Below are 53487 nucleotides of genomic sequence, written 5' to 3'. Positions count from 1 at the left end.
GCAATCCACATCGAAACCAGAAGGCCCTCGCCTCTTTCAAGGACCGCTCAAGGCATGTCGCCTGTCACCAACGTCCCGGGACAGCACACCTAGCGCGCCATCGCCCGGTCCTCCGCGGGCAGGGACGTCCCCTCGCGGGGTTCCGTGAGCCGGTCGCCCGGGGTGCGGGAGGCCGGGGCCCGGCGGTGGGCCGGGTCGCGGACCTCGCCGACCAGCATTTCCAGCACGTCCTCCAGGGCGACCAGGCCGAGCACCCGGCCGCTGGGGTCGGCGACCGCCGCCAGGTGGGAGGCGGCCCGCCGCATCGCCGTCAGGGCGTCGTCCAGGGGCAGCTCGGCGCGCAGCGTGGTCATCGCGTGCCAGATCCGCTGGGGCACCGCACGGTCCCGTTCCTCCAGGTCGAGGACGTCCTTGACGTGCAGATAGCCCATGTAGGCGCCACCGGGGGCGCAGACCGGGAAGCGCGAGTAGCCGGTGCGTACGGTCAGCTCCTCGACCTGGCGGGGCGTCACCGTCGGCTCGACGGTGATCAGCGCTGCCCGGTCCAGCAGGACGTCCGTGACGGGGCGGCTGCCCAGCTCCAGGGCGTCGGAGAGGCGCTCCTGCTCGGCCGGTTCGAGCAGACCGGCCTGGCCGGAGTCCTCGACCAGATGGGTCAGCTGCTCGCTGGTGAAGACCGCCTCGACCTCGTCCTTCGGCTCGACCCGGAAGAGCCGCAGCACGCCGTGGGCGCAGGCGCCGAGCAGGGCGGTCACCGGACGGCACAGCCGGGCGAAGGCCACCAGGCCGGGGCTGAACCACAGGGCGGTCTTCTCGGGCGCCGCCATCGCGAGGTTCTTCGGGACCATCTCGCCGATGACCAGGTGCAGGAAGACCACCAGGGCCAGGGCGATGACGTAGCCGAGCGGATGGATCAGGGCGGCGGGCATCCGGACCGCCTCGAACAGGGGTTCCAGGAGGCGGGCGACGGTCGGTTCGGCGACCGCGCCGAGCGTCAGGGAGCAGACGGTGATGCCGAACTGTGCGGCGGCCATCATCTGCGGGAGGTTCTCCAGACCGTGCAGCACCCGGCGGGCCTGTTTGGAGCCCTCGTTGGCCAGCGGTTCGATCTGGGAGCGGCGGACCGAGACCAGGGCGAACTCGGCGCCGACGAAGAAGCCGTTGGCGAGCACGAGCAGCACCGCGAACAGCAGCTGGGCCAGGGTCATCGGGCCACCTCCGCACCGGCCGCGACGGGCTCACGGGTGACCGGAGCGGCGGCCGCGGTCCGGACGATCCTTATCCGCTCGGCGCGGTGGTGTGCGACCAGCCGCACCCGCAGCCGCCAGCCGTCGAGTTCGGCGGTGTCGCCGGGGGCGGGAATCCGGCCGAGTATGTGGGCCACCAGTCCCGCCACCGTTTCGTACGGGCCCTCGGGGGCGTCCAGGCCGATCCGCCGCAGGGTGTCCACCCGGCAGCCGCCGTCGGCGTCCCAGGCGGGGCGGCCTTCCTCGGGCGGTGCCTGCCCGAGTTCGGGCAGGTCCACCCGGTCGTGCTCGTCGCGGACCTCGCCGACCAGTTCCTCGATGATGTCCTCAAGGGTGACCACGCCGGCCGTGCCGCCGTACTCGTCGACGACCACGGCTATCGGCTGTTCGCTGCGCAGCCGCTCCAGCAGCGGCTGCACCGGCAGCGTCTCGGGCACCAGCAGCGGCGGCACCGCGATCCGGACCGCCGGGGTGCGCAGCCGCTCGTCGGCCGGGACGGCCAGCGCGTCCTTGAGGTGGACCATGCCGACGACCTCGTCGAGCCGGGTGCGGTAGACGGGGAAGCGGGACAGGCCGGTGGCGCGGGTGAGGTTCACCACGTCCTCCGCGGTCGCGGACGCCTGCAGGGCGCTGACCCGGACCCGCGGGGTCATCACGTTCTCCGCGGTCAGGTCGGCCAGCGAGAGGGTGCGGACGAAGAGGTCCGCGGTGTCCTGCTCGATGGCGCCGGCCCGGGCGGAGTGCCGGGCCAGCGAGACCAGTTCGCCGGGGGTGCGGGCGGAGGCCAGCTCGTCGGTCGGCTCCACGCCCAGGGCGCGCACGAGCCGGTTGGCGACGGTGTTCAGCAGGGTGATCACCGGGCGGAAGAAGCGGGAGAAGTGCCGCTGCGGGCCGGCCACGACACGGGCGACGTGCAGCGGCTTGGAGACCGCCCAGTTCTTGGGCACCAGCTCACCGATGACCATCTGGACGGCGGAGGCCAGCAGCATGCCGAGGACGACGGCGATGCCGGGGACCGCGCCCTTGGGCAGCCCGGTGGCGAGCAGCGGGCCGGACAGGACGTCGGCCAGCGCGGGCTCGGCGAGCATGCCGACCACCAAGGAGGTGATGGTGATGCCCAGTTGGGTGCCGGAGAGCTGGAAGGAGAGTTCGCGCAGTGCGGAGACGACGGTACCGGCGCGGCGGTCGCCGTCGGCCGCGGCGCGTTCGGCGTCCGCCTTCTCGACGGTGACGAGGCCGAACTCGGCGGCGACGAAGAATCCGTTGGCGAGGATCAGGACGAGGGCCGCCGCGAGCAGCAGCAGGGGGCCGGTCATGCCGCCGCCCCCTTGGTATGCGGAGGGGCGGCGCAGGTACTACAGGACGATCCGTCCATTGCCGGAGGGAGTCACTCCTCGGGTCGGGTTGAGCCCCCGAAGGGGCGGGGCGCGGGGCGCGTCCCGGAGAACAGAGTAAACAGCGGGGCCCGTGTTAGGGCAGGCTCATCGGGCCGTGTGGTCGAGCGCACCGTGCTTCTCGGTGAGGTCACGCAGCGCACGAGCGTCCCGAATAGCCTGATTTCGGGCGATACCGGGCTGGATGCCCATGGCGGGCAGGCTGGTGCCGTCGGCCAGGTCGAGATGGACCCAGGGGTCACCCTGCCGGAGGTTGACCCGGACGATCTGGGCCCAGGCCAGTTCGCGCCGGGTGGTGAGGTTGACGACCGTGACGCCCTCCTGCCGCGCGACCACCTTGGGGCGGCCGAGCAGCAGGAGGACGGCGCCCACCAGCAGCCCGGTGACGACGAAGCTGATCCGCTCGCCGCCGGTCAGTTTCGGCAGCGCCAGCGCGATCGCCGTGAGGGCGGCGAGCTGGGCGATGCCGACCGTGTACAGCACGACCCGGGTGCGGGTCGGCCGGAACGTCACCGGGAGGCTGGGCAGGGGCGCGGACACGTCGTGAAGCCTTTTGTCGGGGGGCTGGGGCGGTACGGGCCGGTCAGAGCCGGCAGGCGTGGATGCCGGTGGTCAGGATCGCCCGGGCGCCGAGGTCGTAGAGCTCGTCCATGATGCGCTGGGCCTCCTTGGACGGGACCATGGAGCGGACCGCGACCCAGCCCTCGTGGTGCAGCGGGGAGACGGTCGGCGACTCCAGACCGGGGGTCAGGGCGACGGCCTTCTCGACGTGCTCGACCCGGATGTCGTAATCCATCATCACGTACCGGCGGGCCACCAGGACGCCCTGCATGCGGCGGAGGAACTGGCGCACCTTCGGGTCGTCGTCCGGGGCTCCGGTGCCGCGGATGACCACGGCCTCGGACTTCAGGATCGGCTCGCCGATGATCTCCAGTCCGGCGTTGCGCAGGGTGGTGCCGGTCTCCACCACGTCCGCGATGATCTCCGCCACGCCGAGCTGGATGGCGGTCTCCACCGCGCCGTCCAGACGGACCACGGAGGCGTCCACGCCGTTCTCGGCGAGGTGCTGCTTGACCAGTCCGGCGAAGGAGGTCGCGACCGTCATGCCGCCGAACTCGCTGACGTCCTTGGCGGTGCCGGGACGGGTGGCGTAGCGGAAGGTCGAGCCGGCGAAGCCGAGCTGGAGGATCTCCTCGGCCGGCGAACCGGAGTCCAGCAGCAGGTCACGGCCGGTGATGCCGATGTCGAGCTTGCCGGAACCGACGTACACCGCGATGTCGCGGGGGCGCAGGAAGAAGAACTCGACCTCGTTCTCGGCGTCGACCAGGACCAGTTCCCTGCGGTCCTTGCGCTGGCGGTAGCCGGCCTCATGCAGCATCGCCGACGCAGGCTCGGACAGTGAACCCTTGTTGGGGACAGCGATGCGCAGCATGAGAGCGATTTCCTTTGCAGCTAAAGGGAGTTGGGCTGGGTGCCTGGGGTGGTTCAGAGGTGGGCGTAGACGTCGTCGAGGGAGATGCCCTTGGCGACCATCATGACCTGCAGGTGGTAGAGGAGCTGGGAGATCTCCTCGGCGGCGGCCTCGTGGGATTCGTACTCGGCGGCCATCCAGACCTCGGCGGCCTCCTCGACGACCTTCTTGCCGATCGTGTGGACACCGGCCTGCACCAGCTCGGCGGTACGGGAGGTGGCGGGGTCGCCGGTGGCGGCCTTCTGCTGGAGCTCTGCGAACAGCTCCTCGAACGTCTTCTTGGACATGATGGTGACTACCCTACGCGGTGATGTCACAGCGGCGCGCAGCGCCTCGGCCGAAGGGTGGTGGCGGGAGACGGGCGGGCTCCTCAGCGCCAGGGCTCCGACACGGTGCGCAGGGTGGCGGCGGTGGCGACCGCGGCGGTGACCGCTTCGTGGCCCTTGTCCTCGGCCGAGCCCTCCAGGCCCGCACGGTCCAGCGCCTGCTCCTCGGTGTCGCAGGTCAGCACGCCGAAGCCGACCGGTACGCCGGTGTCCACCGAGACCTGGGTCAGGCCCTGGGTGACGCCCTGGCAGACGTAGTCGAAGTGCGGGGTGCCGCCGCGGATGACCACGCCGAGCGCGACCACCGCGTCGTAGCCGCGGCCGGCCAGGACCTTGGCGACGACCGGCAGCTCGAAGGTGCCGGGCACCCGCAGCAGGGTGGGCTCGTCGATGCCGAGCTCGGTCAGCGCCCGCAGCGCGCCGTCGACCAGGCCGTCCATCACCCTTTCGTGCCACTGCGCGGCGATGACGGCGACTCGCAGGTCGCCACAGTTCTTCACGGTCAGTTCGGGTGCGCCCTTGCCGCTCACGGTTCTCCTTGTAGGGGTGGTGGTGCCGGTCGGTGGTGAGGTTGCGGGGGTGGGGGGTTACTGGTTGTGGCAGGTGCCGGCGTGATCGGAATCAAGCCAGGGCAGGTCGTGGCCCATGCGGTCGCGCTTGGTGCGCAGGTACCGCAGGTTGTGCTCGCCGGCCTGGACCGGCATCGGCTCCCGGCCGGTGACCTGCAGGCCGTGCCGGGTCAGGGCGGCGGTCTTGTCGGGGTTGTTGGTCATCAGGCGCAGCGAGCGCACGCCGAGGTCCTTCAGCATCTGCGCGCCGGCCGCGTAGTCGCGGGAGTCGGCGGGCAGGCCGAGTTCGAGGTTGGCGTCGAGGGTGTCCCGGCCGCGCTCCTGGAGTTCGTAGGCGCGCAGCTTGGACATCAGCCCGATGCCGCGGCCCTCGTGGCCGCGGAGGTAGATCACCACGCCGCGGCCGGCGTCGCTGACCCGCTGCAGCGACGCCTCCAGCTGGGGGCCGCAGTCGCAGCGCAGGGAGTGGAAGATGTCGCCGGTCAGGCACTCGGAGTGGACCCGGACCAGAACGTCCTCGCCGTCCCCGAGATCGCCGGCGACCAGCGCGATGTGCTCGACGCCGTCGACGGTGGAGCGGTAGCCGTACGCGGTGAACTCGCCGTGCGCGGTGGGCAGCCGGGTGGCGGCCTCGCGGCGGACGGTCGGCTCGGACGAGCGGCGGTAGGCGATCAGGTCCTCGATGGAGATGATCGACAGACCGTGCTTGCGGGCGAACGGGACGAGCTCGGGCAGTCGCAGCATCGTGCCGTCCTCGCCGGCGATCTCGACGATCGCGGCGGCCGGGCGCAGTCCGGCCAGCCGGGCGAGGTCGACGCCGGCCTCGGTGTGGCCGTTGCGGACCAGGACGCCGCCGGGCCGGGCGCGCAGCGGGAAGACATGGCCGGGCCGGACGAAGTCGCCGGGGGTGGAGTCGCCGGAGGCCAGCAGGCGCAGGGTGGTGGCGCGGTCCGCGGCGGAGATGCCGGTGGAGACGCCGTGCGCGGCGGTGGCGTCGACGGAGACGGTGAAGGCGGTCCGCATCGACTCGGTGTTGTGGTCGACCATCTGCGGGAGTTCCAGCCGGTCCAGCTCCGGGCCCTCCATGGGCGCGCAGATCAGTCCGCGGCATTCGCTCATCATGAAGGCGACGACCTCGGGGGTGGCCTTCTCGGCGGCGATGACGAGGTCGCCCTCGTTCTCGCGGTTCTCGTCGTCCACGACGACGACCGGGCGGCCGGCGGCGATGTCGGCGATGGCTCGCTCGACGGGGTCCAGGACGAGGGAGTCGTCCGCGTCGTACCAGCTCTTGAGGGCGGTCATGCCGCTGCTCCTTCCATGACAGGGCGATCTGCGATGGCGCGCGTGCGCAGCCACCAGTCGCGCATGCCCCACACGACGAGGGCGAGGTAGACGACGTAGACGAGGCCGGAGAAGGCGAGGCCGCTGCTGAAGGCGAGCGGGACGCCGACCACGTCGACCAGCAGCCAGGCGAACCAGAACTCGACCAGGCCGCGGGCCTGGGCGACCATCGCGGCGAGCGTGCCGACGAAGATGTAGGCGTCCGGCCAGGGGTTCCAGGACAGTTGCGGGAAGAGGGTGAACAGGCCGCCGACGGCGGCGGTGCCCAGGGCGGTGCCGGCGAGCAGCACGCCGCGCTCGCGCCAGCCGGCGAAGCGTACGGCGATGGAGCCGTCCTGCGCCTGCCGGCGGCCGCGCTGCCACTGCCGCCAGCCCCACAACGCCACGCCGATGACGAGGAGTTGCTTGCCGACGCCACCGCTGAGGTGGGCCGAGGCGTAGGCGGCGACGAGGATCAGGCCGGAGAGGAACTGGGCCGGCCAGGTCCATATGGACCGCCGCCAGCCGAGCGCCAGGGCGACCAGACCGATGGTGTTGCCGATCATGTCCGACCAGATGACGTGCTGGCCGAAGGCCGTGAACGCCACGCCGGACAGCCAGTGGCCCACCGGCGCCACGGTCGTCTCGACCACCCCCTTGACCAGGCCGCGGCCGGCGATGTCGCCGAGGGCCCCCAGGCCGCTCACCGGTCCATCTCCTTGATCTCTTCGATGTCGTTGAGGTCCGCGGAGCCCCGGCCCAGCAGCCGCTCCACGTACTTGGCCAGGACGTCGACCTCAAGGTTGACCGGGTCGCCGGCCTGCTTGATGCCGAGGGTGGTCAGCGCGAGGGTGGTCGGGATGAGGCTGATGGTGAAGTAGTCGTCGGCGGCCTCGACGACGGTGAGGCTGACGCCGTCGACGGTGATGGAGCCCTTCTCCACGACGTAGCGGGAGAGCGCGGCCGGCAGCGCGATCTTGACGATCTCCCAGTGTTCGGCGGGGGTGCGCCCGACGATGGTGCCGGTGCCGTCGACGTGGCCCTGGACGAGGTGTCCGCCGAGCCGCCCGCCAAGGGCCATGGGGCGCTCCAGGTTGACCCGGGAGCCGGCGGTCAGCGCGCCGAGGCTGGAGCGGTTGAGCGTCTCGGCCATCACGTCGGCGGTGAATTCACCGTCCGCGGTGTCCACGACGGTCAGACAGACGCCGTTGACCGCGATCGAGTCGCCGTGCTTGGCGTCCTCGGTGACGACAGGGCCGCGCAGTCGAAAGCGAGCGGCGCGAGTGGGGGCACCCCCAGCGGCAACTGGGGGAGCATCGCCGAGGTCCTCGATGGCGACGACCTCTCCCAGTTCTTCGACGATTCCGGTGAACACTTCAGTTCTCCTCGGGGAGGGCGGGGCGAAGGGGCGTGGCGGTGATGCGCAGATCGGGGCCGAGCCGTTGGGTGTCGGTCACGTCGAGCCGCAACGCCTGGGCGAGGGTGGTGATTCCGGCGTCGCCGACGGCGGCCGGTCCGGCGCCGAGCAGCACCGGTGCGAGATAGCCGACGACCTTGTCGACGGCCCGGGCGGCGAGGAAGGCGCCGGCGAGAGTGGGCCCGCCTTCCAGGAGTACGGAGCGGACGTCCCGCTCGTACAGGGCCGCGAGGAGGGCGGGGATGGCCAGGCCGGGTCCGCCGGCGGCGCGCGGCAGTCGGACGAGCGGGGCGAGGCCTTCGAGGTGGGCGGCGTCGGCGTCCTCGGCGACCGCGATCAGGGTGGGTGCGGTGCCGTCCAGGACGCGGGCGCCGGGCTTGACGGCGGTGGCGCCGGAGTCGACGACGACCCGCAGCGGCTGGCTGATCTCGTCGTCGGTGAGCCCGCTGATCCGGGCGCCGAGCTGCGGGTCGTCGGCGCGGGCGGTGCCGGAGCCGACGATCACCGCGTCCGCGGCGGCCCGGAGGCGGTGCACGTCGGCGCGCGATTCGGGCGAGGAGATCCAGCGGCTGGTGCCGTCGGCCGCGGCGATCCGGCCGTCGAGGGTCGCGGCGTACTTCCACAGCACGAAGGGACGGCCGCGCAGGACGGCGGTCAGCCAGGCCTCGTTGCCGGCCGCGGCCTCGTCGGCGAGCAGTCCGCCCTCGACCTCGATGCCGGCCTCGGCCAGGGTGACGGCGCCGCCGGTGGCGGTCGGGGTGGGATCGGAGACCGCGTAGACGACCCGGGCGATTCCGGCGTCGATCAGCGCCCGGGCGCAGGGGCCGGTGCGGCCGGTGTGGTTGCAGGGTTCGAGGGTGACCAGGGCGGTGCCGCCCCGGGCGCGTTCGCCCGCGGCGCGCAGGGCGTGGACCTCGGCGTGCGGGCCGCCGGCGCGCTGGTGCCAGCCCTCGCCGACGGTGCGGCCGTGGGAGTCCAGGACGACACATCCGACCACGGGGTTGGGGCTGGTGTGCCCGAGGCCGCGGGCGGCGAGCTCGATGGCTCGGCGCATCGCCGCGGTCTCGACGGGGGCTGCGGTGGCCACCGGGTCCTCCTGCCTCTTCGGGCACGGACTCCGGGGCTGTCTGGACGACAGGAAGCGGAACGACGCAACGGGGGCACCGCGCCGGAAAAGGAAGCGCCCTCCCGGATGAGACCGAAAGGCGCCGCCGACGGCGGTGTACCGAAGCTCGCCCGCCGCGCACTGCCTCCCATCCGGACTTTCACCGTCGGTGCAGGAATTCCACCTGCTCAACCGGCCGCTGGCTGCGGACGGGTCGCGGACTGTTACCGCCGGTTCGGAATTACACCGACCCCGGAGTGCGCTGCTGCTCTTATGTCAGTACAGCTTCAGTCTGCCACGGCCGATAGTCGCCCATGCGGGCGAACCGCTGTGGGCTGTCTCACAGCGTCCGGCGCGCCGCGGTGTCACGGACGGGGGCGGCTGTTCCGTCATGAGGGGACGGTACGACCCGGGGACGCTGCTGTCCCCCCGCACGCAAGGACTGATCGACGATGGCGAGAATTCTGGTGACCGGCGGTACCGGCACGCTCGGCCGGCCGCTGGTGGAGCGGCTGCTGGGCGACGGACACGAGGTCCGCTCGGTGAGCCGGCGGCCGCACACCGGCACCGAACGGCCGCGGCTGCGGTCGTACGCGGTCGATCTGCGCGAGGGCACCGGACTGGACGTGGCGCTCGCGGACGTGGACGCCGTGGTGCACTGCGCCTCGACGCCGTCCGGTGGTGACCTGGAGGCGGCCCGGCCGCTGCTCGACGCGGTGACGGCGGCGGGGGTGCCGCATCTGGTCTACATCTCGATCGTCGGGGTGGACCGGGTGCCGCTCGGCTACTACCGGACCAAGCTCGCGGTGGAGCGGCTGATCGAGGACTCCGGCATCGGCTGGACGGTGCTGCGGACGACGCAGTTCCACGATCTGGTGCTCCAGATGGTCAAGGCGGGGGCCCGGTCGCCGGTGGTGCCGGTGCCGACCGGGGTGCGGATGCAGCCGGTGGAGGTCCGCGAAGTGGCCGCGCGGCTGGCCGGGTTGGCGGCCGAGGAGCCGGCGGGGCGGGTCACGGACATGGGCGGGCCCGAGGTGCTCGATGCGCGGGAGCTGGTGCGGGCGACGCTCGACGCGGGTGGGCGGCGCCGGCTGCTGATGCCGGTGCGGGTGCCGGGCAAGGTGGGCGCGGCGCTGCGCCGGGGCGGGAACCTCACCCCGGAAAACGCCGTCGGGGTGGGGACCTACGCGGAGTTCCTGGCGGAACGGGCGGGCGGCGGGGCGGCGGCGCACTGAGCACGGGGCGCGGCCGCGCGGAGCGGAGCCGGGACGGGCCGGGCGGAGCGGAGCCGGGACGGGCCGGGTCGGGCCGCGCCGGGACGGGCCGCGCCGGGACGCGCGGAGCGGAGCCGGGACGCGCGGGGCGGAGCGGAGCCGGGCCGCGCGGGGCGGAGCGGAGCCGGGCCGCGCGGAGGCCAGTCAGCCCGGGTCCGGCCGGCACCGAGTGCGGCCCAGGTCCGGCCGGCACCGAGTGCGGCCCAGGTCCGTCCGGCACCGGGTGCGGCCCGGGCCCGTCCGGAACGGGTTCAGCCCGCCGGGGTGAACAGCTCGTCCTGCGCGGCGTCCCGGGCGGCGAGGACCGCGCCGCGCAGTACCGCCCGGCCGCCTACCGCGCCGGCCCGTACGTCGGTGCGCAGCGGGGAGAGCCGGGCCAACCGGTCGGCGACCCGGTCGGCGAGCGTGGCGCCGCCGGCCAGGCCGATCTCGCCGCCGAGGACGACGCAGCCGGGGTCGAGCACCGCGCAGACGGCCGCCGCGCCCAGGGCGACCCGGGCGGCCAGCGCGTCGAGGAAGGCGGTGGCGGCTGCGTCGGCGCCGGCTTCCTCGGCGGTGACGGCGGCGCGGACCAGGGCCTCGGCGGGCGGGGCCTCGGTGGGGCCGGTGGGGCCGCGGCGGCCGGCCGGTTCGCCGGGCGGGGCGGCGAGGCCGTGTTCCGCCGCGAGGGCGCAGAGCGCCGCGGAGCCGGCGAGGGAGTGGAAGCCGCCGTCGCAGCCGGTGGCGGAGGGCAGTGCGCCGGTGCCGGGGACGGGGAGGAAGCCGATCTCGCCGGTGCCGCCCGAGGCGCCGCGCCGCAGCGCGCCGTCCAGGACGACCGCGGCGCCGGTGCCGTGGCCGAGCCAGAGCAGGACGAAGGTCTCGTGGTCGCGGGCCGCGCCCTCGCGCTGTTCGGCGAGGGCGGCGAGGTTGACCTCGTTCTCCAGCAGGACCGGTGCGGCCGTCCGGGTGCGCAGTTCACCGACCAGGGTGGCGTGCCAGGACGGGAGCCGGTCGGTGCCGCCGAGCCGGCCGGTGGCGGGGTCGACCAGGCCTGGCGCGCCGACCGCGAGGGTGTGCGGCCGGTCGGCGCCGGCTGCGGCGAGCGCCTCGTCGACCACGGCGTGGGCGGTGGCGACGGCCGCGTCGGGGCCGGTGTCCGCGCCGACGGGGGCGGTGCGTTCGGCGCGTACCCGGCCCAGGAGGTCGGCGACCGCGACCGTGACGCTGTGGGTGCGCAGGTCGAGGCCGACGAGGTGGGCCCGGTCGGCGACGATTCCGTAGAGCCGGGCGTTGGGTCCGCGCCGCTGTGCGCCGCTCTCGCCGACGACGGCGATCAGTCCGGCCTGCTGGAGGCGTTCGACGAGGTCGGCCACGGTCGGCCGGGACAGTCCGGTCAGCGTCTTGAGCTGACCTGCCGTCAACGGGCCGTCGGATTGGAGGAGTTGGAGGGCCAGCCGGTCGTTGATCAGCCGGGCGGTGGCCGGGGAGGCGGTACGGCCGGCGGCTGCCGCGCGCGGGGGATGCATGGCGGGATTCTGTCATCCGGGCGGGCCAACGCCCTTATTAACAGGCAGGGTTCCTGATAATTTGCCGCCCATGGCTGGCACCGGCACCCCCGACGGCTCCCTCTCCCGCCTCTCCCCGCTCCCCCAGGCCCGGCTGGGCCGCGCCCGTCGGTCCGTCGCACTGGTCTTCCTCGTCCACGGCTCGGTCACCGGCAACTTCGCCACCCGCATCCCCTGGATCCAGGACCACACGGGCATCTCCGCCGGCCAGCTCGGCCTGGCTCTCGCCTTCCCGGCGATCGGGGCGTCGCTGGCCATGCCGCTGGCCGGCCGGATCAGCCACCGCTTCGGCGCCCGGACGGCACTGCGCGCCCTGCTCGCGCTGTGGACCCTCTCGCTGGTCCTGCCCGCCCTCTCCCCCGGTCTGTACGCGCTCTGCCCGGCGCTGCTGGTGTACGGCGCGGCCTCCGGCACGGCGGACGTCGCGATGAACGCCCTCGGCGTGGAGACCGAGGACCGGCTCGGGCGGCCCATCATGTCGGGGCTGCACGGGATGTGGAGCGCGGGCGCGCTGCTCGGCTCGGCGGCCGGCACGCTGGCCGCGCACGCCGGCTGGGACGCCCGGCTCCATCTCGCGGGTGCCGCAATGGTGTTGACCCTGCTGGGCGCGGCCGCCTGCCGGGGCGTGCTGGACCTGCGCAGCGCCCCGGAGGAGCATCCGCCGCCGCGGTTCGCGCTGCCGCCGAAGTCGGCCCTGGTCATCGGGGCGATCGGGTTCTGCGCGGTGTTCGCGGAGGGCGCCGGGCTGGACTGGTCGGCGGTCTACCTGCGCGACCGATTGGGTACGGACGCCGGCCTGGCGGCCGCCTCGACCACCGCCTTCGCCTGCACCATGGCGGCCGCGCGGCTGGCCGGCGACAAGGTGGTGGCCCGCTTCGGCGCGGTGCGCACGGTACGGGCCGGGGGCGTGCTGGCGGCGGCCGGCGGGCTGCTGATCGTCGCGGCCCGCCATCCGGTGCCGGCGATGGCCGGGTTCGGGCTGATCGGCCTGGGCATCGCGGTGGTGGTCCCGCTGGCCTTCGCGGCCGCCGGGCGCAGCGGTCCGGCGCCGAGCCAGGCGATCGCGGGGGTCGCCACGATCACCTACACGTCCGGGCTGATCGCCCCGTCCGCGATCGGCGGGATCGCCCAGGCCAGTTCGCTGACGGTGTCGTTCGCGCTGGTCACGGCGCTGGCCTGCGGTCTGGTCGGGGGCGCCCGGGTGCTGGCCGTCCCGGCCCGTACGGCCTCGGGGGGTGCGCCCGCGGTGGCGGACGATAGGGAACGGTCCTGAACGCGGGCCACTGCCGGTCAGGTGCCGGGCCGCTGCCGGTCCTGAACCGGTCCGGTCCCGGCGGCGGGCCGCTGCCGGTTTGGTGCCGGGCCGGTGCCGGTCAGGTGCCGGGCCGGTCCGGCGGCGGGCCGCTGCCGGGCCGCTGCCGGTTTGGTGCCGGACCGCTGCCGGTCAGGTGCCGGGCCGGTCCGGCGGCGGGCCGCTGCCGGGCCGCTGCCGGTCCTGAACCGGGCCGGTCCGGGCGGCGGGCCGCTGCCGGTCCGGCGGGTCAGGCCGCGTCCGCCGCCGTCTCCGGCTCGTCGCGCTCCGGGCGGATCAGCTCCCCGGCCACCGCGCGGGCCCGGTCGGACCACGGCGTGGGCCGCAGCGTGGCGGAGTCGACCCGGACCAGGACGCGGTGGCCGTGGGCGTAGGTCTCGCCGCCGTCGGCCGAGCAGAGCCGGAAGCCGTAGGTGAGGCCGGTGCGGCCGAGGCGTTCGATCCACAGGTGGGCGGCGTAGGAGCCGGGGCGGGTGACCGGGCGCTCGTAGGAGACCCGCATCTCCTTGATGACGTTGCACATGTCGCCGGCCGCGGCCCAGTCGCCGTCGAAGCCGAAGCCCTGGGCGTGCCAGTACTCCGCCCAGGCGCGTTCCACCAGCAGCGGGTAGCGGGAGTTGTGGAGCATGCCCAGGGCGTCGAGGTCGTCGAAGTGGACGGTGACGGGGACGAGCCGGCCGTACGGGAGGGCGGCGGCCGGAAGGGATTCGACGGTCACGGACGGGGCTCCTGGTGCTGTTGCGGACATGCCGGTCCATGGTAAGCGGCTGCTCAGTATGCTGCGCCCGCCGGGTGCCCCGGTGCCCGGTGGCCGCGCCGCACGGGGCGTCTCACTCCCGTGACCGGAAGCTGGTCAGGGCGGCCGCCACGGACCCGGCGAGCAGCAACCCGAGCCAGCAGCCGGCGACCAGGAAGGGGTGCTGGCCGGGGAAGCCCGAGCCGGGCTGGACGGGGTTGCCCCACAGGTGGCGGATGGCGTCGGCCACCGCGGTGACCGGGTTCCACTCCACCACCGGGCGGAGCCAGGCGGGCATCGCGGACGCCGAGAAGACCGCGTCCGAGAGGAAGGTGCAGACGACCAGGCCGAGGGCCGCGATCGAGTCGACGGACTCGATGTTGCTCACGGTCATCCCGAGCGCGATGCCCACCCATACGGTCGCGAGGATGAACAGGGCGGCGACGCCGAACCCGGCGAGCACCGACAGCAGGTCGCCGTGCACCCGCCATCCGATGCCCAGGCCGACGAGGCTGATCACCACCAGGACCCCGAGCCCGATCAGCAGGTCGCCCAGCGCGTGCGCGGTCAGCACCGCCGCCCGGGAGATGGGCAGCGACCGGAAGCGGTCCATCAGGCCGGCCCGCCGGTCCAGGGCGACGCTGACCGCCGTGGGGCCCACACCGGCCAGGCCCACTTGCGCGGTGATGCCGGCCATCAGGTACTCCTGGTAGGCACCGCCGTGCGGGGACACGATGGCGTTCTTGAACAGGTAGCCCACGGCGAGCAGCATCACCAGGGGATTCATCACGAGCCCCACCATGCGTCCGGGGGCCCGGCGCAGATGGCGCAGGCGCCGGCCGGCCAGGGCGAAGGTCTCCCTGACGACGCCGGCTGCGGCGGACGGTCCGGCTGGGGTGTCGACGGTGAGGGTGCTCATGCCTGCCTTCCGGGGCGCCGCGACGCGAGGCGGCGCAGGTCGTCGTCGATGATCTTCCCGATCGCCGCTTGGGGGCCGGGGTGCATCAGGTACTCGTGCTCGTGCGGTACGTCGTGCCGGTGCACCGTGCCGGTCACGTGCTGCCGCCAGCGCCGGACGGAGTGCGTGGTGGCTTCCTTGGTGCGCTCGGCGGCGGCGACCACCAGGGTCATGTCGCCCTCGTGACGGCCGGGCCGGAAGCGGGTCGCCAGGTCGGCGTGGTGCCGCATGGTGGCCATCAGCCGCTCGACGTCCTCGGTGGCGAGCCGGGCGAACGTCCCCCCGTGCCGGCGGAGCGTGCGCGCGACGGACCCGGCGCCGCCGTCGGCCGCCCCGGCCGCGTCCTCGTGCCCGAGGTAGGCGAGGAAGCGCACCAGGAGTTCCCGGTCGCCCGGCAGCGGCCCGTCGTGGGCGGGGTCGTGCGGGTAGGCGTCCAAGTTGGCGAGGTAAGCCACGCGTTCGCCGCCGGCCCGGAGCCGGACGGCCAGTTGGTGGGCGAGCAGTCCGCCGTAGGACCAGCCCATCAGGTGGTAGGGGCCCTCGGGCTGGATCCGCCGGATGAGGCCCAGGCAGTCGTCGGCCTGCGCCTCCAGGCCGGCCGGTGGTGCGCCGCCGCTCGCCTGCGGGGCCTGGAGGCCGTACAGGGGGCGGGCCGGGTCGATGTGGGCCGCCAGGCCGAGGTACGGAAGGCTGAGGCCCAGCCCGCCGTGGAGGCACCACAACGGCGGCAGCTCGCCCGTGGGCCGGATGGGCAGCAGGGGGGCGAACGGGTCCAGGCCGGCCGTGTCGAGTCCGCCGGCCGTCCACTGCTCCTCCAGGTGCCGGACCGTGCCGCGGCCCGAGGCCGCCGGGCCGGGGCCGGCCAGCGCGGCCAGGGCGGCGACGGTGCGGGCGGTGAAGACCTCCGCGACGGCGATCCGCAGGCCGTCCTTGGCCAGCCGGGAGACCAGTTGGACGCTGCCGATGCTGTTGCCGCCGAGGGCGAAGAAGTCGTCCTCGGCGCCGACCGCGGCCACCCCCAGCACCTCGGCGAAGGCGTCGGCGACCAGCCGTTCGGTGCCGGGCGCGGGCGGCCGGGACGGCGTGCCGCGCCGCTCGGGCGCCGGCAGCGCGGCGACGTCCAGCTTGCCGTGCACGGTCAGCGGCAGCTCCGGCAGGGCCATCAGGGCCGCCGGCACCAGGTGGCCGGGCAGCTTGCGGGCGAGGGCGGCACGCAGCGCCGCGAGGTCGGGTTCGGTCCCGGCCTCGGGCACCAGGTAGCCGACCAGCCGCAGGTCCCCGGGGCGGTCCGCACGTGCGACGACGGCCGCCTGGGCCACCCCGGGCTCCTCGGTCAACGCGCTCTCGATCTCGCCGGGTTCGACCCGGAAGCCGCGGATCTTGACCTGCTGGTCGGCCCGGCCCACGTAGTCCAGGTTGCCGTCGGGGAGCCACCGTACGAGGTCTCCGGTGCGGTACATGCGGGAGCCGGGCGGGCCGAAGGGGTCGGCGACGAAGCGTGCCGCGGTCAGCTCCGGGCGGTTGAGGTAGCCCACCGCGAGGCCCGTGCCGCCCACGTAGAGCTCTCCGGTGACCCCGGAGGGGACCGGGGACAGCGCGTCGTCGAGGACGTGGAGCCGGTGTCCGGCGACGGGGCGGCCGATCGGGGGGCGTCCCCCGTCGAGCCGCTCGCTGATCGAGCAGCAGACCGTGGTCTCGGTCGGACCGAAGGCGTTGACCATCCGGGTGGCCCCGGCCCAGCGCTCGACGAGCTCCGGCGGGCAGGCCGAGCCGGCGACCGCCAGCAGCATGTCCTTCGGCAGCCGGGCGTCCGGGGGAAGGGAGGCGACCACGACCGGCGGGAGCACCGCGAGGTTCACCGCGTGCCGGCGGATCGTGTCGGCCAGCGGCTCGCCGGCCCGCCGGTCGTCGTCGGCCTGGACCAGGGTGCCGCCGCTGAACAGCGAGACGCACAGTTCCCACACGGCCGCGTCGAAGCCGAAGGACGCGAACTGCAGGGCCCTGGTGTGCGGGCCGAGCCCGAGGCGGGCCCGGTGGTCGCGGGCGAGGTCGGCGGCCGTGGCGTGGCGGACGGCGACGCCCTTGGGCCGCCCGGTGGAACCGGAGGTGTAGATCACGTACGCGAGGTCCGCGGGCGTCAGGGGCCGGGTGCGCTCGTCGTCGGTCAGCGGCCGGGCGGGGCGCGCTGCGACGGCCGCCGCGGTCGCGGGATCGTCGAGGACCACGGTCCGGCCGTCCGGCAGCACGTCGTCGGGCAGCGCGCCCGATGCCCGCACCGCGGTGCAGGTGACCTGGAGCGTGGGCCGGGCGTCGGTCAGCATCTGCGTGATCCGCGCGGTGGGGTAGCCGGGGTCGACCGGGAGGTAGGCCGCGCCGGTCTTGAGCACCGCGAACAGCGCGACCACCAGGTCGGCCGAGCGGGGCAGCGCCAGGGCGACCAGGGTGCCCGGGCCGGCGCCGAGGTCCCGCAGATGACGGGCCAGCCGGCCGGCCCGCTCGTCCAGTTCGCGGTAGCTCAGCCGGTCCCGGTCGGAGACGAACGCGGGGTGGCCGGGCTGCTGCCGCGCCCACTCTTCGAACAGGGCGGGCAGGGTGACGGGCGGGGGCGCGGTCCACCGCCGGTCGGCGCTCCACCGGTCCAGGATCTGCCGGCGTTCCCCGGGCGCCAGGACCGCAAGGGAACTCAGCCGTGCCGCGGGCCGGGTGACCGCGGCGGTCAGCAGCCGGACGAAGCGCTCCGCGAGCCGCTCGGCGGTGGGGCGGGTGTACAGGTCGGTGGCGAACTCCAGCCGGCCGGTCAGGCCCGCCGGTCCCTCGGCGTCGTGCTCCTCGGCGATCTCGAAGGCGAGGTCGAACTTGACGCCGAGGCCCACCTCCACCGGTGCGCACTCCAGTCCGTCCAGGGAGAACCGCGTGCGCTCGGTGTTCTGGAGGATGAGCATGACCTGGAACAGCGACTGGCGCGCCAGGGAGCGGGTGGGGCCCAGCGCCTCCACCAGGCGCTCGAAGGGCAGGTCCTGGTGCGCGTAGGCACCGAGGTCCGCCTCCCTGACCCGGTGCAGCAGTTCGCCGAAGGTGGGATCGCCGCCGGTGTCGGTGCGCAGCACCAGGGTGTTGACGAAGAAGCCGACCAGGTCGTGCAGGGCGGCGTCGGTGCGGCCCGCGACGGGGGTGCCGAGGGGGATGTCGGGGCCGGCGCCCAGTTTGGTGAGGGTGGCGGCGAGGGCGGCCTGGAGCACCATGAACGGGCTGACGCCGGCGGAGACCGCCAGCGCGGCCAGCCGGCGGTGGATCTCGGCGGGCACGGTGAAGCCGACCGCGTCACCGGCGTACCCGGCCCTCTGCGGCCGCCGGTGGTCGGTGGGCAGTTCCAGCTCTTCGGGCATGCCGCGCAGGGCGGTGGTCCAGTGGTCGAGTTGCCGGTTCTGCAGGCTTTCGGGGTCGTCCTCGGCGCCGAGCAGGCGCCGCTGCCACAGCGTGAAGTCGGTGTAGGTCACCGGGAGTTCGGGCAGCTCGGGGGCGCGGCCGGCGGTCCGCGCCCGGTACGCCTCGGAGAGTTCGCCGGCGAGGACCTCCAGCGACCAGCCGTCGACGGCGATGTGGTGCATCACCAGCAGCAGCACATGCCGGTCGGGTTCGAGCCGGAACAGCCGTGCGCGTAAGGGGAGTTCGGTGGTGAGGTCGAAGTCGGCCGCGCACTCGGCGGTGAGCCGGGCGGTCAGCTCCCGCTCGCCCCCGGGCACCTCGTACCGCGGGAGGTCCGGCCGGGCCTCGGCGGCGTCCACCACCACCTGGCCGGGGACGCCGGCCAGTTCGGGGTAGACGGTGCGGAGCACCTCGTGGCGGTCGGTGAGGTCGCCCAGGGCCGCGCGCAGCGCCGCGGTGTCCAGCGCGCCGGTGAGGCGGACCGCCGACGCCACGTGGTAGGCGCCGCCGCCGGGGGCGAGGCGGTTGAGGAACCACAGCCGCTGCTGCATGTGCGACAGCGGCACGAAGGACGGCCGTTCCTGCGGGCGCAGCGGTTCCCGGGCGGCCGGTGCGGCGGTGAGGTGGCCGGCGAGGGCGGCCGGTGTGCGGTGGTCGAAGAGGGCGCGGACCGACAGTTCGGCCCCGAGCGCGGCCCGGACCCTGCTGACCAGCCGGGTCGCCAGCAGGGAGTGGCCGCCCAGGACGAAGAAGTCGTCGTCCGGGCCGACGTCGGCGCAGCCCAGGGCGTCGGCGAACAGGCCCCGCAGGATGTCCAGCGCGGGGGTGCCGGTGGCCGGGAGGGGCCGGGCCCGGGTGGCGGTCGGCGGCTCCGGGAGCCGGGCCCGGTCGACCTTGCCGCTGGGGCCGAGCGGCAGTGCGTCCAGGCGGACGAAGGCCGCCGGGACCATGTAGGAGGGCAGCGCGGCGGCCACCCCCTCGCGGATCCGCGCGGTGTCCGGGTCCGGGTCGGGGGTGACGAGGTAGGCGACCAGCCGTACGTCGTCCTCCCCGTAGGTGCGGGGCACCACCAGGGCGTGGGTCACGCCGGGCTGTTCGACGAGGGCGGCCTCGATCTCGCCGGGTTCGATGCGGTGGCCGCGCACCTTGATCTGGTGGTCGGTCCGGCCGAGGTACTCCAGCTGCCCGTCGGCGTCCCAGCGGGCCAGGTCACCGGTGCGGTACATGCGGGTGCCGGGGGCGCCGTGCGGGTCGGCGACGAAGCGTTCGGCGGTCAGCGTGGGGCGGCCGAGGTAGCCGTCGGCCAGTTGGGAGCCGGCCAGGTAGAGCTCGCCCACGACGCCGGGCGGTACCGGTCGCAGCGCCGCGTCCAGGACGTATCCGCGGGTGTTGGCCAGCGGGGTGCCGATGGGCGGGGTGCGGTCGACCGGCGCCCGTACCTCGTGCGCGGTGACGTAGACGGTGGCCTCGGTGGGGCCGTAGAAGTTGACGAGGGATCCGGCGTGCCGGAGCAGTCCCTCGGCGAGCGCCGCGCTCAGCGCCTCTCCCCCGGACAGCAGGCGCAGGCCGGCCAGGCAGGCGGGTTGTGAGGTCAGCAGGGCCTGCAGCTGGCTGGGGGTGGCCTGCAGGACGGTCGCGCCGTGGGTGCGTAGCGCCGCCGCGAGGGCCGCCGGGTCGCGGGTGGTGGCGCGGTCGGCGAGGACCAGGCCGCTGCCGGTCAGCAGCGGCAGGAAGAGTTCCAGCAGGGCGATGTCGAACCCGAAGGTGGTGGTCGCCAGGGTGCGGTCGTCCGCGGTCAGGGGCACTCTGTGCGGCACGTCGTGGAGGAAGTTGGCCAGGGCGCCGTGTGGGACCACGACGCCCTTGGGCCGGCCCGTCGAGCCCGACGTGTACAGGAGGTAGGCGGGCAGATCGGCGCGGAGCGGGCCGCCGCGCTCGGCGTCGGTGACGTCGCCGTCGGCGAGGGTGTCCAGCAGTTCTTCGACGGCGGGCCGGTCCACCAGGACGGTGCGGCCCGGCCAGCCGATGGCGGCGGCCTCGGCGGTGGCGCTCAGCAGCACGGCGGGACGCGCGTCGTCCAGCATGTACCGGATGCGGGTGCGCGGGTGGTCGGGGTCGACCGCGAGGAACGCGCCACCGGTCTTGAGGACGGCGAGCACGGCGACCAGCAGATCGCCGGTGCGGGGCATGGCCACGGCGACGACGGATCCCGGCCCGACGCCGTGGTCGAGCAGGTGCCGGGCGAGCCGGTTGGCGCGGCTTTCCAGCGCGCCCGCGGTGAGCGTCCCGTGATCGCTGACCACGGCGACCCGGTCCGGGTCCGCGGCGGCCCGCCGGGCGAGGGCGTCCGGCAGCAGCCGATCGGGGGCGGGCCGGGCGGTGTCGTTGTACCGGGCCAGTACGAGCTCGCGTTCGCCGGGGGTGAGGAGGTCGAGGCGGCCGGCCGGTTCGCCGGCGATGTCGGGGAGGCGGTCCAGCAGCCGGGTGGCGCGTGCCAGCAGCCGGTGGGCGGCCGGCTCGGTGAAGAGTCCGGGGTGGTACTGCAGGCTCAGTTCGAGGCCGTCCCCGGGGAGCACGACCAGGCTCAGCGGGAACTCGGTGTCGTTGCGGATGTCGGAGGCGAGCAGCCGCAGGCCGGTCAGTTCGGTGAAGGCGTCCTCGCCGGCCCGCGGGTAGTTCTGGAACAGCACCGCGGTGTCCAGGAGGGTTCGGCCGCCGGCGAGTTGCTGGATGTCGGCGAGGCCGAGGTGCCGGTGCGGAAGCAGGTCCGCCTGCTGGTCCATGAAGGCGGTGAACAGGTCGGTCAGGGAGCGGGCCGGGTCGATCCGGAGCCGGGCGGGCAGGGTGTTGGCGAACATCCCGACCAGCGCGCCGACGCCGGGCAGCTCGGCCGGCCGGCCGGAGTCCACCACTCCGAAGGTGACGTCGGCCCGGCCGGTGAGCTGGCCGACGAGGAGTCCCCAACTGCCCTGGACCACCATGCCGGTGGTCAGCTGGTGGCCGCGCGCCCAGCGGGCCAGGCGGTCGGCGGCCGGTGGCGGGAGGTGGCCGCGCACGGTGTGCGGGACGACCGCGGCGCGGCCCGGGTCGTCCGGTGCGACCAGGGACGGTTCGGAGAGCCCCGACAGCGCCTCGTGCCACGCCTGACGTGCCGCCGGAACGTCCTGGCGGGTCAGCCAGGTCAGGTGGTCCCGGTAGCCGGTCCCCGGGCGTACGGCGGGGCCGGTGGCGGCGGACGCGGCGGCGTAGTCCTCGAAGAGGCCGGACAGCAGCAGCGGCATGGACCAGCCGTCCACCACGATGTGGTGCGCGGTGAGCAGGAAGCGGTGCAGACCGTCGGCGCGGCGGACGAGGGTGCACCGCAGCAGCGGCGGGCGGGTGAGGTCGAAGCGTTCGGTCCGGTCGGCCTCGGTGATCCGTTCCAGTTCGGCGGCCTGCCCGTCGGGGGGCAGGTGGCCGAGGTCGATCGTGGTCCAGCGCAGCGGCACGGCGGCGGGCAGCACCTGCAGCGGCTCGCCCGACCTGCGGGTGCGGAAGCAGGCCCGCAGGTTGGGGTGGCGTACGAACTGGGTGCGCACCGCGGAGCGCAGCCGGCCTTCGTCGAGGGGGCCGGCGAGGTCGGCCGTGAACTGCAGGACGTGGATGTCGGGGCCGTCCTGCACGAGGTCGGCGTGGAAGAGGAAGCTGCGCTGCAGCGGTGACAGCGGCAGGAACTCACTGCTCGGCCGGCTCGTGGGGGTGGTCGCCATCATGACTCCAGCTCGGTGTCGAGTTCCGCCAACTCACCTTCGAGCACGGCCAGTTCGTCGCCGTCCAGGCCGAGGAGGTCAGCCGGGCCCGCCGGTTCCGCGGTGGTGCTGGCCCCGGCCGGGGCGGGTTCCTCGGCGGGTGGCCGGGCGGCGGCGAGGGCGGCGGGGGTGCGCAGCCGGAAGACCTGGCCGGCGGTCAGGGCCAGCCCCTTCGCCCGGGCCCGGCCCACGACCTGGATCGCGCTGATCGAATCCCCGCCCAGCAGGAAGAAGTTGTCCTGCGGGCCCACCTGGCCGAGCCCCAGGACCTCCGCGAACAGCCCGCACAGCAGCTGCACCTCGGCGGCCTCCGGGCCGGGGGCCGGTCCGGTGCCGGCCGGGTCCGTTCCGCCGGCGGGCGCCGGGGCCCCGCCGCGGGGCAGCACGCCGTCGTCGGGGCCCGGGACGTCCGGTCCGGTCACGGGCCGGCCGGGGTGCTCCACCAGGCCCAGGAGCAGCCGGCGGAAGGCGGTGGCGAGCGCCTCGACGGTGGCCCGGTCCAGGACGTCGGGCGCGTGGTCGAAGCGGATCTCCATGCGGGTGCCGGTCCGCACGACCAGGCTGAGGGGGTGGTGGCGGGCGTCGCGGGCGCCCGCGTCGGCCACCCGCAGGCCCGCCCCGGCGGGCAGGTCGTCGGGGGCCACGGTCGGGAAGTTCTCGAAGACCAGGACCGTGTCGAAGGGTTCACCGGCCGCGGCGAGCGCGGGGTTGCCGCCGAGCATCTCGCCGAGCGCCAGGTGGTCGGCGTCGCGCAGCGCCGACTGCTCCTTCTGCAACCGGTGCAGGAAGTCGGTCGCCGGTTCGTCCGGGCGCAGCGCGGCACGTACCGGGAGGGTGTTGAGGAACGGTCCGACGATGGACTCCACACCGGGCAGCCCGCCGGGACGGGTGGAGACGATCGAGCCGAACAGCACGTCGTCACGTCCGGTCGTCCGGCTCAGCAGCGCCGCCCAGGCGCCCAGCAGGAGGGTGTTGACGGTGAGTCCCTGGGCGGCCGCGAACCCGGTGAGCGCGGCGGTTTCGGCCTCCGTCAGCAACAACGGCACGGAAGCGGGCTCGACCGGTTCCCGGCCCGGCTCGGCCGCGCAGAGGTGGACCGGTCCGGTGAGGCCCTCCAGCGCCGAGTGCCAGACGGCCCGGGCCGCTGCCCGGTCCTGTGCGGCGAGCCGGGCCAGGTAGGCCCGGAACGGCACCGGGGCGGGCAGGCCCTGGGCGTCGCCGCCGTCCGCGTAGCAGGTCAGCAGTTCCCGGACGAGGACGGGCATGGACCAGCCGTCGACCAGGATGTGGTGCAGGGTCCAGATCAGCCGGTGGCGCCGGTCGTCGAGGCGGACCAGCGTCCAGCGCATCAGCGGCGGGCGGGCGAGGTCGAAGTGGCGCTCCCGGTCCGCCGCGGCGAGCCGCGACAGTTCCGCCTCGCGCTGCTCGGCGGACAGGGCGCGGCAGTCGGCCCGGGTGAGCGGCACGCTGACGCCGTCGCGCAGTACGGCGACCGGGTCGCCGGTGTCGCGGTAGCGGAAGCCCGCCGCCAGCTGGGGGTGCCGGTGCAGCAGGGCGGCCATCGACCGTTCCAGCGCCGCGGGGTCGAGGGGGCCGGTCAGGTCGGCGGAGATCTGGAGGGTGTAGAGGTCGGGGCCGTCGCCGCGCAGTTGGGCCTGGAAGAGCAGGCCGCGCTGGAACGCGGTCAGCGGCAGCACGTCCGTCAGGGCGCCGGCGCTCTCCCGCGCCAGGTCGTCGGTCTCCTCCTGGGTCAGGGAGACCAGCGGGAAGTCCGACGGGGAGTGTCCGCCGGCGTCCGGCAGCGCGAGGTGGCGCACCACGGCCCGCAGCGCCTCGAACCAGCCCCGGGCGATCTCCTCGGCGTCCGCGGCGGTCAGCACGCCGTCGGCCCACAGCCACTCGGCGGCCAGCCGGGGTCCGGTCCCGAGGTCCTCGGTGACGGCGGTGACGGCCAGCGGGTGCCGCAGCGGCATGTCGGGGTGGACTCCGGTGCCGACGACCGCGTGCGCGCCGTCCATGGTCCACGGCCCGGCCGCGCCGTCCGCGGTGAACCGCCCGAGGTAGTTGAAGCCGATCTCCGGGGTGCCGCCCGCCGTCAGCAACCGGGCCGTCTGCGGGTTGAGATGGCGCAGCAGGCCGTGGCCGAGGCCGCGGTCGGGCACCGCGCGCAGTTGCTCCTTGGTGCGCTTGACGACGGTGGCCAGGGCCGGCCCGGCGGCCCAGGCCTCGGCGGCGTCGAACTCCCCGGGGTCGAGCAGGACGGGGAAGACGGAGGTGAACCAGCCGACCGTGCGGGACAGGTCGGCCGCTTCGTCGAGTTCCTCGCGTCCGTGGCCTTCGAGTTCGACCAGGACCCGCGGGCCGGCGTCCGGGGTGTGGCGGGACCGCCAGCGGCCGACGGCCAGGGCGAGTGCGGCCAGCAGGAGGTCGTTGATCTCGCCGTGGAAGGCGGTGACGGCGGAGGTGAGCAGGGCGGCGGTGGTGTCCTCGGGCAGGTGCAGCCGCAGCCGGCCGGCCCGGCCGTAGGTGTCACGGGCCGGATCGAGGGGGCGCCGGCCGAGACCGGCGGCCGGGTCGACGGTCTGGCGCTGCCAGTGGTCGAGTTCGGCGATCCGCCGGCCGGAGCGGGACTCGCGGGCCAGCAGGGAGGCCCAGCGCCGGTAGGAGGTGGGCACCTGCGCCGGCTCCGGGCGCTGCCCGGCCTCGACCGCCTCGCAGGCGGAGCGCAGGTCGGCGAGGAGGATGCGCCAGGAGACGCCGTCGACGACGGTGTGGTGGGCCAGCAGCAGCAGGCGGCCGGTGCCGTCCGGCCCGCGGCCGAGGAGCACCGCCTGCAGCATGACGCCGGCGCGCGGGTCGAGCCGGGCGCGGGCCGCCTCGACCTGCGCCGCCACGGTCCGTTCGAGGGCGGCCGGGTCGGGCGGGGCGCCGTCCGCGGTGTGGAGCAGGCCGGCGGCGTCGACGGTGCCGGGCTCCCCGGTGCGCAGCGTCCAGACGCCGGGCACCGGTTCGTGCAGCCGCAGCCGGAGCACGTCGTGGTGGTCGACGAGGGCCTGCAGGGCGGGGAGGAGGGCTTCGGCGGTCAGCTCCGGGGGTGTGCGGAGGACCACGTACTGGCTGTACTGCGCCGCCGGCCCGTCGAGCGTGGTCAGGTCCTCGCAGAGCTGGGCGATGATCGGGGTGGGTTCGACGTCCCCGACGCCGTCGTCGGCCGCCGTGGTGCGCGGCGTCGATCCCGCCGGGGCGTCCTCGTCCCCGCCCACGGGGTGGTGCGCCGCGAGGGCGGCGGGTGTGCGGTGGTCGAAGATGGCCCGGGGGGTGAGCGTCACCCCGCGGGTCCGCGCCCGGCTGACCACCTGGATCGCGGTGATGGAGTCGCCGCCGAGGGCGAAGAAGCTGTCGTCGACCCGGACCTCGGCCAGGTGCAGCACCTCGGCGAAGGTCTCGCAGAGCACCGTCTCGGCCCCCGGCCGCGGCGCGCGGCGCCGCCGGGTTACCGGGGCGGGGCCACCGGAAACGGGATCGGGCAGCGCCCGCCGGTCCACCTTGCCGTGCGCGGTCAGCGGCATCCGGTCCAGCGCGACCCAGCCCGACGGCACCATGTACTCCGGCAGCGCCGAGGCGACCGCGTCGCGCACCACGTCCGTGGGCACGTCCGGCGCGACGACGTAGGCGATCAGACGGGTGGTGCCGGACGGGCCGGCGACCGCCCGCACCGCCGCGTCGGCCACCTTGTCGACGGCGCGCAGCGCGGCCTCCACCTCGCCCAGTTCGATCCGGTGTCCGCGCACCTTGACCTGGTGGTCCAGCCGCTCGACGAACTCCAGCTGCCCGTCGGGGCGGCGCACCACGCGGTCGCCGGTGCGGTACATCCGGGCCCCGCCCCCGGCGAAGGGGTCGGCGACGAACGAGGCGGCGGTCTTGACCGGGTCACCGAGGTACCCGCGGCCCACTCCGGCTCCGCCGACGAAGAGTTCGCCCACCTGGCCCACCGGGACCGGGCGCAGGTCGCCGCCGAGCACGTGCAGGACGGTGTTGCGCACCGGCCGGCCGATGGGGACCCGGGCGCCCAGTTCCTCCCCCGGCCGCAGCACGGCGTGGGTCACGTCGTCCGAACACTCCGTGGGGCCGTAGGCGTTGACCATCGGCACCCGGGCGATCCGCCACCACCGTGCGCACAGGTCCGCCGGCAGCGCCTCACCGGTGACCATCAGCCACCGGAGCGAGGCGGTGTCGGGGCCGGTGCCCGAGACCTGCCAGAGGTCCAGGGCGGCGCGCAGCAGGGACGGCACGACCTCCAGGACCGTCACCGCGTGGTCCGCGACCGTGCCGAACAGTGCCTCGGGGTCGGCGGCGACCTCGTGCGGGACGATCTGTACGACGCCGCCGGCCAGCAGCGGGCCCAGCATCTGCCACACCGACACGTCGAAGGTCACCGGTGCGTTCCACACCACCGTGTCGCCGGGCCCGAGGCCGAGGTCCTCGATCTTGGCGAGGAGGTGGTTGAGCATGCCGTGGCGTTCGACGACGGCGCCCTTGGGCCGGCCGGTCGACCCCGAGGTGAAGATCACGTAGGCCGGGTCGCGCGGCCCGCCCGCCAAAGCGGCCGGCGCGGTGGGCGCGGGCGCCGCGGTGAAGTCCCCGTCCGCCGCCAGCCGCCGCACCGGGTGGCCGGTCAGCGCGGTCACCTCGTCGGCCGGCGCGGCGCAGCCGGGCCCCACGACCAGGTGGCCCACCCGGGCGTCGGTGAGCAGCCCGGCGGCCCGGGCCGCCGGGGCCCGGACGTCCAGCGGAACCCAGGCCCCGCCGGCCTGCAGGACGGCCAGCACCGTGCCGAGGAAGACCGCGCCGGGTTCGGCCAGGACGCCCACCAGCGAGCCGGGCCCCACGCCGGCCTCGGTCAGCCGCCGCGCCATCGCGTCGGCCCAGGCCACCAACTCCCCGTAGGAGACGGTCCGTTCGCCCTCCGCCAGGGCCCTGGCCGCCGGGTCCCGCTCGGCGTGTTTCCGTATCCGCTCCACCACGCCGCCGTGCACCGGGCCGGTGGCTCCGGTGCCGGCGGTGAGCAGCTCGGCGCGTTCGTCCTCGGTGACCATCTCCAGCCGGCCGAGCGGGGTGTCCGCCGGGGCCGACGCCAGCCGGCGCAGGAACGCCTCGAACCGGCTCAGGTGGTCCCGGATCTCCTCCGGGCGGTAGAGCGCGGGGTTGCCGTTCATGTGGAGTTCCAGGCCACCGCCGACGGCGTCCAGGACGGTGATCATCAGGTCGTCGACGATGCCGGTGGAGAGGTTGTGCAGCTCCGCCCGGCAGGGGCCGAGGCGGATCTCCGGGTTCTGCGGCAGCACGTTGACGAACGGTCCGAACGGCCGCCGGTCGCCCGCCGTCCGCCCCATCGCCCGGCGCAGCCGCTCGGCCGGGTAGCGCTGGTGCCGCAGCGAGCGGGCGAGGGTCCGGGAGGTCGCGCCGAGCAGTTCGGCCACCGTCGTCGGGGCGGGCAACCGGGCCGGGAACGGCAGGTAGTTGGCGACCATCCCGGGGACGGTGCGGGCCAGCGCGGACTGCCGTGCGGTCACCGGGAGGGTCAGCAGCACCTCGGGGCTGCCGGTGGCCTTGGCGACGTAGCCGGCCGTGGCGGCGATGGCGAAGGTGGGCCAGGTCACCCCGGCGTCCGCCGCGGCGGCGCGCCAGGCGGCCGCGGCGGTGGCGTCGACGGTGCGGGTGACCCGCAGGAACGCGGTGCCGGGTGCCGGGTCCCCGGTGGCCAGGCTGGTCGGTTCGGCGTCCTGTGGCAGGTGACGCTCCCAGAAGAGCCGGTCGCGCTCGACCGCGGGCGAGGCCAGGTACGCCGCCTCGCCGTCCAGCAGCACCCGCAGCGGGGGCAGCGGGGTGCCCGCCGGTCCGTCCCGGTCGGCGGCCGGGCCGCCGTAGACCTCGCTGAGCCTGCGGTAGACCGCGAGCCGGCTGTAGCCGTCGGCGAGCAGGTGGTGCATGGCCAGGTGGAGCAGGTGGCGGTCGGCGGCGATGCGCACCAGCGTCAGCCGGAACAGCAGGCCGCCGGTGAGCCGGAAGGGCCGGTGCAGGTCCTCGTCGAAGAGCCGCAGCGCCTCGGCGACCGGATCGGCGGTGCCGCTGAGGTCCAGCTGCCGCAGCGGCAGTTCCCCGAGCGGCCGCACGTGCTGGACGGGGACGCCGTCCGTCTCGGAGAACCGCGCCCTGGTGCACTCCGCCTCGTGCAGCACCGTCTCCAGCGCCCGGCGCAGCAGGTCCGCGTCGAGCGGGCCTGAGATGTCGAGGTAGTCGGCCATGTTGTAGGCCAGTCGCCCTTGCGAGAGCCGCTCGTCGAACCAGATGCCGGACTGGGCGCCCGTCAACGGCAGGGCGGTGTCGGCGGGTTGGGTCATGGTGTCTCCTGGACGCGTCACGGTGGAAGGGCGGGGCCGCTGCTACGGGGGCGCCTCGGCGAGGGTGGGAGCGGAGGACGGCGGGCGGCTCAGCCGACCCGGGCGGGCACGTCGTCGTCCAGGGTCCGCGGGCCGTACAGGTCGGCGACCCACTGCTCCTGGTACACGGTGTCCAGGTAGCGCTCGCCGAGGTCGGGGGCGATGGCGACGGCCCGGCCGCCGGGCGGCAGCGGATGCCGCGCGAGCCAGGTGAGGGCGCCGCTGACGACGGTGCCGGTGGACCCGCCGAAGAGGAAGCCGCGGCGGGCCAGCCGGCGGCAGCTGCGGATGGTGTCGGGCTCGGCGACCATGACGACGTCGTCGACCAGCGATTCGTCGAGCAGCGGGGGCCGCACCCCGGTGCCCAGCCCCGGGATCATGCGGGTCCGGGCGGGGCCGCCGAAGGTGACCGAGCCCTCCGCGTCCACCGCGACCACCCGGGCCGACGGCTGGTGGTCGCGCAGGTAGCGGGCGCAGCCCATCAGGGTGCCGGTGGTCCCGGCCCCGACGAAGAGGACCGACAGGTCGGGGAAGGCCTTGAGGATCTCCGGGCCGGTGGTGTCGTAGTGGGCCTGCCCGTTGTCCGGGTTGGCGTACTGGTTGAGCCAGAGGAAGTCCTCGTTGCCGGCGCAGAGTTCGCGGACGTGCGCGAGGCGCGCGCCGAGCAGCCCGTCCACCGGGTCCGGGGTGGTGATGACGTGCACCTCGCTGCCCAGTGCCTGCATGAGCTGACGGGCGCCGAGGGTGCAGCGGGAGTCGGTCACGCACACGAAGCGGTAGCCCCGGCCGGCCGCCAGCAGGCTCAGTGCCACACCGAGGTTCCCCGAGGAGCTCTCCACCAGGGTGGAGCCGGGACGCAGGCGTCCTCGGCGTTCGGCGGCGTCCACCATCGCGCGCGCGGCCTTGAGCTTGATGGAACCGGCGAAATTGAATCCCTCGCATTTCAGCATCAACGGTTCACCGACGAGGGGTTCCAGATCGACGAAGAGGTCGTCGGCATTGAATTCGTGGGGAGCGGTGATGATGTGAATGGGACACCTGCCGCCTTGATGGGTAGGGGCTTCTTCAGATGCGTGCGCGATCCTGCCAAATCGCACTGACTGCCGGTTGACGGGCCGCTGACCGGAATTTGCCAACTTGCCGCTCTTACAAGGCCGTTGCTAGGTTCTGGGCGGCCCGGCCCGAAGTCGTGGTCCGGGCGGTGCCGAATGGGGGGAAGGCAGCCATGCGCGTCGTGCTCGCCGAGGACCAGTTCTTGTTGCGCGAGGGTCTGATCCGGCTGCTGGAACCGCACGGCTTCGAGGTCGTCTCGGTCGTCGGCAGCGGCCCGGAGCTGGTCCGGGCCCTGGACGTGGAACGCCCCGACCTGGTCCTGGCGGACATCCGGATGCCGCCGACCCACACCGACGAGGGGCTGCGAGCGGTGCTGGAGGCGCGCCGCCGCCACATCGGCCAGCCGTCACTGCTGCTGTCGCAGTACGTCGACCAGCTCTATGCGCGCGAGTTGCTCGCGGACGGCGAGGGCGGCGTGGGGTATCTGCTGAAGGACCGGGTCTTCGACGCCACGCAGTTCGTCTCGGCGCTGCGCCAGGTGGCCGGCGGGGGCACGGTGATGGACCCGGACGTGGTCACCGCGATGATGTCCGGCAGCGGGCGGGACGAAAAGGTCACGCGCCTGACCGACCGGGAACGCGACGTCCTGCACGGCATGGCCGAGGGCCGGTCCAATGCCGGCATCGCCGCCTCGCTCGTCATCACGGAGAAGGCGGTCACCAAGCACATCGGCAACATCATGCAGAAGCTGGATCTGCCGCCGTCCAAGGACGACAACCGCCGGGTGCTGGCCGTGCTGACCTATCTCAACCACTCCTGACCGCGGCGGTCAGCCGGTGGCCTGTCCGGACAGCAGCGCGGGGAAGAGGTTGAGGTGCTGGATGTTGCGGGTGCCTTCCATGAACTCGACGCCCCGGGCGTCCCGCGCCAGTTTGTCCAGCAGCGGGTGGCCGGCCCGGGCGGCGGGCGCCAGCAGTTCGCAGGCGGCCAGCGTCACTTCCTCGGCCAGTGCGCAGGCCCGCGCCTTGGCGGCCGAGGCGAGGTGCCCGTCGCCGGTGGCGTCCACCTCCGCGGCGGCCCGGAGCACCAGGGACCGGGTGGCCTCGATCCGGCGGCCCAGTTCCTCGATGCGGTCCCGGGCGGTGCCACGGGCGGCGGGCCGCTGCTCGACGACGTAGGCATGGGCCGCCCCGGCGATGCCGAGGGCCAGCGCCGCCACCCCGGGACGCAGCCGGTTGAACACCTGGATACAGGCCCACATGCCGCGGCGGACCGGCGACAGGTGGCGACCGAGCACCCGCTCGGGCCCGACGGGGAGGTCGTCGAGGGTGAGGGCGCCCAGTTGCGCGCCGCGCAGTCCGAGCGTGTCCAGCGGCTCGGCCCGCCAGCCGGCGCACCCGGTGTCGACCAGGACGGCCGTCACACCGAGCGGCCCGCTTCCGGTGCGGGCGAAGACCACGGCGAGCTGGGCGCGGGCGGCGTTGCCCACGTAGCGTTTGCGGCCGGTCAGCACGAGCCGGCCGTCGGCACCGGGGCGCAGCGTGGTCTCCATCGCCGAGGCGTCGGAGCCGTGGCCGGGTTCGGTCAACGCGAAGCAGGTCCAGGTCGGTTCGCTCACGATCCGGGTGTAGTACTCCGCGCGCTGCGCCGGGTCGGCCAGCTTGTCCACCAGCACGCCGGACATCGACGGCCCGGGCGCGGCGAGGGTCAGCCCCGCGTCTCCGCGCGCCAGTTCCTCCAGCACCACGACGTGTTCCACGGCGCCGGTGCCTTCGAAGACGTACGGGCCGACCCTCAGCGGCCGGCCGCCGTACTCGCGCGGTGTGCCGTAGGTGCGCAGGTGGCGGACCCCCGGCAGGTCCAGGTGGCGGTGGACGGCGTCCGGGTCCCGGTCCAGCTCCAGTGCGGCGGCCCGGAACTGGTCGCCCCACTCGCGGGCCCGGTCGCGCAGCGCGGCCAGCCGTGCGTCATCGTTCACCGTTCCTCCTCCGCGTGCAGGTAGACGTCGGCCAGCAGTTCCGACACCTCGGCGACGCCGCCGGGGCCCTCGCGCAGGAAGCCGTGGGCGCCCAGCAGCCGCAGCCAGGCCCGGTCGGTGCGGGTGATCTGTGAGTGCAGCTGCCGCAGCTGCGCCGGCGTCGCGCCGGCCGGGACGAGCGAGGCGGCGTGGGCGGTGAGCTCCAGCTCGCCGGCGTACGCCTCCGCGGCCTGGGCCTTGACCAGTTGGTGCATCAGGATGGTGCCGTCCCCGCCGGCGCGTCGGCCCAGCCGGGACAGGGTGGCGGTGCGGAGTCCGGCGGTGAGCCCGAACCGGATCCAGAGCAGGGCCGGCGGGTCGGCGGGGGCGGACGGCGGGGCGCCCGGGGCGCGCCGGACCAGGACCACGGGCCCGCCGGGCAGCGGGTACCGGCGCAGCACCCGGCCGGCCACCGGGCCCGCGGGCTCCGGCAGGACGGCGTGGCCGGCGGCGCCGCCGTCCAGGGCGTGCGGGCCGTGCCGGGTCAGCAGGGCCCGCAGGGCGGCCGCCGGGCCCTCGTCCCGGGCCGCGGCGTACAGCTGACGGTGGTCGGGCGGGGCGCTCACCCCGGCCGCGGCGCTCATGCGGCCACCGGGCCGACGCGGCAGACCGACAGGTCACCGAGGGACCGGTCGTACTCGGCGAGCAGCACCGGGGCGTCGTCCGGTGCCGGGCGCAGTGCGGCCAGCGCTCCGAACAACGCGGTGCACGGCCAGCCTTCCGGGGTGTGCCGGAGCGCCACGTGCGGGATCCTCGGCTGCCAGCGCTCCCCCACCCCGGCGCCGACCAGGACCGTGGAGGCGCCGTCGGCGGCGAGTTCGGCCGCGAGGGTGTCGAGGGTGCGCGGCACCTCCTCGACGGGGACGCCCGCCCGCTGGCGCACCCGGAGCCCGTCCGGGGCGCCGTCCGGCGCCGGCTCGACGACCAGCGCCACCGCGGCGTCGCCCGCCACCCGCCGGTCCGGTGGCGGCGGAGCGTCGTACGGCAGGTCCGACTGGTCGAAGGCGAACGCCAGCACCCTCCGGAGGCGGTGGCGGAGCACGCTGGAGCGGGCCAGCGCCAGCATGGTGAAGGGGGCCGAGACGCCGGTGTCGGTGACGCCGAAGAGCCGGGGCCGGCCGGGCAGGCGGGCGGCCAGTGTGGGCCCGGTGAGCGTCAGCGGGTGCAGGTCGGGCGTCGCGTAGGCGAGCAACAGCAGGTCGACGGGGCGGTCCTGGGCGCCGAGCGGGTCCAGCAGGGCGAGGGCCATGTCCTCGAAGGTGGATCCGGTGACCGTCGGCCGGCCGGCTTCCCGCAGGGGCACGCCGGCGCCGGCGGCGACCCGGGCGTGGTACCGGTCGTCGTCGGCGGCGCCGGGGCGGGTGGCCCCGGCCGGGAAGCGGCGGTGTGCCGTCGCGGACACCGTCAGGGCGAGCGTCACCGCTGCGCTCTCAGCTCGCCCACGAGGTGGTCGGCCAGCGAGCCGACGGTGGCGAAGTGGCTCATCTCCAGGTTCTCCGTGTCGAACTCGCAGTCCAGCAGCTCCTCCAGGGCGAGCAGCAGGTCGAGCACGCCGGTGGAGTCGAGGCCGAGTTCGTCGAAGAGCCTGGTGCCGGGTTCCAGGCCGGTCAGGTCGCGCTGGAGGACGTCGCCGAGGGCTTCGGTGACGGCGGCGGTGACCCGGTCCTGCTCGGTCGTGGGCTGCTGGATGGTCGCTTCGGTCATGTCGTGTCCTTCGGTAGGGGGCCGGCCCGGGTGCCGGGCCCAGGCGGTGGGGAGCGAGTCGAGCGGCGGGCGCACGGCGGACGACGCCGGGTCGTACAGGTGCTGTCGGGCCAGCAGGTCGCCGGGGGTGTCGGCGTCCCGGACCAGGTGCGCCCGCCCGCGGTGGACCAGCACCTCGGCGGGGTGGCCGTGGGAGAGGAAGAACACCGGTGAGGCGCTCGGGCCGTACGCGCCGGACCGCCGTACGCCGAGGAGGTCACCGGTCCGCAGCGGCGGCAGCGGCACCTTCTTGCCGATGGTGTCGTTGGGCGTGCACAGCGGTCCGGTGATGTTCCACGGTTCGGTGGCGCCGGTGCCGGGCCGGTTGAGCAGTTCGATGGGGAAGTTCCGCTTGACGAACGACCCGATGCCCACGGCGGCCATGTGGTGGTTGGTGCCGCCGTCGGCGACCGCGAAGTTCTCCCCGGCCGAGGTCTTGGTGTAGCCGACCCGGACCACGTACGTCCCGCTCTCGGCCACCAGATAGCGCCCGAGTTCCATGATCAGCCGGGTGTCGGGGTGGGCTTCGGCGAAGGCGTCCAGGACCGGATTGACGCCGGCCGCCAGCCGCGCCAGGTCGAGGTCGCGTTCGCCGTCGAAGTAGGCGACGCCGAGGCCGCCGCCGACGTCGACCATCTCCAGGGGAAAGCCGTGGTGCGCCGCGATGCGTTCGGCGAGGTCGAGGATGCGCTCGGTGTTGAGCACGACGGCCTCCTCGCTGAGGATGCGGGTGCCCATGTACACCTGCACGCCCATCAGCCGCACCTGCGTCAGCTGCTTGCCCAGCGGTTCCGACCCCAGCAGCTGTTCCTCGTCGATGCCGAACTGGCGGGGCTTGCCGCCCATGGTGAGCCCCGAACCCTTCACGGTGAAGCTCGGGTTGACGCGCAGCGCGACCGGAGCGGTCAGCCCCAGCTCCCCGGCCAGCTCCTCGATCGCCGCCAGTTCCTGGAAGGACTCGCAGATGACCGCGTACACGCCGTGGCGGAGGCAGGCGCCGAGTTCCTCACGGCTCTTGCCGGGGCCGAGGAAGACGATGTCGCGGGCGGCCACCCCGGCCGCCCGTGCGGTCAGCAGCTCGGTCAGCGAGGAGACCTCGGCCCGGGCCCCGTGCGCGTGCAGCAGGGCGCAGACGGAGACGTTCGGATTGGCCTTGAGCGAGTAGAAGATCTCCAGCCGGGGGTGGAGCAGCTCGTTCAGCGCGTCCATGCGGCCGGTCAGGCGGTCGCCGTCGTAGAGGTACAGCGGGGTGCCGAACTGCTCGGCGAGGGTGGTGATCCCGAGGTTCTGCACGGTGAACTCAGCGGGCATCGGCGGGCTCCTCCGTAAGGGTGGCCAGTTGCTTGGAGACGGCCTCGTCCAGCGCGGGGAGCCGTTCGGGGGCGCCGACCAGCAGTCCGTACAGCCGCCCCTGGTAGGGCCCGGAGCCGGCGCCGGCGTTGACGGTGGCGAAGTTGTTGACGACCAGCCCCTCCTCCCCCGGCGCCCGCAGCAGCAGGCCGTCCAGCAGCCGGCGCACGGCGGCGAACGGCAGCTCCCGGCGCAGCCGGAGGGGGTAGTGGCGGGCGAGGGCGGACTGCCCCGGGGCGAGCACGTGTTCCTGGAGCCGGACCTGGTAGGTGGACATGTTGTTGCGGGCGTTGATCTCGATCACCGGGAAGACACCGCCGTCGGTGTCCACGATCGCGTCGATGCCGGCCACGCCGAAGAACCCGTCGGACGCCAGTTGCTTGCCGAGCAACCCGGCGGCGTGTCGGATCACGTCGAGCTGACGTGACGTCAGGTCGGGCGGGAAGCGGTGGCCCTTGTGCACCCCGCCCTCGGTGAGGGCCTCCTTGACGAAGTCCAGCCGCACGGTGCCGTCCCGGCCCACGGTGATCTGGTAGTTGAGGTCCCGGTCCTTGGCCACCCGTTCCTCGATCACGAAGGCGGCGCCGTCGGTGCCGGCGGCACGGGCGCTCCGGGTGATCACGGTGTGCAGCCGGTCGAGCCGGCGCCGGCCGTCGACGACCGCGATGCCCTTGCCGGAGACGCCGAACGCCTCCTTGACCATCAACCGCGTGCCCTGCTCGCACAGTTCGGCGGCGTCCGGCAGCACGGCGTCGAGTTCGCCGAGCGTCTCGCAGGCCCAGCCGCGCGGCTGCCGCAGCCCGGCCGCGTCCGCGGCGCGCCGGCTGTAGACCTTGCTGTTGACCGCCTTGCACAGCGGTGCCGGCGGGGCGGCCAGCGGGATCCGGGCCCGGGCGGCGAGCTCCTCCTCCAGGGCGGAGACGCCGTGCGGGGCCAGCAGCGCGCCCCGTTCGGCCAGTTCCCCGAGGGTGGCGATCAGCGCGTCGTCCGCCAAGGCATCCCGGGTGACCATGTGGTCCGGCCGCTGGTCGGCCACCACGTGCACGGTGGGCAGGGCCAGGCCCAGCCCGCGCAGGTGGTCCAGGTAGTCCTCGTCGGGCCGGGACTTGAGGACGACGTGGTCGTCGGCGTCGCCCAGCAGCAGCGCGAACTCCTCCATGCGGTTGACCACGGCGCTGTTGCCGGCCGACGAGAGCCGGGGCAGCCCGGTCTCGCCGCGGGCCCACTCCTCCTCGACCTCGAAGTTGCCCAGGAACACCAGGGACGCACCCGGGTCACCGGCCACCGCGGTCTTCAGCCGCCGGCTGAAGTTCTCCTCCACCGCATCTCCGTCCTCCCCGTACACCCGGGGCGCTCAGTGCTCCACGACCATCGCGGCGAAGCACGCCCCGAGCCCGACGGCCACCATCAGGTAGTGGTCACCGGGGCGGAGTCTGCCCAGCTCGCAGGCCGTGACGTAGTTGACGAACGGGTCGGCCCCGAAGCAGTGCCCGGTGCGCGGGACGTTGTCCAGGAGCACCCGTTCGGTGCGGGTGCCCAGCCGGTCCGCGAGGTTCGTCCACGCGACCCGGTTCACGTTGTGCGGCAGCACCAGGGCGATCTCGCCCATGGTCAGCCCGGCGGCGCCGACCGCCTCGTCGATGACCTCGGTGAGGACGTCGGCGTACATCCCGCGGAAGGACCGGGCCGCCTCCGGCGTCATCACCATCTTCGGGTGGCCGGTGGACACGGTCCGGGTGGCGAAGCCGCGGACCCGGTCGCGGGTCCCGGACGCCGCCACCAGTACGGCGGCGGTCGCCTCGCCGGTGGGGCCCACCCCGGGCACGAACTGGGTCTCCCGGGTCAGTGCCTTCTCCCCGGTCAGGATCAGCGCGAGCGCCTCGGGGTCGCCCTCCTCCGCCAGCAGCGTCCCCGCGACCTCCACCGCCAGCAGACCGGAGGCGCAGGCGTGCTCGGTCAACGCGAAGGTGCGGGCGTGCCGCAGCCCGGCCTCGCGCCGTATCTCCTGGAGCACGCTGTGCGGATACGGCGACGGCGCACGCAAGGTCCGGGCGCGGATCAGGAAACGCACCCGCTCTTCCGCACCCCGCAGCGACGGCAGTTTCTCCAGGGCGGAGAGGAGCAACTCCTTCTCCGGGACCTCCTCGTCCCAGCAGATCCGGGAAAGTCCGAACCCCCGGATGTAGCGGCGCAGTTCCGCGTCCGTGAGTCCCAGGTCGTGCTGACGCTCCGCGAGGGAAACCGGTGACGGCCAGTGCGTGGATACCTCGACTATTGAGGTCACAGCCCGCCGACTCCTTTCGAGCCCGACTGTCCCCGAATTGGGTGCGGGGAACGGCCCCAAAGTAATCGCGCCGATTGACGAGGCACTGACTGAGCACTGACCACGCCGATCAACGGCCGGTGGTATTCGCCGGGTGAGCGTCCGGCATCCAGTCCGTCCCCTGACCCATTTCGAGCCATCACACGTCTTTTCCCTGCGCGCGACGAGGAAAGGCCGTGGCCAAGGAGAATCCACCCTTCCGCAACCTCGCCGCCGCGCGGGGCGCCGGCGCCCGCGCCCGGCCCGTACGGGTCTGCCGTCCCGTGCCCTCCCCGGCCCCGGGCGGACCGGCACCCCCGGCGGCGGCCGCCCCCGGGATTTTCCGTAAGGGGAAGGCAAAAGCACCTCTCGCGCGATATCACTGACCAGTACGGCGTGTGTTAGCTTGGCGTGGCCGAAAAGCATGGACCCACGCTCAGCACGTAGTACGCGCACAGTGATGGTCAGCAGCTCAGGCCCAGGGGGGACCAGCTCATGCAGCAATGCCGGACCGTTGTCCAGTGGGGAATCTCCCGGAGGCTCGCTCGTTCGCGAGCCTGACCTCATCGCCCCGCGCACGGAATTCTCCCGTCCGCTTTTCCGGGGGAAGTAGGGGTTCTTGGTGCATGCCCACGCATGCGCCGTTCTGCACCCGCAACGACCAGGCGGGATCACGCGTTTGTGCCCGTCCGGCGACGCCGAAGTGAGGACAGGGGAAGACGCCGAATGCCGCGTACAGGGAGCAGGCGCCGAACGCTGACCACCGGGAGAAGAAGAATGGAAGACAGATGGCTGTGCACATCCTGAACGGGGACAACATGGACACGGGCGAGGTGTCGGTCGGCTTACTGGGCCCCTTACAAGTCGCCCACCGGGGGAAGTCCTACGGCGTCGGGCCGAACCGTGCCCGGGCCCTGCTCGCCGTGCTCGCCCTCTCCGCCCAAGAGGTCGTCTCCATCGACTTCCTCATCGACGAACTCCTCACCGACCGGCCCTGGAAGAACCCGAAGAACGCGCTGCAGGCCGGGGTCCACCGGCTGCGCGACGCGCTGGAGCGGATCACCGGGACGCCGGGCACCCTGATGGTGCGCACCTCGGCCAACGGCTACCTGCTGGACGTCCCGCCGGTCCGGGTCGACGCCCACCGGTTCGACACGCTCGCCGCACAGGGGGCGGCCCTGCTCCCGCACGCGCCCGACGAGGCCGTCGCGGTGCTGGAGGAGGCGCTCGCCCTGTGGCGCGGGGACGCACTGCTCGACGTGCTGGGCGGCCTGCGCTGCCAGAACCAGATGAGCCGGCTGGCCAGCCAGCGGCTGAGCACCCTGGAGGACCTCTACGAGGCCAAGCTGTTCGGCGGCGGCTACCGCGTGGTGAACGGGCTGGAGCAACTCGCCCTGGAACACCCCGAACGCGAGCGCCTGACCGAGCTGCTGATGGTCGCGCTGTACCGTTCCGGGCGCCAACAGGAGGCCCTCGCCACCTTCCAGCGGGTCCGCTCCTGGCTGCAGGACGAGCTCGGCGTGGAACCGGGCCGCAAGCTGCGCAGCCTGCAGCGCGCGATCCTCACCCAGGACGTGGCCATCGACGCGCGACTGCCCCAGACATCTGCATCATGACGTTCCGTCAAAATACTTGCCCAGCAAGGGATTCGGCAGACCGCTGACGCGGGCGTCGCGTCAGGGAGGCGGCCGGCGTCGCCCGGCCGCCTCTCGGCCGTCGTCAAGAGGGTGCGCCAGGAACCGCTCCTCGACCCGCGCCGAGCGGCCGTGCACCGCCAGCGCCCCGGCGTACCGGGGGCCCGGCTCCAGGTCGAACAGGGCGAACGGCCCGGCGGCGTACGGTCCCCGCCACGCCACGAGCGCCGCCGAACGGCCCGGTCCGGAGACGGTGATGTCGCGCTTGGGCACAACGATGCCCAGCCCGACCGCCTTCAGCAGGGCCTCCTTCCGCGTCCAGTACACCGCGTAGGCCACGTTCCGCCGGTGCTCGGGGAGCGCCTGGAAGGCGCGGTACTCGTCCTCGGCCAGCACCCGCGGGGCCAGCCGCCGCACGGACCGGGCGGGGACCCGCTCGACGTCCACCCCGGGCTCCGGGCCCTCGGTGACGGCGAGTACCACCCGGTCACCGGCATGGGCGAGTGAGAAGCGCACCCCGGCACCGGGCACGAACGGCTTGCCGTGCGGACCGCCGCAGTGCCGGCACCGCCGGTGCAAGGCCACCCGCCGCGGCGGCGTCCCGGTGAGCCGGCCGATCACCGTTCTGATCAGCGCCCGTCCGGTCGTCAGACGGGCCCGGTCCGCCGCCTGGTGCAGCCGTTCGCGGCGGGCCCGCTCGTCCGCGTCGAGCAGGGCCCGGGCAGCCGGATCGTCGACGAGGGGGGCCCACCACACCCGGCACACGGGGGCTTCGGCCACGGCCCGGCTCACCCCTGCCCGTCGACGGCCTGCCGGCCGGTCAGGCCGAGGAAGACGTCGTCCAGCGAGGGGCGCCGCCGCGCGAAGTCGACCACCTCGATCCCGGCGCCGTGGAGCGCGGACGCGGCGGCGGCGATCCCGGCGAGCCCGTCGTCGAGCTGCCAGCCGAGTACGCCGCGCTGTGCGTCCTCCGTCAGTTCGCCGGTCACCACGGTGCGCAGGGTCCGGCGTGCCGTGGCCAGGCCCGCCGCGTCGGCGAGGGTGATCTCCAGCCGCTCCTGCCCGACCTTGCGCTTGAGCGCGTCGGCGGTGCCCTCGGCCACCACCACGCCGTCCGCGATCACCGAGATGTGGTCGGCCAGTTGGTCGGCCTCCTCCAGGTACTGCGTGGTCAGCAGGACGGTGACGCCCTGCGCCACGAGTTCCCTGATCACGTCCCACAGCGCGATCCGGCTGGCCGGGTCGAGGCCGGTGCTGGGTTCGTCGAGGAAGATGACCTCGGGCGAACCCACCAGGGTGCTGGCCAGGTCCAGGCGCCGGCGCATCCCGCCGGAGTAGGTGCCGAGCGGCCGCCCGGCCGCGGCGCCGAGGCCGAAGCGTTCCAGCAGTTCCCCGGCCCGGGCCCGGGCGTCCCGGCGGCCCATCCCGAGCAGCCGCCCGAGCAGCGTCAGGTTCTCCCAGCCGGTCAACTGCTCGTCGACCGCGGCGTACTGGCCCGACAGGCCGATCCGGCGCCGCACCTGCCGGGCCTCGCCCGCCACGTCGTACCCGGCGACCCGGACGGTCCCGGCGTCGTGCCGCACGAGGGTGCTGAGCACGCGCACGGTGGTGGTCTTCCCCGCGCCGTTGGGACCGAGCAGTCCCAGTACGCTGCCGGCCGGCACGCGCAGGTCCACCCCGCGCAGCACCTCGACGCCCTTGTAGCTCTTGCGCAGTCCCTCGACCTCGATGGCCGCCGTCGCGTCCGGCACGTCGTCAGGCTCCCCGGTTACCGAGACGGGCGGGGTCCAGGTCCGTCCAGTGCTCCTCGACGTAACCGGCGGCCTCCTGCCGGGTCACCGAGGTGAGCACCGGCCGCCAGCCCTCGGGGACCTCGGCGAACGCCGGCCAGAAGCTGTGCTGGTTCTCGTCGTTGACCAGCACGTGAAAGGTTCCCTCTGCATCGTCGAACGGGTTACTCATGGGCCGCCCCTCGTCCTCTCGCCTGCCGGCGTGGTCCTGCTCACTATGCTCAAGCGCGCTGACGCGGGACTGACGAACGGCTGAGCACGGCCGCCGGTCCGCGCACCGGGTATTCGGGCTGCGTCCGCCCGGAGAGCAGCCGGTCGGGGCGCGGCGCGGCGGGCCGGCCCGTGATCCGCCCGAGGAGCTCCGCCGGGCCGCTGCCCGACTCCCCGCGGTCCCCGTGCGTCCCGCGCCAGGCGCACCAGGCGGGCAGCGCGACCACGCCGACGAGCAGCTCGACGGCGACGGCGGAGACCGCGGCCACCACGGCCGCCGACCGCATCTGGGCCAGCGGCCCGACGGCCGGGAGCCACCCGGCCACCACCAGTAGGGCGGCCGGCGCGGCGAGCGGGAGCCCGGCGCGGCAGCAGCCGTCCTGGGCGGCGGCGCCGGCCGGCATGCCCAGGCGCCGGTTCTCCCGGATCCGGCCCGCCGCCCGCACGTACCGGGGCAGGACGAGCGCCGCCAGCACCAGCCAGGCGGCCACCGGCGCCCACCGGCCCGCCGGCGGGCCCTGGCCGGCCGGTGCCACGAACACCGGCGCCAGGTCGCCGAGCACCACCCATGTCACGGAGATCACCAGGGCCATGGACAGCACGACCAGCGGACCGAGCACCCAGGACCGCAGGGCCAGCGCGGCGCCGGCCGCGGTGAGGACCAGCAGCACCGCTCCCCCGGCCGACCACGGCCACGGCGCACCGGAGGCCGCCCGGGTCAACACCCCGGCGAGGAGGGCGAGTACCCCGGCGGCCAGGACGAGGCCGGCCGGCGCACGGTCCGTCACCCGGCCGAGCACCGCGCGGTGCAGCCGGGACGCCCGGGAGGACTCCGCCCGGCGGGGCACGCGGCGCGGCGCGGCGCGGCGGCACCGGTCGCCGAGCACGAGCGCGGCGGGCACCGCGACGGTCGCCGTCACCGTCGCCACCACGGCCACCACCGCCGTCCCGACCGCGACCCCGGGCGCTGCCGGGGCCCCGGTCACCGCGAGCCCGGCCGCGGTCAGCAGCAGCAGGCCGGCGCTGCGCACCACGGACCGGCCGGAGGTGCCGGCCACGATGGTGAGCGCCGCGGCGGGACGGTATCCGCGGGTGCTCTCCTCCCGGTACCGGCGTACGTGGGCGGGGAGCAGGTCCAGGCCCAGCACCAGGCCCACCACGGCCACCACCGCGGCGGCCGGGGCTCCGCCCGGCGTCACCAGAGCGCCGAGCGCCGCCAGTCCCCCGCCCCAGGCGAGCGTCGCGAGCTGCCGCAGGCGCGTCCCGCCGGCCGTGGCTAGGGCACCGGTGACCAGTGCCAGGAGCGCCACCGGGGGCCCGAACCGGCCGGCCACGCCGAACGGCCGGACCAGGGTGCCGAAGAAGACCGCGAGACCGACGACGACCAGCCAGCCGCGGACCGCCCGTTCCGGATCGCCGACGGCCCACCGTGCCGTACCGACGACTCCGCACCGAGGTAACGCCATATGCCTGCCACCCTTCTCCCTCGGGCCGGCGGGCAGCAGCCCCCGCGGTACGCAGGGGCTGCTGCCCGGGGCTCGATGTGTCACCTGGTCGCCGCTCGGTCGTCGGACGGGTCGGCGAGGTCGCAGGGGATCTCGAAGGCCACCGTGGTGGGGCCGCCGTCGGGGCTGGTGATCGCGAGGGGCCCGTCGAAGACCGCCAGCCGGCGTTCGACCCCCTTCAGACCGTTGCCCTTCTTCAGGTCGGCCCCGCCCGCGCCGTTGTCGTGCACCGCGACGCGCAGCGCACCGTCGGCGTGCCGGATGTCGACGTGTGCCTCACGGGCCCCCGCGTGCTTGGTGACGTTGGCGAGGAGTTCGGCGATGGAGAAGTACGCGGCGGACTCGACCGGCTCCGGCAGCCGTCCCGGCAGGGAACCGGCGACCTGGATCTTCAGCGGGATGCCGAGGGCGAGGGTGCGGACCGCGTCGACCAGACCGCGGTCGGCGAGCACCGGCGGGTGGACGCCGTTGACCAGGTCCCGGATCTCGTTGAGCGTCTTGGTGGAGTCCTGCTTGGCGGCCAGGAGCAGGGCGCGCGCCGCCTGCGGGTTCTCCTCCAGCAGGGACTCGGCCGCGGAGAGCGTCATGCCGAGGGCGACCAGCCGCACCTGCGCCCCGTCGTGCAGGTCCCGCTCGATGCGGCGGATCTCCCCGGCCTGCATGCGCATCGCGTCCGACCGTGAGTGCGTCAGGTGGTCGACGCGTGCCGACAACACGGTCCGGGAGGTGCCCAGTACGGCACGCACCCAGCGGCCGTGCAGCGGCAGCATCACCCGGGGCAGGTACCCCACCGAGACCACGATCTCCACGACGCCCAGGCCGGCCGCCCCGATCGCCGCGGGCAGGCTCTGCACCGGCAGGAAGAGGAACCAGGTGTTGTCCCAACTCTCCACCACGGGCTGCCAGATGAACGGCAGGATCAGCCCGAACAGCCCGTGCGCCAGGGCCACCGCGGGCAGCAGCGCCAGGACCGGTCCGATGCAGGGGTTGATCAGCAGCCAGAGCAGATCACGCCAGGTGGCCGGATCCCCGATCATCCGGTGCACCCGGCGCAGGCCCGGCAGCCGGGCCTGACCGGGTGGTTCGGGTGCGTACGGCTCGGGCACCCGCACCCCCGTCCACTCCAGGGCGAGCCTGCGCTGCAGCCGTGCGTCGGCGCGCACGGTGTCCAGCGCCCCGGGCAGCAGCGGGATCCCGACGCCGACGCAGGCCAGGGCGACCACGAGGGTCACCCAGACCAGGAGCAGGACCTCGGTCAGCGCCAGTCCGGTCAGCACCACGCCTCGCCATAACAGGGCGGCGGACCCGCCCCAGCCGGGCCTGAGGCCCACCACGGCACCATGCTCGTTCATCGTCGCCTCGTTTCACTGTCAGCGGTAGGTGGATCAAGCATCCCCTGAGGCACACCGCGACGCAGGGGAGCTAACTCCCCTCTTTCGGGCGCCGTTCCGGTGCCGGACCTCCGTTCGGCACCGGACGGCCCGTACGGCCCGGGACGGCTACGACGCCGGTCCGTCGTTCCGGTCGGCGGATCCGTCGTTCCGGTCCGCGGACCCGTCGTAGCCGCTGGTCCCCGCGTCGAGGAGCGGCATGCGGCGCTGACCGGCGGCCCGGGAGAGCCAGCGGAGGGAGTGGTAGCCGGTCAGCACGATGAGCGTCCCGAGGGCGATGCCGCTGAGTTCGAAGTGCTCGGTGAACTTCAGCGAGACGCCTCCGATGGCGATGATGATGCCGGCCGCCGCGGGGATGAGGTTCAGCGGCACGGTGAAGTCCACCCCGTTCCGGATCCAGATCTGGGCACCCAGCAGGCCGATCATGCCGTAGAGGATGACCGTGATGCCGCCCAGCACCCCGCCGGGGATCGCGGCCACCACCGCACCGAACTTCGGGCACAGGCCGAACAGCACCGCGAAGGCCGCCGCGGCGGAGTAGGCGGCGGTGGAGTAGACCCGGGTGGCCGCCATCACGCCGATGTTCTCGGCGTACGTCGTGGTGGCGGGGCCGCCGACCGCGGTGGAGAGAACGGTGGCCGTGCCGTCGGCGACGATGGCCATGCCCATCTTGTCCTCAAGCGGGTCGCCGGTCATTTCCCCGACCGCCTTGACGTGTCCGGCGTTCTCCGCGACCAGCGCCACCAGGACGGGCAGCGCCACGAGAATTGCGGAGGCCGAGAAGTTGGGGGCGTGGAAATCCGGGAGGCCGATCCAGTGGGCCTTCTCCACACCGGAGAAATCGATGCGCCAGTGGTCGGTCACCTTCCCCGCACCATTGGCGGAATGAATCATTCCCGCGGTGCGGTCGAGAACCCAGGACAGCACGTATCCGAAAACCAGACCCAGGAAAATGGCAATACGCGACCAGAACCCGCGCAGGACCACGAGGGCGAGACCAGTGAACAACATGGTTGCCAGGGCCGTCCATTGATCCTGCGGCCAATAGACGGACGCCGTCACCGGGGCGAGATTGAAACCGATGAGCATCACGACCGCACCGGTCACCACGGGCGGCAGAACCGCGTGGATCACCCGGGCGCCGAGGATGTGGATGACGATTCCGCAGCCCGCCAGAGCGGCACCCACGACGAGCATCGCACCCGTCAGCGTGCCGGCGTTTCCGCCCTGGCCGGCGATGACGGCGGACACCCCGACGAAGGACAGCGACGACCCCAGGTAGCTCGGAATGCGTCCGCGGGTCATCACCAGGAAAAGCACCGTGGCCACGCCCGACGCCATCAGGGCGAGGCTGGGGTCCAGCCCCATCAGCACGGGTGCGACGAAACACGCGCCGATCATCGAGACGACGTGCTGGGCGCCGAGCGCGATGGTGCGGCCCCACGTCAGGCGCTCGCCGGGCCGGACCACCTCCCCCGGATTCAGGTGCCGCCCGTCCCCATGTAGCTTCCACCCGAAGCCGGCCATGATCACTCTCCACTTCCGCGACGCCCTGCACGTCACAGAGCCGAGGTGATTCATAGTCGAACGACTGCGTCAGGACAAACCGCGTCGACGGCCCGGCCGCCGCTGCCGGGCGCGAGCGCGCTGCCGGACGGGGGACCTCGCCGTACGACCAGGACCGGGGGGAGGGACACCCCCGGGAGCTGCGCTCCGCCGTACCACGAGGTCCCCGGGCGCCCCGGGCCTCAGTGGCCGTACTTCTTGACCGCCTGGTAGTACGTCCAGGCCAGGGCCTTGCAGGAGACCTTGCGGGCACCCGAGTAGCCGCCGCAGACCCGCTTCAGGTCCTCGTACAGCGCCTTGTCCAGCCGGGCCTTGTTCGCCTTGAAGGTGCCCATCCGCTTGTAGTTGCGATAGCCGAAGTCATGGCGCGCACAGCGGAGGTGGAAGGGAAAGCCGAGGGGGTTGTCGGGCGACTTGGAGCAGTAATCGGTGTTCCAGTCGAAGCGGTAGGCGGCCCATTTCGACCGGTGATCCCGGGCGGCGGCCCACTGCGTGTAGCTGGCCGCGCCGGTCTGGGTCCAGTTCGACAGCACCCGCGGCTTGTCGGCGGGCACGGCCTGGGCGGCCGGGGCGGGAGCGGCTGCGGTCAGCAGCGCCGCTATGGCCAGGAGCGGGGCGGTGAGTGCGGGTATACGTCTTCGGGACATGCGCCAACCTCCGGAATTCTGCACCACGTTCACCGCGGCGCTTCCTGGAACGCGAAAAGATATGGGTTTCTCAAAGGCCGTTGCCGCTCTTGTGGCTCTCCGGAGAGCCACAAGAGGGCGCGCCGATTATTACCCCGTTCCGGTCAACGCCGCCCGGGAAACGCGGATTTCCGCAAGGCAACTGTCAGGCTGGGCGGATGACGACGATTCAGGAATCCGGCGAACCGGGTCGGATCGGCACCGCGTCACCCCGGCAGGAGCCGCCCGGCGACGTGGCCGGGGTGCTGGCGCGGATGCGGGCGCTGGACGCGGCGCTGCCCGCCGGGGACGGGGTGGCCGTCTTCAACGGCGTGTATCTGACCGTCACCGAGGCGGTGGCGCGACGCCTCGGTGACGGTGCCTTCCGGGACCCGGCGGCCGCCGGGGAGCTCGACGTCCGGTTCGCCCGGCGCTATTTCGCCGCGGTGGACGCCGCGGCCGCCGGGCTGCGGCCGCCGGCCTGCTGGCGCCCGCTGTTCCAGTTGCGCCGCCACCCCGGCGTCCATCCGCTGCAGTTCGCCCTGGCCGGGATCAATGCGCACATCGGCCACGACCTCGCGCTCGCCGTGCTGGACACCTGCCGGGCGCTGCGTTGCGAACCGGCGGCGCTGGAGGGCGACTTCGACCGGGTGGGCGGGGTGCTGACGAGCCTGGAGGAGCGGATCCGCGAGCAGCTGATGCCCGGCCCCGATCTGCTCGACATCGCCGATCCGCTGACCCATCTGATCGGTTCCTGGAGCCTGGACAAGGCCCGGGACGGCGCCTGGGTGGCGGCCCGGGCCCTGTGGAGCGTGCGCCGGCTGCCGGAGGTAACGGAGGAGTTCACCGAGCGGCTGGACGCCGGCGTCGGCCTGGTGGGCCGGGTGCTGCTGACCCCGCTGCCCGGCTGAGCCCGCCCGCCGGCCCCGTAGGCACCTTCCTGCGAACTCCCTTGTGCAGTAGGTAAGTTGAAGGAGCCACGAACAAGGGAACGGCACCGACGCGACACCCGACCTCCACCCCGCACCCCCACCCCACACCGACACCAAGGAGTGCGCCGCATGGCCATCCGACTCGGTCTGAGCCTTCCGCAGATGCGGCAGTACGCCATCGGACGGGACGTTCCCGACGTGGCCCGGGCCGCGGAGGAGACCGGCTATCAGAGCCTGTGGGTCTTCGAGCGGATCCTGTTCCCGGAGCCCGCCACCCAGGGCCTGTACGGCATCCCGGGGCTGCCCTGGCCCGACCAGTACCGCTCGGTCGCCGACCCGCTGGTGACGCTGGCCCTGGCCGCGGGCGCCACCCGGCGGGCCCGGCTGGGCACGAGCGTGCTGGTCGCCCCGCTGCACGTACCGTTCCAACTGGCCCGCCAGCTGGCGTCGCTGGACGCGGCGAGCGGCGGCCGGGTGGTCGCGGGCCTGGGTACCGGCTGGTCACTGGACGAGTACGCGGCCGCCGCGGTCGCCCCGTTCGAAAGGCGCGGGAAGGTGCTCGACGAGCTGATCGATGTCTGCCGCGCGGTGTGGGGCCCGGACCCGGTGGCGTACGACGGCGAGCTGACCACCATCGCCCCGTCCGAGGTCGGGCCCAAGCCGAAGGGGCCGCTGCCGATCCTGCTGCCCGCCAACAGCCCGCGGGCGCTGCGCCGGCTGGTGGACCGGGCGGACGGCTGGATGCCGGTCGGTACGGGTGCCGAGCGGCTCGCCGAGCAGTGGAAGCGGCTGCAGGAGCTGGCCGCCGAACGGGGCCGCGAGGAGCCGGTGCAGAGCGTGCTGCGGGTGAACACCGAGCACACCGGCGCTCCGTACGAGGGCCCGGGCCGCCGGCCGTTCCAGGGCAGCGTGGCGCAGATCGTCGAGGATCTCGCCGCGCACGCCGCGGTGGGCGTGGAGGAGATCCTGATCGATCTGCAGGGCCACGCCCGGGACGCCGAGGAGCTCAAGGATCTCGCGGCGGAGGTGTACACGGCGGCGCGGGCGGCCGGGGTGTGACCGGCCGCCCGCGCGGGCTGGGAGGAGGGGCCCCCGGATGAAGCCCCGGGGGTGGAGCCGAGGTCAGTCCTCCGGCAGTTCGACCGGGGCGATCTCGTCGTACACGTCACCAGGGCCGGGGTTGGTGGCGTCGGTGGTGCCGCCGAGGTGGTGCATCACGCCCCACACCGCGTTGAGCGCGGTCTGGATGGCGCCCTCGGCCCAGCCGGCGGTCCAGGAGATGTCGTCGCCGGCGAGGAAGATGCCGCGCTTGTCCTCGGGGAGGCGGTCCTGCATGAAGTGGGTGAACAGCCGCCGCTGGTAGCGGTAGTGGCCGGGCAGGTTGGCCTTGAACGCGCCCATGAAGTAGGGCTCGTTCTCCCAGGAGACGGTGACCGGGTTGCCGATGATGTGCTTGCGGATGTCGACCTTCGGGTAGATCTCGCCGAGCGACTTCAGCATGACCTCCATCCGCTCGTTGGCGTCCAGCGGCAGCCACTTGAGGCTGTCGTCGCACCAGGTGTACGAGAGGCAGATGACGGCCGGCCGGTCGGGGCCGTCGTCCAGCAGGTAGGTCCCGCGGGTCATCCGGTCGGTCAGCGTCATGGACATCACGTCGCGGCCGGTGTCCTCGTCCTTGTCCAGCCAGAACGGCCGGTCGACGGGGACGAAGAGCTTGGACGACTCCATGTAGTGGGTGCGCTCGATCGCCGTCCAGTGGTCGATCGGGAACAGCTCGTCATCACAGGCGATCTTGGACAGCAGCATCCACGACTGGGCGGTGAAGACGACCGCCTTGTAGGAGCGGATGTCGCCGGAGGCGTCGGTGACGGTGACGCGGTTGCCGGCGGTGCGGTGCAGCCGGGTCACGGCCGGGCGGGGCGTGCCGTCGTGCAGCGACGACAGCGAGGTGCCCTGGGCCCAGTGCACGATCTTCTGCGGCTCGCGCTCCCACAGGCGCAGCGGCAGCTGCTGGGAGCCGCCGACGATGCCGCGGTGGTGGTCGTCGGCCTCGGTGTAGACGACGCGCAGGATCTCCAGGATGGAGTTGGGGAAGTCGGTGTCCCAGCCGCCGGTGCCGAAGCCGACCTGGCCGAAGATCTCGCGGTGGCGGAAGGACTTGAAGGCGTCGGAGTCGCAGAGGAAGCCGTAGAAGGTCTGGTTGTCGAGCTTCTCGACGAGCTTCGCCCAGATCTCGCGGATGCGCGGTACGTCGCGCTCGCGCATGGCCTGGTTCATGTCGGAGAAGTCGGCGCCCTCGTCCAGGCACTTGTTCCAGGCGTCCGCGACGTCCCGGTAGACCTGGGGCAGGTCGTCGACCGTCTCGGCGTAGTGCGACTCGCCCTTGAGGTCGACGACGGTCGACGGGGTCGACTCGGCGAGCGGGTTGGGGAACGGCTTGGTCTCGAGGCCCACCATGTCGATGTAGTGCTGCAGCGCCGTCGAGGACGGCGGGAAGCGCATCGCGCCCAGCTCGCAGTTGAGGCTCTCCTCGCAGCCGTCGAAGCCGACGGTGCGCAGCCGGCCGCCGATCTGGTCCGCCTCGTACACGACGGGCTTGAGGCCCATCTTCATCAGCTCGTAGGCGGTGACGATGCCGGAGAGGCCGCCGCCGATGATCGCGACCTCGGTGCCGTGCTCGGTCGCCGGTATCTGGCCGAGGCCCGCCGGGTGGGCGAGGAAGTCGTCGTACGCGTACGGGAAGTCCGGGCCGAACATGGTGATCGGCGGCTGCGCTTCGGTGTGCGGGACGGCGGGGGGCACCGTGGACGTCATGGGGTACGGACTCCTTGCGGGGAAAGCTGAAGGCGGGGCGGGGCGGTGGGGGGAGGGTCAGACGAGGGACCCGTAGAGCTCCGGGCGGCGGTCGCTCAGGTAGGGGTTGGTCTCGCGGGAGGCGTCGAGGAAGGCCGGGTCGACGTCGGCGGAGACCAGCTCCTCGCCGCGGCCGGCGCGGGCCCGGGCGACGCCGTCCGGGCCGACGAGCGTGGAGAGCCCGACGAACTCGAACTCCCCTTCCGGACCGGTGCGGTTGACGTACGCGATGTACATCTGGTTCTCGAAGGCGCGGACCGGGACCAGCGATTCCGCGACGAACTGGAACGGGTGCATCTGCGCGGTGGGCACCAGCAGCAGGTCGGTGCCGGCCAGCGCGTGCGCCCGGACGTTCTCCGGGAACTCCACGTCGTAGCAGATCATCAGGCCGATGCGGAGGCCACCGAGCTCGGCCTGGACGACCGGCCGGTCGCCCGGCGTGAACCACTCGCGCTCGAAGCAGCCGAAGAGGTGGGTCTTGCGGTACGTGGCGAGGCGCTCACCCCGGGCGTCGATCAGCTGGACCGCGTTGTAGACCGTGTCACCGTCCCGCTCGGGGAAGCCGTAGGCGATCGCCAGGCCGTGGTCCGCGGCGATCCGGGCGACGGCGTCCGCGGAGGGGCCGTCGGCGGGCTCGGCGAGCTTGGGCACGTCCGCGCCGATGGCGTAGCCGGTGAGGAACATCTCGGGCGCGGTGAGCAGTCCGGCGCCCTGCGCGGCGGCCGCGCGGGCCGCGCCTTCGAGGACGTGCAGGTTGTGGGCGACATCGCCGGGCCGGCCCGAACTCTGGAGCAGGGCGGTGTGCAGCGATGTCATGGGACCCCTCGGCGAACGGTTCGGGCGGGACGCAATGACGGTACGGGGCGGTGACGATTCCGGACAAGGCGCCACCGTTGCGTGCGGCCGGACGATTCATTGCGCGTTCAAGCGCCTCCGCGGCGATTCGTTGCGCCAGAGGTCATCGGGCCTCCGGCGGGGGTCCGGCGGCGATCGTTTCCCCTACCACCCGGCGGACGAGTCCGCGCAGCCAGACGTGTCCGGCGTCCGCCTCCTGGCGGGGGTGCCAGGCCATCGCCATGCTCATCGAGGGCAGGTCGAGCGGGATGGGCAGGGTGCGCAGGTCCAGGGCGCGGACCGTCGAGGCGGCGATCACCTCGTTGGCGAAGCCGACCGCGTCGGTGTCGCGGACCATCATCAGCGAGGCGGCGAAGGTGGGGACGGTGGCGATCACCTTGCGGCGCAGTCCGAGGGCGGCCAGCGCGGTGTCGATGGGGCCGGTGAGCCGGCCGCGGCGGGTGAAGTTCAGGTGCGGCGCGGCGGCGTAGCGGCGGGCGGTGAGCCGGCCCTCGGTGAGCGGGTGGCCGTCGCGGACCACCGCGACCCCGCGGTCGGTGAACAGCTCCTCGGAACGGATCTCCGGTTCGGTGCTGTCGATCACCCCGAGTTCCAGGTCGGCGGCGCCGTCCCGGAGCAGCGGCACGTCGACATGGCTCTCGCCGAGGAAGCGCAGCACGACCTGCGGGGCCTCCTCGGCGACCCGGGCGACCAGGCGCGGGCCGACGGCGGTGACGACGAGGTCGTTGGCGCTGAGGGTGAAGGCCCGGGCCAGCTGCGCCGGATCGGCGGGGGCGGCGGGGGCGAGCACGCCGTGGGCGGCGTCCACCAGCCGGCGCACCTCGGCCCGGATCTCCAGGGCGCGCGGGGTGGGGACCATGTGGCGGCCGGCGCGGACCAGGACGGGGTCGCCGAGGGTGCGGCGGATCCGGCCGAGGGCGCGGCTCATGGCCGGTCCGGAGAGGCCGAGGCGGTCGGCGGCCGCGGTCACGCTCTCTTCTTCGAGCAGCGCGTCGAGGGCCGTCAGCAGGTTGAGGTCGATGTTTGCGTTTCGCGCAATCATGAAGTGCACACCTTGCATTTGAGGTTAATCCACGGTGACCCTAGCGTCCCGCCCATGACCTCGACACTGCCTCCGTCCCCTTCCTCTTCCTCGGATTCCTCTTCCTCGGACTCCCTTCGCAGACCCTCGGCCGGCCCCGGCCGGCGGCGTGCGGTGACGGCCGCGATGTGCGCCTGTGTGCTGGTCGCGCAGTCGCTGGTGGCCGCGATGAACCTCGCGATCCCCCGGATAGCGTCGAGCGGACTGCATCCGTCCGCCGCCCAGCTGCTGTGGATCGTCGACACCTACGTCCTGGTCTTCGCGGGGCTGCTGATCCCCGCCGGGGCGCTGGGCGACCGCTACGGCCGCAAGGGCGTGCTGCTGACCGGGCTCGGGGTCTTCGCGACGGGTGCCCTGCTCAGCGCGGTGGCGGGCTCCCTGCCGGTACTGCTGGCCGGCCGGGCCGTCTCGGGCGCGGGCGCCGCGCTGCTGGTCCCGGCGACCATGTCCGTCCTGCTGCACGCGACCCCGCCGGACCGCCGGGCCGGGGCGGTCGCCGCCTGGAGCACGGCGCTGGGCATCGGCGGCATGGTGGGCAACGCGGGCGGCGCGCTGATCCTCCAGTACCTGCCCTGGCAGGGGCTGTTCTGGGCGTACGTGCCGCTCGGGCTGGGCCTGCTGGCGTGGGTCGCCGCGGTCGCGCCGCGGGTCCCCCGGCAGACCGCCGCGCTGGACCTGCCGGGCTCGGTGCTGCTGGTCCTCGGGGCGGGCGCGCTGCTCTTCGGCATCATCGAGGGCCCGGAGCGGGGCTGGGGGTCGGCCACGGTGACGGGGGCCTTCGCCCTGGCGCTGGTGGTGTTCGCGGTGTTCGTCCGGCACGGTCTGCGGGCCGCGCATCCGGTGCTGGACCCGCGGCTGTTCCGGCTGCCGCGGCTGCGGGCCGGCGCCCTCGGGATCGCCGTGACGTTCTTCGGGATGTTCGCGCTGTTCTACGTCAACGCCCAGTTCCTGCAGTACGTGAAGGGCTACTCGCCGCTGCAGACCGGGTTCGCGATCGTGCCGCTGGCCGTCGGGATGATGGCGGTGACGCGGTACGGCATGCGCTGGGCGCACCGGACCGGCGAGGCCAGGGCGGTGGGTGCGGGGCTGGGGCTGATCGCGGTGGGCCTGCTGTTGATGTCCACCGCCGACGCCGGCACCCCGTATCCGCTGTACCTGGTGTTCCTGCTGGTGATGTCGGTGGGTGCGGGGCTGGCGATGCCGACGCTGTCGCATGCGATCGTGGCGTCGGTGCCGGCCCACCGGTCGGGGATGGGCTCCGGACTCCAGGGCGCCGCACGGGAGTTGGGGGCCGCGCTGGGGATCGCCGTGGTCGGGACCGTGCTGTCGGTGCGGTTCGCCGCGGGCACCGGGCACGGCGCGGCGGTGACCACCGCGTTCACCGAGGCCACCGCGCTGGGGTACCGGATCGCGGCGGGCGTGGTGCTGGTGGCGGGGATCGCCGCGGTGGCCGGTCTGCGGACCCGGGCGCGCTCCGGGCACCCCGGCGCTTGACCTAAAGTCCACTTGAGGCAGCAGGCTCGGCGGTATGACCTCCACCGAAAGCGCCACCGCGGCGATGCAGTACCAGCTCCAGTACCTGACCGACCGGGCCGAGATCGGCGACCTGATGGACCGCTGTCTGCGCTCCCTCGACGAGGGGCGGTTCGACGAGGAGTGGGCCCGGGCCTTCCACACCGAGGACGTCACCGCCGAGATGCCGATCGGCACGGTCCACGGCCGCGGCGCCCTGCTGGCCCGCGTACGGGCCGGGATGGCCCTCTTCGACCGGACCGTGCACCTGGGGACGAACCCCGTCATCGAGATCGACGGGGACCGGGCCACCGTGCGCGGCGCCCAGCTGAGCACCCACGTCCTCGCCGACGGCTCGGAGGAGGTGTTCGTCTCCGCGGGGCACACCGACAGCACTCTGGTGCGGACCGCGGACGGCTGGCGGATCGCCGCCACGTCGCTGCGGATCGTCTGGACCCGCGGCACCCCGCCGCGGGTGCCGGCCGACCTGGGTGCACAGGCGCCGGGGGCCTAATGCCCTGTCGTCACACTCCCGCCTGCCTCGCGACGCCTGGCACGCACCGGACGCCGCGAGGCCCGCCCTCCGGGCGAAGGACGGGAGTGTGACGACAGGGCCTAGCTGTGCTGTCCGGACAGGTTGGTGACGCGGCTGGCTGGGGTGTGGCCGCTGATTCCGGTGTGGGGTCGGTGGTAGTTGT

At 73.9% G+C, this 53487-nt stretch carries 40 protein-coding genes, 1 pseudogene and 1 riboswitch; of the genes and pseudogenes, 8 read left to right on the top strand and 33 right to left on the bottom strand.

The window, feature by feature from the left end; all coding sequences use genetic code 11:
* Positions 1–89: 89 nt before the first annotated feature.
* From AB0E02_RS32635 to ribD, 10 genes are all read right to left on the bottom strand, one after another.
* Positions 90–1208, bottom strand: a complete 1119-nt coding sequence (locus AB0E02_RS32635; protein WP_362146174.1) for a hemolysin family protein — start codon at positions 1206–1208, stop codon at positions 90–92.
* Positions 1205–2563, bottom strand: coding sequence for a hemolysin family protein (locus AB0E02_RS32630; RefSeq protein ID WP_362146171.1), 1359 nt, complete (start codon positions 2561–2563; stop codon positions 1205–1207). Before AB0E02_RS32630 ends, AB0E02_RS32635 begins: the two co-directional genes overlap by 4 nt.
* Before the next feature lie 165 nt (positions 2564–2728).
* Entirely contained in the window at positions 2729–3181 is a 453-nt protein-coding gene (locus AB0E02_RS32625; RefSeq protein ID WP_362146168.1) for a PH domain-containing protein, read from the bottom strand.
* A gap of 43 nt (positions 3182–3224) precedes the next feature.
* On the bottom strand, positions 3225–4073 hold the full coding sequence (gene hisG / locus AB0E02_RS32620) for an ATP phosphoribosyltransferase (protein ID WP_030412068.1): 849 nt from the start codon (positions 4071–4073) through the stop codon (positions 3225–3227).
* Between the two features lie 53 nt (positions 4074–4126).
* On the bottom strand, positions 4127–4399 hold the full coding sequence (locus AB0E02_RS32615; RefSeq protein WP_030412067.1) for a phosphoribosyl-ATP diphosphatase: 273 nt from the start codon (positions 4397–4399) through the stop codon (positions 4127–4129).
* Positions 4400–4482: 83 nt separating this feature from the next.
* Positions 4483–4968 carry a 6,7-dimethyl-8-ribityllumazine synthase gene (ribH, locus tag AB0E02_RS32610; RefSeq protein ID WP_030412066.1) on the bottom strand — a complete coding sequence of 162 codons (486 nt, stop codon included), beginning with the start codon at positions 4966–4968 and terminating at the stop codon, positions 4483–4485.
* Positions 4969–5025: 57 nt separating this feature from the next.
* Entirely contained in the window at positions 5026–6309 is a 1284-nt protein-coding gene (locus AB0E02_RS32605) for a bifunctional 3,4-dihydroxy-2-butanone-4-phosphate synthase/GTP cyclohydrolase II (RefSeq protein ID WP_362146162.1), read from the bottom strand.
* The gene (locus AB0E02_RS32600; protein ID WP_362146186.1) at positions 6306–6893 is read right to left on the bottom strand and encodes a nicotinamide mononucleotide transporter family protein; all 588 of its coding nucleotides are present in this window, start codon (positions 6891–6893) and stop codon (positions 6306–6308) included. Before AB0E02_RS32600 ends, AB0E02_RS32605 begins: the two co-directional genes overlap by 4 nt.
* 137 nt (positions 6894–7030) lie before the next feature.
* Positions 7031–7702, bottom strand: a complete 672-nt coding sequence (locus tag AB0E02_RS32595) for a riboflavin synthase (RefSeq protein WP_362146159.1) — start codon at positions 7700–7702, stop codon at positions 7031–7033.
* 1 nt (position 7703) lies between these two features.
* On the bottom strand, positions 7704–8831 hold the full coding sequence (gene ribD / locus AB0E02_RS32590; RefSeq protein ID WP_362146156.1) for a bifunctional diaminohydroxyphosphoribosylaminopyrimidine deaminase/5-amino-6-(5-phosphoribosylamino)uracil reductase RibD: 1128 nt from the start codon (positions 8829–8831) through the stop codon (positions 7704–7706).
* A gap of 152 nt (positions 8832–8983) precedes the next feature.
* Positions 8984–9114: riboswitch (FMN riboswitch) on the bottom strand.
* Positions 9115–9301: 187 nt separating this feature from the next.
* Between ribD and AB0E02_RS32585 the strand changes: the two genes are divergently transcribed.
* Positions 9302–10084 (top strand): NAD(P)H-binding protein, encoded by a 783-nt coding sequence (locus AB0E02_RS32585; protein ID WP_362146153.1) that lies wholly within the window; start codon positions 9302–9304, stop codon positions 10082–10084.
* A 290-nt stretch (positions 10085–10374) separates the two neighbouring features.
* On the opposite strand, the gene AB0E02_RS32580 is transcribed toward AB0E02_RS32585, so the two are convergent.
* Positions 10375–11631 carry an ROK family transcriptional regulator gene (locus AB0E02_RS32580; protein ID WP_362146150.1) on the bottom strand — a complete coding sequence of 419 codons (1257 nt, stop codon included), beginning with the start codon at positions 11629–11631 and terminating at the stop codon, positions 10375–10377.
* Between the two features lie 70 nt (positions 11632–11701).
* On the opposite strand from AB0E02_RS32580, the gene AB0E02_RS32575 reads away from it, so the two are divergent.
* Entirely contained in the window at positions 11702–12943 is a 1242-nt protein-coding gene (locus AB0E02_RS32575) for an MFS transporter (RefSeq protein WP_362146147.1), read from the top strand.
* Between the two features lie 268 nt (positions 12944–13211).
* Here the strand turns inward: AB0E02_RS32575 and AB0E02_RS32570 are convergent, their stop codons facing one another.
* The 5 genes from AB0E02_RS32570 to sbnA all read right to left on the bottom strand — a co-directional run bounded on the left by AB0E02_RS32570 (position 13212) and on the right by sbnA (position 29361).
* Positions 13212–13700, bottom strand: coding sequence for a thioesterase family protein (locus AB0E02_RS32570; RefSeq protein ID WP_362146144.1), 489 nt, complete (start codon positions 13698–13700; stop codon positions 13212–13214).
* Positions 13701–13812: 112 nt separating this feature from the next.
* The gene (locus tag AB0E02_RS32565) at positions 13813–14637 is read right to left on the bottom strand and encodes an ABC transporter permease (protein ID WP_362146141.1); all 825 of its coding nucleotides are present in this window, start codon (positions 14635–14637) and stop codon (positions 13813–13815) included.
* Positions 14634–21851 carry an amino acid adenylation domain-containing protein gene (locus AB0E02_RS32560; protein WP_362146138.1) on the bottom strand — a complete coding sequence of 2406 codons (7218 nt, stop codon included), beginning with the start codon at positions 21849–21851 and terminating at the stop codon, positions 14634–14636. Before AB0E02_RS32560 ends, AB0E02_RS32565 begins: the two co-directional genes overlap by 4 nt.
* A complete protein-coding gene (locus tag AB0E02_RS32555) occupies positions 21851–28291 on the bottom strand; it encodes an amino acid adenylation domain-containing protein (RefSeq protein ID WP_362146135.1) in 6441 nt (2146 codons plus the stop codon). The genes AB0E02_RS32560 and AB0E02_RS32555 overlap by 1 nt, the downstream gene beginning before the upstream one ends.
* Before the next feature lie 89 nt (positions 28292–28380).
* A complete protein-coding gene (gene sbnA, locus AB0E02_RS32550) occupies positions 28381–29361 on the bottom strand; it encodes a 2,3-diaminopropionate biosynthesis protein SbnA (RefSeq protein WP_362146183.1) in 981 nt (326 codons plus the stop codon).
* A 194-nt stretch (positions 29362–29555) separates the two neighbouring features.
* Between sbnA and AB0E02_RS32545 the strand changes: the two genes are divergently transcribed.
* Positions 29556–30203: a response regulator transcription factor gene (locus AB0E02_RS32545; RefSeq protein ID WP_362146132.1), complete on the top strand. Its 648-nt coding sequence runs from the start codon at positions 29556–29558 to the stop codon at positions 30201–30203.
* A 9-nt stretch (positions 30204–30212) separates the two neighbouring features.
* Here the strand turns inward: AB0E02_RS32545 and AB0E02_RS32540 are convergent, their stop codons facing one another.
* From AB0E02_RS32540 to AB0E02_RS32510, 7 genes and pseudogenes are all read right to left on the bottom strand, one after another.
* The gene (locus AB0E02_RS32540) at positions 30213–31361 is read right to left on the bottom strand and encodes an acyl-CoA dehydrogenase family protein (RefSeq protein WP_362146129.1); all 1149 of its coding nucleotides are present in this window, start codon (positions 31359–31361) and stop codon (positions 30213–30215) included.
* Positions 31358–31984, bottom strand: coding sequence for a hypothetical protein (locus AB0E02_RS32535; protein WP_362146126.1), 627 nt, complete (start codon positions 31982–31984; stop codon positions 31358–31360). Before AB0E02_RS32535 ends, AB0E02_RS32540 begins: the two co-directional genes overlap by 4 nt.
* A complete protein-coding gene (locus AB0E02_RS32530; protein WP_362146123.1) occupies positions 31981–32820 on the bottom strand; it encodes a hypothetical protein in 840 nt (279 codons plus the stop codon). The genes AB0E02_RS32535 and AB0E02_RS32530 overlap by 4 nt, the downstream gene beginning before the upstream one ends.
* Positions 32817–33104 carry a phosphopantetheine-binding protein gene (locus AB0E02_RS32525; RefSeq protein WP_362146180.1) on the bottom strand — a complete coding sequence of 96 codons (288 nt, stop codon included), beginning with the start codon at positions 33102–33104 and terminating at the stop codon, positions 32817–32819. Before AB0E02_RS32525 ends, AB0E02_RS32530 begins: the two co-directional genes overlap by 4 nt.
* A 90-nt stretch (positions 33105–33194) precedes the next feature.
* Positions 33195–34454, bottom strand: a pseudogene (locus AB0E02_RS32520) (type III PLP-dependent enzyme); the annotation flags it as partial.
* Entirely contained in the window at positions 34444–35814 is a 1371-nt protein-coding gene (locus tag AB0E02_RS32515) for a hypothetical protein (RefSeq protein ID WP_362146120.1), read from the bottom strand. The gene AB0E02_RS32515 and the pseudogene AB0E02_RS32520, both read right to left, overlap by 11 nt.
* A 33-nt stretch (positions 35815–35847) precedes the next feature.
* On the bottom strand, positions 35848–36777 hold the full coding sequence (locus AB0E02_RS32510; protein WP_362146117.1) for a 3-oxoacyl-[acyl-carrier-protein] synthase III C-terminal domain-containing protein: 930 nt from the start codon (positions 36775–36777) through the stop codon (positions 35848–35850).
* Positions 36778–37583: 806 nt separating this feature from the next.
* On the opposite strand from AB0E02_RS32510, the gene AB0E02_RS32505 reads away from it, so the two are divergent.
* Entirely contained in the window at positions 37584–38411 is an 828-nt protein-coding gene (locus AB0E02_RS32505) for an AfsR/SARP family transcriptional regulator (protein ID WP_362146114.1), read from the top strand.
* A 60-nt stretch (positions 38412–38471) separates the two neighbouring features.
* On the opposite strand, the gene AB0E02_RS32500 is transcribed toward AB0E02_RS32505, so the two are convergent.
* From AB0E02_RS32500 to AB0E02_RS32470, 7 genes are all read right to left on the bottom strand, one after another.
* Positions 38472–39209 (bottom strand): 4'-phosphopantetheinyl transferase superfamily protein, encoded by a 738-nt coding sequence (locus AB0E02_RS32500; protein ID WP_362146111.1) that lies wholly within the window; start codon positions 39207–39209, stop codon positions 38472–38474.
* 8 nt (positions 39210–39217) lie between these two features.
* The gene (locus AB0E02_RS32495) at positions 39218–40180 is read right to left on the bottom strand and encodes an ATP-binding cassette domain-containing protein (protein WP_362146108.1); all 963 of its coding nucleotides are present in this window, start codon (positions 40178–40180) and stop codon (positions 39218–39220) included.
* Between the two features lie 4 nt (positions 40181–40184).
* A complete protein-coding gene (locus AB0E02_RS32490; RefSeq protein WP_201802445.1) occupies positions 40185–40391 on the bottom strand; it encodes an MbtH family protein in 207 nt (68 codons plus the stop codon).
* Between the two features lie 49 nt (positions 40392–40440).
* Positions 40441–41895, bottom strand: coding sequence for a hypothetical protein (locus tag AB0E02_RS32485; RefSeq protein ID WP_362146103.1), 1455 nt, complete (start codon positions 41893–41895; stop codon positions 40441–40443).
* An 80-nt stretch (positions 41896–41975) separates the two neighbouring features.
* Positions 41976–43286: a sensor domain-containing protein gene (locus AB0E02_RS32480; RefSeq protein ID WP_362146100.1), complete on the bottom strand. Its 1311-nt coding sequence runs from the start codon at positions 43284–43286 to the stop codon at positions 41976–41978.
* A 147-nt stretch (positions 43287–43433) separates the two neighbouring features.
* Positions 43434–44852 carry a solute carrier family 23 protein gene (locus AB0E02_RS32475; protein WP_362146097.1) on the bottom strand — a complete coding sequence of 473 codons (1419 nt, stop codon included), beginning with the start codon at positions 44850–44852 and terminating at the stop codon, positions 43434–43436.
* Between the two features lie 221 nt (positions 44853–45073).
* Entirely contained in the window at positions 45074–45538 is a 465-nt protein-coding gene (locus tag AB0E02_RS32470; protein WP_030412039.1) for a phospholipase, read from the bottom strand.
* Positions 45539–45810: 272 nt separating this feature from the next.
* Between AB0E02_RS32470 and AB0E02_RS32465 the strand changes: the two genes are divergently transcribed.
* Positions 45811–46467: a DUF5995 family protein gene (locus tag AB0E02_RS32465; protein ID WP_362146177.1), complete on the top strand. Its 657-nt coding sequence runs from the start codon at positions 45811–45813 to the stop codon at positions 46465–46467.
* A 150-nt stretch (positions 46468–46617) separates the two neighbouring features.
* Entirely contained in the window at positions 46618–47547 is a 930-nt protein-coding gene (locus AB0E02_RS32460; RefSeq protein WP_362146092.1) for an LLM class F420-dependent oxidoreductase, read from the top strand.
* Positions 47548–47610: 63 nt separating this feature from the next.
* Here the strand turns inward: AB0E02_RS32460 and AB0E02_RS32455 are convergent, their stop codons facing one another.
* The 3 genes from AB0E02_RS32455 to AB0E02_RS32445 all read right to left on the bottom strand — a co-directional run bounded on the left by AB0E02_RS32455 (position 47611) and on the right by AB0E02_RS32445 (position 51238).
* Entirely contained in the window at positions 47611–49302 is a 1692-nt protein-coding gene (locus AB0E02_RS32455; protein WP_362146089.1) for an NAD(P)/FAD-dependent oxidoreductase, read from the bottom strand.
* A 57-nt stretch (positions 49303–49359) separates the two neighbouring features.
* Positions 49360–50157 (bottom strand): carbon-nitrogen hydrolase family protein, encoded by a 798-nt coding sequence (locus tag AB0E02_RS32450; protein ID WP_362146086.1) that lies wholly within the window; start codon positions 50155–50157, stop codon positions 49360–49362.
* Positions 50158–50299: 142 nt separating this feature from the next.
* A complete protein-coding gene (locus AB0E02_RS32445) occupies positions 50300–51238 on the bottom strand; it encodes a LysR family transcriptional regulator (RefSeq protein WP_362146083.1) in 939 nt (312 codons plus the stop codon).
* A gap of 153 nt (positions 51239–51391) precedes the next feature.
* On the opposite strand from AB0E02_RS32445, the gene AB0E02_RS32440 reads away from it, so the two are divergent.
* The gene (locus AB0E02_RS32440; protein ID WP_362146080.1) at positions 51392–52771 is read left to right on the top strand and encodes an MFS transporter; all 1380 of its coding nucleotides are present in this window, start codon (positions 51392–51394) and stop codon (positions 52769–52771) included.
* A gap of 34 nt (positions 52772–52805) precedes the next feature.
* Complete coding sequence (locus tag AB0E02_RS32435; RefSeq protein WP_362146077.1) at positions 52806–53303, top strand: nuclear transport factor 2 family protein; 498 nt, start codon at positions 52806–52808, stop codon at positions 53301–53303.
* The last annotated feature ends 184 nt before the right edge of the window (positions 53304–53487 follow it).

Origin of the sequence: Streptomyces sp. NPDC048196 (assembly GCF_040652715.1) — a bacterium.
GTDB lineage: Bacteria > Actinomycetota > Actinomycetes > Streptomycetales > Streptomycetaceae > Streptomyces > Streptomyces siderophoricus.
Note: the sequence above shows the minus strand (reverse complement) of the source record. Positions and strands in the feature narration are given on the sequence as shown.

What these genes read in the sequence shown, in the direction of transcription:
- AB0E02_RS32475 (WP_362146097.1), bottom strand. Translation starts at nt 44,852, where the DNA reads ATGGCCGGCTTCGGGTGGAAGCTACATGGGGACGGGCGGCACCTGAAT.
- AB0E02_RS32580 (WP_362146150.1), bottom strand. Translation starts at nt 11,631, where the DNA reads ATGCATCCCCCGCGCGCGGCAGCCGCCGGCCGTACCGCCTCCCCGGCC.
- AB0E02_RS32455 (WP_362146089.1), bottom strand. Translation starts at nt 49,302, where the DNA reads ATGACGTCCACGGTGCCCCCCGCCGTCCCGCACACCGAAGCGCAGCCG.
- AB0E02_RS32505 (WP_362146114.1), top strand. Translation starts at nt 37,584, where the DNA reads ATGGCTGTGCACATCCTGAACGGGGACAACATGGACACGGGCGAGGTG.
- AB0E02_RS32565 (WP_362146141.1), bottom strand. Translation starts at nt 14,637, where the DNA reads ATGAGCACCCTCACCGTCGACACCCCAGCCGGACCGTCCGCCGCAGCC.
- AB0E02_RS32535 (WP_362146126.1), bottom strand. Translation starts at nt 31,984, where the DNA reads ATGAGCGCCGCGGCCGGGGTGAGCGCCCCGCCCGACCACCGTCAGCTG.
- hisG (WP_030412068.1), bottom strand. Translation starts at nt 4,073, where the DNA reads ATGCTGCGCATCGCTGTCCCCAACAAGGGTTCACTGTCCGAGCCTGCG.
- AB0E02_RS32485 (WP_362146103.1), bottom strand. Translation starts at nt 41,895, where the DNA reads ATGGCGTTACCTCGGTGCGGAGTCGTCGGTACGGCACGGTGGGCCGTC.
- AB0E02_RS32555 (WP_362146135.1), bottom strand. Translation starts at nt 28,291, where the DNA reads ATGACCCAACCCGCCGACACCGCCCTGCCGTTGACGGGCGCCCAGTCC.
- AB0E02_RS32605 (WP_362146162.1), bottom strand. Translation starts at nt 6,309, where the DNA reads ATGACCGCCCTCAAGAGCTGGTACGACGCGGACGACTCCCTCGTCCTG.
- AB0E02_RS32560 (WP_362146138.1), bottom strand. Translation starts at nt 21,851, where the DNA reads ATGGCGACCACCCCCACGAGCCGGCCGAGCAGTGAGTTCCTGCCGCTG.
- AB0E02_RS32615 (WP_030412067.1), bottom strand. Translation starts at nt 4,399, where the DNA reads ATGTCCAAGAAGACGTTCGAGGAGCTGTTCGCAGAGCTCCAGCAGAAG.
- AB0E02_RS32635 (WP_362146174.1), bottom strand. Translation starts at nt 1,208, where the DNA reads ATGACCCTGGCCCAGCTGCTGTTCGCGGTGCTGCTCGTGCTCGCCAAC.
- AB0E02_RS32600 (WP_362146186.1), bottom strand. Translation starts at nt 6,893, where the DNA reads ATGATCGGCAACACCATCGGTCTGGTCGCCCTGGCGCTCGGCTGGCGG.
- AB0E02_RS32450 (WP_362146086.1), bottom strand. Translation starts at nt 50,157, where the DNA reads ATGACATCGCTGCACACCGCCCTGCTCCAGAGTTCGGGCCGGCCCGGC.
- AB0E02_RS32490 (WP_201802445.1), bottom strand. Translation starts at nt 40,391, where the DNA reads ATGAGTAACCCGTTCGACGATGCAGAGGGAACCTTTCACGTGCTGGTC.
- AB0E02_RS32480 (WP_362146100.1), bottom strand. Translation starts at nt 43,286, where the DNA reads ATGAACGAGCATGGTGCCGTGGTGGGCCTCAGGCCCGGCTGGGGCGGG.
- AB0E02_RS32460 (WP_362146092.1), top strand. Translation starts at nt 46,618, where the DNA reads ATGGCCATCCGACTCGGTCTGAGCCTTCCGCAGATGCGGCAGTACGCC.
- AB0E02_RS32525 (WP_362146180.1), bottom strand. Translation starts at nt 33,104, where the DNA reads ATGACCGAAGCGACCATCCAGCAGCCCACGACCGAGCAGGACCGGGTC.
- AB0E02_RS32575 (WP_362146147.1), top strand. Translation starts at nt 11,702, where the DNA reads ATGGCTGGCACCGGCACCCCCGACGGCTCCCTCTCCCGCCTCTCCCCG.
- AB0E02_RS32585 (WP_362146153.1), top strand. Translation starts at nt 9,302, where the DNA reads ATGGCGAGAATTCTGGTGACCGGCGGTACCGGCACGCTCGGCCGGCCG.
- AB0E02_RS32630 (WP_362146171.1), bottom strand. Translation starts at nt 2,563, where the DNA reads ATGACCGGCCCCCTGCTGCTGCTCGCGGCGGCCCTCGTCCTGATCCTC.
- AB0E02_RS32435 (WP_362146077.1), top strand. Translation starts at nt 52,806, where the DNA reads ATGACCTCCACCGAAAGCGCCACCGCGGCGATGCAGTACCAGCTCCAG.
- AB0E02_RS32445 (WP_362146083.1), bottom strand. Translation starts at nt 51,238, where the DNA reads ATGATTGCGCGAAACGCAAACATCGACCTCAACCTGCTGACGGCCCTC.
- AB0E02_RS32470 (WP_030412039.1), bottom strand. Translation starts at nt 45,538, where the DNA reads ATGTCCCGAAGACGTATACCCGCACTCACCGCCCCGCTCCTGGCCATA.
- AB0E02_RS32545 (WP_362146132.1), top strand. Translation starts at nt 29,556, where the DNA reads ATGCGCGTCGTGCTCGCCGAGGACCAGTTCTTGTTGCGCGAGGGTCTG.